At 60.0% G+C, this 57,671-nt stretch carries 46 protein-coding genes (1 of these 46 cut by a window edge); 11 read left to right on the top strand and 35 right to left on the bottom strand.

The window, feature by feature from the left end:
• Window positions 1-54: 54 nt before the first annotated feature.
• The 4 genes from BBAG_RS02315 to BBAG_RS02300 all read right to left on the bottom strand — a co-directional run bounded on the left by BBAG_RS02315 (window position 55) and on the right by BBAG_RS02300 (window position 7,444).
• Complete coding sequence (locus BBAG_RS02315; protein ID WP_003825732.1) at window positions 55-1,266, bottom strand: DUF3322 and DUF2220 domain-containing protein; 1,212 nt, start codon at window positions 1,264-1,266, stop codon at window positions 55-57.
• Between the two features lie 153 nt (window positions 1,267-1,419).
• Window positions 1,420-4,920: an ATP-binding protein gene (locus tag BBAG_RS02310; protein WP_152595313.1), complete on the bottom strand. Its 3,501-nt coding sequence runs from the start codon at window positions 4,918-4,920 to the stop codon at window positions 1,420-1,422.
• Window positions 4,917-5,945: a DUF4194 domain-containing protein gene (locus BBAG_RS08205; protein ID WP_003825727.1), complete on the bottom strand. Its 1,029-nt coding sequence runs from the start codon at window positions 5,943-5,945 to the stop codon at window positions 4,917-4,919. Before BBAG_RS08205 ends, BBAG_RS02310 begins: the two co-directional genes overlap by 4 nt.
• Window positions 5,946-5,947: 2 nt before the next feature.
• A complete protein-coding gene (locus BBAG_RS02300) occupies window positions 5,948-7,444 on the bottom strand; it encodes a DUF3375 domain-containing protein (protein WP_003825725.1) in 1,497 nt (498 codons plus the stop codon).
• A gap of 417 nt (window positions 7,445-7,861) precedes the next feature.
• Here BBAG_RS02300 and BBAG_RS08440 point away from each other — a divergent pair, with 417 nt between their 5' ends.
• Window positions 7,862-7,999: a hypothetical protein gene (locus tag BBAG_RS08440; RefSeq protein ID WP_003825724.1), complete on the top strand. Its 138-nt coding sequence runs from the start codon at window positions 7,862-7,864 to the stop codon at window positions 7,997-7,999.
• Between the two features lie 76 nt (window positions 8,000-8,075).
• On the opposite strand, the gene BBAG_RS02290 is transcribed toward BBAG_RS08440, so the two are convergent.
• The 7 genes from BBAG_RS02290 to BBAG_RS02260 form a co-directional block, all read right to left on the bottom strand.
• The gene (locus tag BBAG_RS02290; RefSeq protein WP_003825723.1) at window positions 8,076-9,206 is read right to left on the bottom strand and encodes a glycoside hydrolase family 172 protein; all 1,131 of its coding nucleotides are present in this window, start codon (window positions 9,204-9,206) and stop codon (window positions 8,076-8,078) included.
• A 100-nt stretch (window positions 9,207-9,306) separates the two neighbouring features.
• Window positions 9,307-10,185 (bottom strand): carbohydrate ABC transporter permease, encoded by an 879-nt coding sequence (locus tag BBAG_RS02285; protein WP_003825721.1) that lies wholly within the window; start codon window positions 10,183-10,185, stop codon window positions 9,307-9,309.
• Between the two features lie 16 nt (window positions 10,186-10,201).
• On the bottom strand, window positions 10,202-11,140 hold the full coding sequence (locus BBAG_RS02280) for a carbohydrate ABC transporter permease (protein WP_033508565.1): 939 nt from the start codon (window positions 11,138-11,140) through the stop codon (window positions 10,202-10,204).
• A gap of 135 nt (window positions 11,141-11,275) precedes the next feature.
• Window positions 11,276-12,580, bottom strand: a complete 1,305-nt coding sequence (locus BBAG_RS02275) for an ABC transporter substrate-binding protein (RefSeq protein ID WP_047750061.1) — start codon at window positions 12,578-12,580, stop codon at window positions 11,276-11,278.
• Between the two features lie 207 nt (window positions 12,581-12,787).
• Window positions 12,788-13,816: a LacI family DNA-binding transcriptional regulator gene (locus BBAG_RS02270; protein ID WP_033508563.1), complete on the bottom strand. Its 1,029-nt coding sequence runs from the start codon at window positions 13,814-13,816 to the stop codon at window positions 12,788-12,790.
• 1,033 nt (window positions 13,817-14,849) lie between these two features.
• Window positions 14,850-16,031, bottom strand: coding sequence for a cystathionine gamma-synthase (locus BBAG_RS02265; protein ID WP_003825713.1), 1,182 nt, complete (start codon window positions 16,029-16,031; stop codon window positions 14,850-14,852).
• An 83-nt stretch (window positions 16,032-16,114) separates the two neighbouring features.
• Window positions 16,115-17,125, bottom strand: a complete 1,011-nt coding sequence (locus BBAG_RS02260; protein WP_003825710.1) for a pyridoxal-phosphate dependent enzyme — start codon at window positions 17,123-17,125, stop codon at window positions 16,115-16,117.
• A 494-nt stretch (window positions 17,126-17,619) separates the two neighbouring features.
• On the opposite strand from BBAG_RS02260, the gene BBAG_RS02255 reads away from it, so the two are divergent.
• Complete coding sequence (locus BBAG_RS02255) at window positions 17,620-19,287, top strand: hypothetical protein (protein ID WP_167555751.1); 1,668 nt, start codon at window positions 17,620-17,622, stop codon at window positions 19,285-19,287.
• Between the two features lie 75 nt (window positions 19,288-19,362).
• On the opposite strand, the gene BBAG_RS02250 is transcribed toward BBAG_RS02255, so the two are convergent.
• From BBAG_RS02250 to hisS, 11 genes are all read right to left on the bottom strand, one after another.
• Entirely contained in the window at window positions 19,363-20,142 is a 780-nt protein-coding gene (locus BBAG_RS02250) for an ABC transporter ATP-binding protein (RefSeq protein ID WP_003825704.1), read from the bottom strand.
• Window positions 20,135-21,001, bottom strand: coding sequence for an ABC transporter ATP-binding protein (locus BBAG_RS02245; protein WP_003825701.1), 867 nt, complete (start codon window positions 20,999-21,001; stop codon window positions 20,135-20,137). Before BBAG_RS02245 ends, BBAG_RS02250 begins: the two co-directional genes overlap by 8 nt.
• Entirely contained in the window at window positions 20,998-21,855 is an 858-nt protein-coding gene (locus BBAG_RS02240; RefSeq protein WP_003825700.1) for an ABC transporter permease, read from the bottom strand. The genes BBAG_RS02245 and BBAG_RS02240 overlap by 4 nt, the downstream gene beginning before the upstream one ends.
• Entirely contained in the window at window positions 21,855-22,832 is a 978-nt protein-coding gene (locus BBAG_RS02235) for an ABC transporter permease (RefSeq protein ID WP_003825699.1), read from the bottom strand. The genes BBAG_RS02240 and BBAG_RS02235 overlap by 1 nt, the downstream gene beginning before the upstream one ends.
• A 1-nt stretch (window position 22,833) precedes the next feature.
• Window positions 22,834-24,477 (bottom strand): ABC transporter substrate-binding protein, encoded by a 1,644-nt coding sequence (locus tag BBAG_RS02230; RefSeq protein WP_003825698.1) that lies wholly within the window; start codon window positions 24,475-24,477, stop codon window positions 22,834-22,836.
• 233 nt (window positions 24,478-24,710) lie between these two features.
• Window positions 24,711-25,814 carry an amino acid ABC transporter permease gene (locus tag BBAG_RS02225; RefSeq protein ID WP_003825697.1) on the bottom strand — a complete coding sequence of 368 codons (1,104 nt, stop codon included), beginning with the start codon at window positions 25,812-25,814 and terminating at the stop codon, window positions 24,711-24,713.
• 6 nt (window positions 25,815-25,820) lie between these two features.
• A complete protein-coding gene (locus tag BBAG_RS02220; protein ID WP_003825696.1) occupies window positions 25,821-26,498 on the bottom strand; it encodes an amino acid ABC transporter permease in 678 nt (225 codons plus the stop codon).
• Window positions 26,498-27,325: a glutamate ABC transporter substrate-binding protein gene (locus BBAG_RS02215; RefSeq protein WP_003825695.1), complete on the bottom strand. Its 828-nt coding sequence runs from the start codon at window positions 27,323-27,325 to the stop codon at window positions 26,498-26,500. Before BBAG_RS02215 ends, BBAG_RS02220 begins: the two co-directional genes overlap by 1 nt.
• A 15-nt stretch (window positions 27,326-27,340) precedes the next feature.
• Window positions 27,341-28,138 (bottom strand): amino acid ABC transporter ATP-binding protein, encoded by a 798-nt coding sequence (locus BBAG_RS02210; RefSeq protein ID WP_003825694.1) that lies wholly within the window; start codon window positions 28,136-28,138, stop codon window positions 27,341-27,343.
• Between the two features lie 403 nt (window positions 28,139-28,541).
• Complete coding sequence (gene aspS, locus BBAG_RS02205; RefSeq protein WP_003825692.1) at window positions 28,542-30,341, bottom strand: aspartate--tRNA ligase; 1,800 nt, start codon at window positions 30,339-30,341, stop codon at window positions 28,542-28,544.
• Window positions 30,342-30,371: 30 nt separating this feature from the next.
• Window positions 30,372-31,751, bottom strand: a complete 1,380-nt coding sequence (gene hisS / locus BBAG_RS02200) for a histidine--tRNA ligase (RefSeq protein ID WP_033508629.1) — start codon at window positions 31,749-31,751, stop codon at window positions 30,372-30,374.
• Between the two features lie 96 nt (window positions 31,752-31,847).
• Here hisS and BBAG_RS02195 point away from each other — a divergent pair, with 96 nt between their 5' ends.
• Window positions 31,848-33,275 carry a DUF349 domain-containing protein gene (locus BBAG_RS02195; RefSeq protein ID WP_033508560.1) on the top strand — a complete coding sequence of 476 codons (1,428 nt, stop codon included), beginning with the start codon at window positions 31,848-31,850 and terminating at the stop codon, window positions 33,273-33,275.
• 106 nt (window positions 33,276-33,381) lie between these two features.
• Here the strand turns inward: BBAG_RS02195 and BBAG_RS02190 are convergent, their stop codons facing one another.
• The 8 genes from BBAG_RS02190 to BBAG_RS08770 form a co-directional block, all read right to left on the bottom strand.
• On the bottom strand, window positions 33,382-34,149 hold the full coding sequence (locus BBAG_RS02190) for a pseudouridine synthase (protein WP_033508558.1): 768 nt from the start codon (window positions 34,147-34,149) through the stop codon (window positions 33,382-33,384).
• 149 nt (window positions 34,150-34,298) lie between these two features.
• Window positions 34,299-36,191, bottom strand: coding sequence for a glutamine--fructose-6-phosphate transaminase (isomerizing) (gene glmS, locus BBAG_RS02185; protein WP_033508556.1), 1,893 nt, complete (start codon window positions 36,189-36,191; stop codon window positions 34,299-34,301).
• A gap of 206 nt (window positions 36,192-36,397) precedes the next feature.
• Window positions 36,398-36,877 carry an SsrA-binding protein SmpB gene (gene smpB / locus BBAG_RS02180; RefSeq protein WP_003825681.1) on the bottom strand — a complete coding sequence of 160 codons (480 nt, stop codon included), beginning with the start codon at window positions 36,875-36,877 and terminating at the stop codon, window positions 36,398-36,400.
• Window positions 36,878-37,006: 129 nt separating this feature from the next.
• The gene (locus BBAG_RS02175) at window positions 37,007-38,395 is read right to left on the bottom strand and encodes a CHAP domain-containing protein (RefSeq protein WP_003825680.1); all 1,389 of its coding nucleotides are present in this window, start codon (window positions 38,393-38,395) and stop codon (window positions 37,007-37,009) included.
• Window positions 38,396-38,492: 97 nt separating this feature from the next.
• Entirely contained in the window at window positions 38,493-39,416 is a 924-nt protein-coding gene (gene ftsX / locus BBAG_RS02170) for a permease-like cell division protein FtsX (protein ID WP_003825677.1), read from the bottom strand.
• A complete protein-coding gene (ftsE, locus tag BBAG_RS02165) occupies window positions 39,413-40,573 on the bottom strand; it encodes a cell division ATP-binding protein FtsE (protein WP_003825675.1) in 1,161 nt (386 codons plus the stop codon). The genes ftsX and ftsE overlap by 4 nt, the downstream gene beginning before the upstream one ends.
• A 53-nt stretch (window positions 40,574-40,626) precedes the next feature.
• On the bottom strand, window positions 40,627-41,748 hold the full coding sequence (prfB, locus tag BBAG_RS02160) for a peptide chain release factor 2 (protein ID WP_003825674.1): 1,122 nt from the start codon (window positions 41,746-41,748) through the stop codon (window positions 40,627-40,629).
• 179 nt (window positions 41,749-41,927) lie between these two features.
• Window positions 41,928-42,062: a hypothetical protein gene (locus BBAG_RS08770; protein WP_003825673.1), complete on the bottom strand. Its 135-nt coding sequence runs from the start codon at window positions 42,060-42,062 to the stop codon at window positions 41,928-41,930.
• A 110-nt stretch (window positions 42,063-42,172) separates the two neighbouring features.
• On the opposite strand from BBAG_RS08770, the gene ilvD reads away from it, so the two are divergent.
• The 7 genes from ilvD (at window position 42,173) to BBAG_RS02125 (ending at window position 52,597) form a co-directional block, all read left to right on the top strand.
• Window positions 42,173-44,032: a dihydroxy-acid dehydratase gene (ilvD, locus tag BBAG_RS02155; RefSeq protein ID WP_003825672.1), complete on the top strand. Its 1,860-nt coding sequence runs from the start codon at window positions 42,173-42,175 to the stop codon at window positions 44,030-44,032.
• Between the two features lie 176 nt (window positions 44,033-44,208).
• Complete coding sequence (locus BBAG_RS02150) at window positions 44,209-45,252, top strand: LacI family DNA-binding transcriptional regulator (RefSeq protein ID WP_035142233.1); 1,044 nt, start codon at window positions 44,209-44,211, stop codon at window positions 45,250-45,252.
• A gap of 437 nt (window positions 45,253-45,689) precedes the next feature.
• Window positions 45,690-47,009, top strand: a complete 1,320-nt coding sequence (locus BBAG_RS02145) for an MFS transporter (protein ID WP_033508553.1) — start codon at window positions 45,690-45,692, stop codon at window positions 47,007-47,009.
• Between the two features lie 152 nt (window positions 47,010-47,161).
• Window positions 47,162-48,718 carry a glycoside hydrolase family 32 protein gene (locus tag BBAG_RS02140; protein WP_003825664.1) on the top strand — a complete coding sequence of 519 codons (1,557 nt, stop codon included), beginning with the start codon at window positions 47,162-47,164 and terminating at the stop codon, window positions 48,716-48,718.
• Between the two features lie 339 nt (window positions 48,719-49,057).
• Window positions 49,058-49,825, top strand: coding sequence for an ABC transporter permease (locus BBAG_RS02135; RefSeq protein WP_231855886.1), 768 nt, complete (start codon window positions 49,058-49,060; stop codon window positions 49,823-49,825).
• Window positions 49,826-50,085: 260 nt separating this feature from the next.
• The gene (locus BBAG_RS02130) at window positions 50,086-51,159 is read left to right on the top strand and encodes an ABC transporter substrate-binding protein (RefSeq protein ID WP_003825662.1); all 1,074 of its coding nucleotides are present in this window, start codon (window positions 50,086-50,088) and stop codon (window positions 51,157-51,159) included.
• Between the two features lie 136 nt (window positions 51,160-51,295).
• Window positions 51,296-52,597 (top strand): nucleoside hydrolase, encoded by a 1,302-nt coding sequence (locus BBAG_RS02125; protein ID WP_003825657.1) that lies wholly within the window; start codon window positions 51,296-51,298, stop codon window positions 52,595-52,597.
• Between the two features lie 86 nt (window positions 52,598-52,683).
• Here the strand turns inward: BBAG_RS02125 and BBAG_RS02120 are convergent, their stop codons facing one another.
• Window positions 52,684-53,634 carry a type IV toxin-antitoxin system AbiEi family antitoxin domain-containing protein gene (locus BBAG_RS02120; RefSeq protein ID WP_003825655.1) on the bottom strand — a complete coding sequence of 317 codons (951 nt, stop codon included), beginning with the start codon at window positions 53,632-53,634 and terminating at the stop codon, window positions 52,684-52,686.
• On the opposite strand from BBAG_RS02120, the gene BBAG_RS08705 reads away from it, so the two are divergent.
• A complete protein-coding gene (locus tag BBAG_RS08705; protein ID WP_231855884.1) occupies window positions 53,560-54,087 on the top strand; it encodes a hypothetical protein in 528 nt (175 codons plus the stop codon). The two genes, BBAG_RS02120 and BBAG_RS08705, sit on opposite strands and share 75 nt — an antisense overlap.
• Before the next feature lie 100 nt (window positions 54,088-54,187).
• Here BBAG_RS08705 and BBAG_RS02110 read toward each other — a convergent pair whose 3' ends face one another.
• The 4 genes from BBAG_RS02110 to ispG all read right to left on the bottom strand — a co-directional run.
• Complete coding sequence (locus BBAG_RS02110) at window positions 54,188-54,979, bottom strand: isoprenyl transferase (protein WP_003825653.1); 792 nt, start codon at window positions 54,977-54,979, stop codon at window positions 54,188-54,190.
• A gap of 60 nt (window positions 54,980-55,039) precedes the next feature.
• On the bottom strand, window positions 55,040-55,762 hold the full coding sequence (recO, locus tag BBAG_RS02105; RefSeq protein ID WP_003825651.1) for a DNA repair protein RecO: 723 nt from the start codon (window positions 55,760-55,762) through the stop codon (window positions 55,040-55,042).
• Window positions 55,763-55,773: 11 nt separating this feature from the next.
• Window positions 55,774-57,516, bottom strand: a complete 1,743-nt coding sequence (locus BBAG_RS02100) for an alpha/beta hydrolase family protein (RefSeq protein ID WP_003825650.1) — start codon at window positions 57,514-57,516, stop codon at window positions 55,774-55,776.
• A 122-nt stretch (window positions 57,517-57,638) separates the two neighbouring features.
• Window positions 57,639-57,671, bottom strand: partial view of a flavodoxin-dependent (E)-4-hydroxy-3-methylbut-2-enyl-diphosphate synthase gene (gene ispG / locus BBAG_RS02095; protein WP_003825649.1) — the 3' end only. 1,170 nt of this gene lie beyond the right edge of the window; the window shows 33 of its 1,203 coding nt (coding positions 1,171-1,203); its start codon lies off the right edge, out of view — the gene reads right to left on this strand; its stop codon occupies window positions 57,639-57,641.

Here is a 57,671-nt window from a genome sequence, read left to right as displayed (position 1 = left end):
GTTTTTTCGACCCGCCTGAATCTGCCACAACCAAGCAAAGTAGCCTGTCGAGACTCAGACGACAATCGGGAAACCAGCCGCGCACAGCTCGGCAACGGCATCCACGATCGGGATACGTTCCTGTTCGATGCGCAGATACTCCACGCCTTCGCCGGTGCACAGCGCCTCGTACAATTCGCGTTCCTCGGCACGCAGCCCCGGCACCGCACCCACTTTGCGCGGCTCGATCCTCCTGCCCTGTTCCGTATATTCGGTGCCGAACCGCCGGTAACGCCTATAGACGTCCATATTCATCAATATGGAATCGCAGTCGATTCCCGATTCACGTATGCCGGAAAGAATCTCAAGCCCGTCGGCATCCATGTCACCCCAATAGACGACATGCGGCGTATCGGCAAGCCACGGAAGCAGCGAAACCATGCGATTCGCCGCCCTTCCGCAACCGAAGACGCAGATGCAATCATCGATCTGCGGCATCTCCTGATAGGTGTCCTTGTTCTCCACAATCACCGCATACCTGAACCTCGCGCAATCGGCGGTACGCCACGGCTGAGTGACATACAGATCGGGATAGCCACAATGGGCCGAATCAAGATAGCGCAGGCGGATCTCGCCAGGGCGCTCTTCGAAGTCAAGCGACTCGCGCCCCAGCAACAGGCATATGGCCTTACGACGCACAGAGCCCTTGCCGCCCAGCCATTTGGCGGAGAATCCCGGAATCGCCACAGCGCGCGGCCTCATGCCGGAGGCGTCATGCCGTGCGAAATAGTGCGCGGCCTGACAGACCAGTTCGAAGTCAAGATCGTCCATGTCTTTGAGCTTGTATACGACCGCGGCAAGCACATCCTCGGACACATCGAATTCCCCGCGAAGACACGAAAACCGCTGTTGCGTAGCACAATACCGGTGCGCGCATTGACGTCCCGCGATTTCCAGCGCCTCATGCTCGCCAGGAACGCAGACGCGCGTCACCAATGGCGTGGTGCCGCAATACGCCCCCAGCGAACGGGACTTCTCGCCATACCGGCAGCCGTAGGATTGCGCCCATGACCGAATGGCCCTCGCTTGGGCGATGCAGGTGTCCGAATCCCGTATCAGCTCGCTCTTCGACGGCTGTTTGACGTTGAACTCATACGGCCACTGCGGATTCGCCGAAAACCGTTGCTTGTCCAGATAGTCCTCGACCTTTCCGACAAGCCATTGCTCGGTACGTGCCGCAAGCCGCCTCTCACGCTCCGTTACACTGCCGGCGTTCCTTGATGACATTGACATGGAATTCCCCTTCCCGGCTCATATACGCCGATACCGTATGCGTGCGGAGCCGCCTGCAAGCGCGGGCGGCTCCACTAGCCGATTACCGGACAAATCCACCGTCACTGCCATGAGCCGTTCGCCGAAGAACAGTACCCGGCTCATGGCCTACCTGTCCGAGCCGTCCCCGCTTTCGGCGTCGCCGTCAGTCCGCCCTTCACCCGTCTCGCCGTCCATATCGGCCGCGATCTCGGATTCAAGCCGGGTGATCTCGTCGGAGGTGATCTCCTGCAGATAGGAACGCCCGTTGGACGCATCCTTGTACGCCACATACGCCTTGGTCGCCACCTCGAGGATCTCGGCCGTCTTGCTTTCCGGCGCCGACACGATCACCTGGAAGCCAAGCTTGGGCAGCACGCCCAATGCACGCTGCGTATAGCGGCCATCCGCCTTGATCAGCGCCTCATCGAGGAACAGCGTGGTGTAGGTCGGTTGACCGGTCACATCGCCGCCAAGCAGGTAGATCAACGCCGCGCCATAGATGAACGACGTCAGCTCCTGCAAAGCGCCGCCGGAGCGCCCGCCGGTCGAGGTGATGCGTTCGTCCGGCCCGTCCTCATGCTTGACCAGCGCGTAGAACGAACAGCGACACCGCGGATCGAGATTCTTCGCACCATAGCTTTTAATGCCATTCGCGTCGCGCACCTGGCCGAGCTCCTGTCGCAATCGCTCCACCAGCGCGCGGCAGCGCTCGAACTGCTTGCGTGTGGCGGCCGGATTCCCCTGATCGCTTTGTTTCCAATCGTTCAGATCGGCGATGGTGTTCTTCATCAGTCCCACGAACTCATGCTCCGGATTATGTACTTCGGCGCTGATCGACAGGCTGCCGTGACGTGGGCCGAACTGCTGCCCCTTCAGCATCGCGTTGATACGGTCAAGCTGCTCGTCGATGCGTTTCTTATCGGTATCGACGGCACGGGCGATCTGCATGAAGCTCATGCGCAGCTTTTCAAGGCTGTTCACGTATTCCTCGTCCGTGGCCTTCCGCGTGCTGAGCATGTCGAGGCTTTTCAGCTCCTCGACATAGAACCGGTATTCCTCCACGCTTGCAGTGACCATATTGTCGTCGGGAGCGTAGGAGCCCAGATAATCCGCCATACGGGTCTCGACGTTGGCACGCATCACACCGGCCTGATCGTTCAGCGACGTGATGCGCTTGCGGATCTCATTGGCCATGTTGTGCAGGACACGGTCGGCGAATACGCCGCTGCCGCCGACCACATTCGCGGTGATGATCTCCGCACGGTTCACGTTGGAGGAAATGCCATAGGTCGCCTCGTATATGTCGGTGAGCTGGTTGGACAATACGCTCGGCAACCGCGAATCGTCGAACTCGGCCTTGCCGTAGGCGTCAAGCCAATCCTGCTCGGCCTGCACAATATGCGAGGCGCTGTTCACGTCGACCTGTGCCTGCGCCTTGGCCATATTGGCCTGATTGACCTGAGCGAGCAGACCGTCGCGCCGCGCCGTCAGCTTGGCGAGTTCGGGATTGCTGCGAATCTCCTCGATGCGTGTCTTGATGTCTTCGACCGCATGCTCGGCACCGACCACATCGACCTTGCTCCAATCCATATCGGAGATGAAGTTCGCCAGTTCCTTCTGGTCTCGCAGCAAATCCACCTGGCGCTTCGCGCGTTCATGACGGATCGTCGCCTCGGCCAGCTGCTCGACGGCCTTCTCAAGCTTGCGCTGCAACTCGGTCAGATACCGTTCGTTGACGAAACCGATGATCATATGAGTGTTCTTGATGCCGTGGAAGCCATGCGCACCGGATTTCAGCTGGCCATCCGTCTGCACCTGGCGTTCGTCACGGTTATCGTCGTCAATGGTCTGCACGCATTTCGCGTCGAAGCGTTCCGACGCGACCTGTTCCCTCAGCCAGCCCGTGAACGGCGAACCGGCTTTGAAGCGAAGCTTGCTGGACATCCACCCCTTGGTGCTCGCGGTGTCGTACGAGGCTTCGGTATCCACGAACTGCCAGGTGCGGCGGATCATCAGACGCGGGTCGATGCCGCTGACCTTCTTGGCGAAGCCCTGCTCGTAGCGCTTGTCGACCAGAATGGTCTGCGCGATCGGCGCATAGGTGACGTTCATCGCCACACGCCAGGCCTCGGAATCCTCACGCACGTCCATCAGCTCGGCCACATACGGCAAATGCTTGGGATCGAGCCCCACCGCATCGGCCAGCATGGCGCGTGCCTCGTCCATGGCCTGCGTGATACGGGTTTTCTGATTGCGCTGACGGTTCAGGTCGGCCTGCAGGCTTTCACGCTCCTTGCGGCAGTCACGCACCTCGTCATACATCGCATCACGCTGGTTCTCACGCTGCGCCTTGTCGATATCGTAGGAGTCGAGCGCCTGGGCGATGGCGTCACGCTTGGCGTTCCAGCTTTCCTCATCGTTCGGCATGGTTTCGCCGGCCTGCTGGAAGCGGGCTTGCACGCTCGTGCGTTGTTTGCGTGTCTCCTCGGCGTCCCTGCGCGCACGTTCCAGATCGCCTTCGAGCCGTGCGAGCGAGCCGTCGTCGATGCCGCTGATCTGCTCCCTGACCTCGTTCAGTTCGATCTCCAAGTCGCTGCTTTCCCGGCTTGCGGCCTCAAGCTTGCGCTCGTACTCCTTGCATTTGCGCTGTGCGATCGGCAGACCGGAACGCACTTCGCCGGCCATACGGGAGTACGCCCAGGCACCGAGCGTGGCATTGCCCTGTTCATCGTCCGGGTTGACCGCGTCGAATTCACGCCTGGCCTGCAATGCTTCGGTGTATTCGCCATATTGGTTCTGAATGTCGCGCAGTTTGGCGATACGCTTGGCCTTCTCCTCCATGCTGCGGAAGTTCTCGTCGTACCGTTCGTAATCGTCGACGGTGGTACGGGCCAGTTCCAACGCCTCGGGCACACCAAGCACGCCCTGTTTGAAGATATCGTCCAGGCGCGATGGCGCATCCGCGGATTGGATCTTGTGCAGAAGCCTGCAAGCCTCCGGGCTCAGCCCCATTTCATGCCAGATGTACGCATGGAAGCCTTCCGCGTTCGGGAAGGAATCGCATTCGGGGTACGTTTTCTTCAGCATGGTGGCAGTGAACGGCGTATCGCGGAAGCGATCCATCTTGCGCGGATCGATTTTCCTGTTCCATGCGATGTACTGCCTGCGAACCTCGCCACGACCATCGCCGGACGCAAGATACAGGAATTTGCCGCAGGAAAGCACCGCCCCGGTGGTACGGTTCAGATACGTGTCCACGATCGCGCCCCACACGGCCTGCGGGGCGTTGTCTTCGCTCCGGCCGCGCAGATAGATCGGGGTCTCGCCGTTCTCGCTGTCGCTGGAACCGAGCATGCCCCGCAGGTAGGTGTAATCGTTACGCTCGGAACGACCGGAATTGGAAGCCTTGTTGTAGGGCGTACCGGTCGGGTACAGCAGGGAGATCTGCGCGTCGACCAGCGTGGACTTTCCGGATTCGCTGGCTCCCGCAAGCAGGGTGACCGGCATCTTGTCGCTCATGGACGGCTTGAACTCGTGGTAGCCCTCATATGATCCCCAGTTAATCACCTGACGGCTTTCCAGCATCCACCGGTCCGCAATGATATGCATATCGTTGTCAGTCATCACAGATTCTCCTCGTGCTCATTGCCTGCCATGCCAGCGGCATCCGATGCGCCTGTCCCCATGGAGACCCACAGATCCACGGCTTCCTGCTGTGCGACGACATCCGCTTGTGCATCACGCGCTTCATCCGCATCGTAGGGATCGTCTCCGTTTCGGGGTGACTCCGACGCGTTCGTGCCATCGGCATCGTCCATGGCCTTATCGGAGCCGTCCGCCTGTCCGTCCGCCACAGCCTCGTCGATGCCATCGCTTTCGGCGGCATCATCCGTCGAGACCCCAAGCCACTGATCGGCCACGTCGCCGTCCAGCACCACCGGCACCAGTGGTGTGATGAGATACATGTCGTCACCGTCGCCTTGATCGAGATATCCGTAGGTCATCAGACGGGAAATCGTGGAACGGATCTTCTTCGCCGAACCTTCCTCGTCATTGCTGGAGGCAAGATAGCCCGAACCGCTGGTGAGCGCGGCACGGATCTCATCATGACTGACGATCCAGCCCTTCGGCTCGACCCGCGTGTTCTCGTATTCCAGCACCCGAATGCGGAGGAACGCCAGCATCGCCGCCTCCTCACGGGTCAGGCTCGCACGCGTTTTGAGCGATCGGATGCTGGTCTCCGCGCCATTGACCGGAGCTGCGTACATGATGCGATACTTGCGGTTCTCCTTCAACTCCAGCAAATCGTTGTTCAGCGAACGCGTGACGGATTCGCGGATGCTGATATCGTCATGCACCAGCCAGTACAGATCGTCGCTGATGTATCGGTCGCGTTTGAGGGCGATGGCCGCCATGCGCGCTTCGACGGTCATGTCTCCGGTGTCCCCGTTGAACAAGGCATACGGGTTGGCAACAGCTTCGGCGGGACGATCCAGATCGACCGCCTGTGCAGCTTGCGCGTCCGCGCCGCCCGCCGCATTGTCCGTTATCTCGTTCGGTTCGTATTCCATGGCGTTTCCGTTCTGATTGTTCACTTCGCTCCGCTTGGTCGTATCGTGTCGGTCATCTGTTCCACCGGTTCCACCAGCCATGCTCACTCCTCCCCCACGATTTCGTCGAGGGTCTGCATGCTTGCCGCGATCGGCTTGGTGCGCCACACTCGCGGCGTACCGTCAAGAGATACGCAATGCCATTGCACGTACTGCGCGTCACTTTGCGCATGCAGCGCGCTGAGGAAACCAACAATCTCGCTTTCCCTGCGTTCCCGTTCGGGCAATGCATTGAAACTGGCGGCAAGATCCACCCTGCCATCGGCAAGCATGCGCGGCGAGCGTCTGATCACATCCATCATGTGCCGAAGCCTCGGACCGCCGACCTCGATCATGGCTTTCAGATCCGGCGAATCCACTGTCGGAACGCTTTCACGCTCCTGCAGGCTCGGCGGGGCCGCATGAATCATCGGCTTTGCCGGGCGCGTGGGCAATACCGCCAACTGCACGGCGCCGGTATCGGTATGGTATGGCCTGGAGGCACTGTTCGGATTGGCCTTCGCCTCGCCGCTGATCTTGGCGAACAGCGCGTTGAGCTTGCCAAGCATGGTGCGGTAGCGCGTATCGGTCTGCTGCCGCACCAGACGGCTCACCGCCTCGTCCGAGGCGCGCATCTGGTGGCGTACATCCTCGATGCCTTCGTAGATGCGTTCAAGCTCGGCCCTGACCTGATTGAGCAGCACGCCCGGCTCGCCATCAAGATACGGGTTTTTGGCGATATCGCGCACGGCGTCGTCGATCTCGCGGCGGCCTTCCTCGGTGACGATGACCTGGAACGCGTCCTCGAAACGCCTGCCGCTGTCGGATTCGCGGAAGGACCTGCGATATTCGTCGTGGTATGCGCTCAGGATGTTCTCCACCGACATCGCGCCGGCCTGCATGCGGCGGCGAAGCGCATCGCCGTTGTCGCGCTCCGCGAGCGCCAGTTCACGCAAGTCGATAGGTACGCCGCGCAACGTGTTGTGCACCACGTTGATGATGTCTTCGACCTGCTTGGACGACAGCTGTTCCACAGCCCCGTCCTGTTCAAGCTGTTCGATCTCCTTCTGCCGTTCCTCGATCTCGCGGTTCAGCAGTTCGATGCGTTTATGCGGGTCGGCGGTGAGCTGCATGCGCGCATGTTCGATCTCCATGATGATGCTGTTGGCCTGGGCGCCGGACAATGCCTGCGTGGTGTCTTCAAGATGGGACAGCGCCTCGATCGCCCGGTGTGCGCGTGCGGTCAGACGGTACAGGTAGCGGTGCGAGGCCACGTCGAGGGAATTCGCAAGCCATGCATAGTCGCCATCGCCTTCGCGGGAAAGCTCCACAAGAATGCGATGCGCGGCATCGGGCAGCGTCTGATCGTCTTTGAACGCGTAGTCACCGCTTTCGACGAGTTGCGACAGTGCCCTGGTGAAACGCTCCTCGAGGACTTCCCTGGGCAGTTCCCCGGTCAGCGGATCGAACGAGGAGCGGAGCAGCGCCACGTACAGCTGCGAATTGGCACGCATCAGCAGACGCAGCACACCGGTCTCATATACCGGGCGGAGACGTTCCATCTCAGATCGAATATCGCCCAACACCCCTCCTGTCGTCAATCGTCAGCGGCTTTCAGCCCGATTGTCCATTGTACATTCCGCCATCACTTTGCCCCGCCGCACCCATCACGGGAACAGGAATACAAATCTGAGAAGCAAAGCGGCGGCAAATAAGGGAGCGGAAAGGAAACAAAAGCGGGACGAGGAAGCAGCAGATACGCCATGGCACGGCAACGTGCCGGCCATACCGCCTATTTGTGGCAGATGTACCGATCCTGCATCTTCTCAGTGGCTTGTTTGTAGCACCGCAAGGCCCATAACGCGGGTATGGCCGTTGCAATTGCAACGGCCATACCCGGCATATCCCGATTTGGGTGCCACAAACAAGCCACATAGGGTTTCCCAACAAGGCGAATCTGCCACAAACAAACGGGATATATGGCAGTCACCATCGATGTGCTTTCTTCATTGCCTCCGTTTCTGCCAAAAGCAACGAAGAAGACGGCACTGCCGTTGTCAGGAGAGGCGACCACATCGGATCACTACATGGGAAAAGCCGTGGACGGACTTCCATGAAACAGCAATTTCATAATGAGAAGCGCATGCCCTTTCACCTCGCAATCCGCATCCGGTCAATGCCCAGCGCCACATTTCACCGAGGCTGGCGGAAATGACGGTCTCCAATCGGTTCAAAAGGCATGTGTGGCTCAAACTGATACCAGTACGCTACGCTCGCCACATCATCCTGCCGCTCGAAGTTACCATTCTCCTCCGTACCTATCTGCTGCCATTCGACCCGCAGATCATGCTCGAAGTGGATCGGATCGGGAATATGCCATCGGTACAGTCCGCGAGTAATTGGGGTGTTGACGTCCCAGTAGTCGCTTTCGCGACGCGACAGTCGCTGCGAATAGAACGGAAACCCGAGATACGGCCCGGTGAATGTCTGCTCACGCATACGCCCATCGTCATCGAACTCGGCGAAACTCCACGCGCCGCCGAAATAATCCTCAGCTCCGGTGCTGCACCATGTGGGATACTGGTCATCGCCGTCGATGTACATCTTGAATTCGCCTTCGCCCCACCACCTGCTCTCCAATGCAGTGAGTGCAATATAGGTGCCGACATATAAGCCTTGCCCACGCACGCCATCAAGCACCACGTAGTCACGGCCAAGTTCGGTCACCCGTTCACGACGCCACTGCGCATGGAACCGCATTGCGTTGGCAGGCAGTTCATCATATTCGGTGTAGTCAATCTGGTAGAAGAACGCCGGAACATCCTCGTTATGGTCGTTGCGGATGACGATTCTCGCATGTTCGAACGGCATGGCGAAGAAACAGTTGAAACCTCTGTTCGGCACAACCATGATCGGAATCGAATTGATGCGGCAGGATTGTGCATGCCCGCAGCAGAAGAAATCACCGATCGGGCATTGCACCGAGGGGGTTTCCTCACCATCCCAATAGCATTCGAGTATCAGGTTACGCAGCACGTTCGGTCCGGTCGGCGAGGTTTTGTCCGTTACTGTCATCCACATATGGCGGATGACACCAGGGCCGTCAACATCCATCAAGGTCACGCTTTGACCGGCCTTGACTGTTTGGATGCAGGGGCTTCCTTTGCGGGAGGGGCCGAGCGCGCTGGCTGCGGTAGCCGCGGTTCCTTTGCCGCCGGTGGGGTTCTCCGCATTGACGCAACGGGTGCGCCCAGTCGATGCCAGGGTCAAGGAATCAAGCTCGTTTCCCCCAAAGCCTGGCCGCAGCATGGCATTCTCATTCATATTGTTCTCCTCTATGGGCGGCGAACGCCGCGAGCACTGACTTGCACAGCCATGCGTAAGTGCTCGCAACGTGAAAACCGCACCGAATTACTGGTTTACGTTACTTCACGGCACCCGCGGTGATGCCTTGGGACAGCTTACGCTGGAAGATGATGAAGAAGATGATGGTCGGTATGATGCTCAGCAATGAAGCCGATGCCAATGTAGTGGCGTCCATGGTGCGCTGCCCCTGCAATGTGGCGAGCGCCAGCGGAATGGTCTGTACATCGTCACTCATCAGGAATGCCATAGGGATCATGTATTCGTTCCATGTCCATACGAAGAAGAACACGAACAGCACGCTGATGGTCGGCCAGGAGATCGGCAGTACGACCTTGCGCAAAATCTGCCAGCGGGAGGCACCATCGATTGCAGCTGCTTCCAGAATCGCCTGCGGAAACGTGCCATATACCGAAGAGAGTAGGTAGGTGCCATAGGCGCTTTGGATAACAGTGAAGATGATGATGATTGCCAGTTGGCTGTTATACAGACCGATTTGTTTGAACGTGCTGTACAACGGATACAGCAACGCTTCCTGCGGCATCATGTTGGCGAGCATGATTGCCAGCACAATCCACGTGTTGCCTTTGACCCGGCCAATGCCCAGAGCGAAGGAGTTGAGCACGGAGAGCACCACGGCGGCGACGGCCACAACCAATGAGATCACGAAGCTGTTCATGAACTTCAACGGGAACCGCGTAGTCGTCCAGAAGGAGATTACGCCTTCCATGGTGAAGTGCTTCGGCAGCGAGAGCGGACCTGCGGCATTGTAGTCGGCGGAGGTTTTGAACGCGTTGACCGTGAGCACGAGCAGCGGGAACAACACCAGCAACGCTGCTGCAATCAGGATGATCAGCGTTGCCCAATCACCGACGGAGCGAACATGTTGTGTTTTCTTGGAGGCCCTGCGAGCGGCGGACCTAGTCATTACTTCAGTCATGATTCCACTTGACCTTTCAGACGAGTTCCTTTTCGACGTGCTTCTGCACGATTGTGAATCCGATGGAGAACACGATGATGACGATGGTCAGCGCAGTGGAGATGGCAGCACCGTAGCCGACCTGCTGCACTTGGAAAAATTGGTTGTAGGAATAGTACGAGGGCACGGTGGTTGCGGTTCCGGGCCCGCCCTTGGTGAGCAGATACACCGGGGCGAAGGTCTTCAGCGCGCCGATGGTCGCAGTCAGGATGACGACCAGCAGCTCGGGGATGATGGATGGCAGCGTGACCACGCGGAACTTCTGCCACCAGTTCGCGCCGTCAAGCCCGGCTGCCTCATACAGTTCCGGATCGACTCGCTGCAGGCCAGACATGAAAATCACAATCGGATAGCCCAACTGAATCCACACGAGGATGAACATCAATACGGGCAATGCGCTGTCGGGGCTTCCCAACCAGTTATGCTGCAACGTCCCCAGTCCGATCTTGGCGAGCATCGCATTGACAGCGCCGTCTTCTGGTCGAAAGATCCACCCCATGATGATTGCGGCGACCGCGACCGGCAGCAGCTGCGGAAGATAGAACATTGCACGCAGGAAGGATGCTGTTTTACCACCGAACTTCTTCTGGATGACGTCGGTGAGCAGTGACGAGATGAATAGGCCCAGGATGGTCGGGATAATCACGATAGCGACGATGATCCAGAACGAGTTGGCGAATGACGTCCAGAAGGTGGAGTCCGACATCAGACGTTGCCAGTTTTTCAAGCCGATCCATTTGACCGGCCCAACGCCACGCCACCGGGTAAAGCTCAGGTAGATGTTCCAGATAAAGGGAACGACGACGATAACAAGCAGGCCAATCAATCCGGGCACGAGATAGGGAACGAATCTCGCGGAGCGATTGCCCGGAAGTCGCGACATTGAGACTTCCCCACGCTTATTCTTATGCGACATTGCAATCTCCTTATTGAGAATATAGTTACAATCCGTTGTATTTCCTGCCGACATGGTTCCAGGAGGCCGGCAGCTTGTCTTTTATGAGGAGCTGCCGGCTCTCCTTGCCTCTAATCGGCGACTGCAGCCAGACGGCTACTGCTTGACGCCCATGTCTTCGATACCGGTATCGTACTTCTGGTGGATACTCTTGAGTACGGCAGCAGGCGTCTTGGTGCCGTTCACCAGCTCCTGGAACTCGGCGGGCACTGCATCGGTGAGGTTGGATGCCGCATAATCCGGGTAGTAGCTGAGCTTGCTGTCCTTGGCGTATGAATCGTATTCGGCGATCATGGCCTTGCTTCTCTCATCAGTGATCTTGTCGATATCCGCGGCGACCGGGATGCCTCCTGCATTGCCGAGGAAGTTCTGCACATCACTGGAAAGCACATAGTCGATGAACTTGGCGGACAGATCCTTGTGGTGCGACTTCTCGGGAATGACCAGCAGATTGCCCGCGCAACCGACGGCATAGTTGGATTCGGGCATAACCGCGGCATCCCAATCGAAGCTGGTGATCTGCTTGACGAAACGACCCTGGTTCCAAGTGCCGGTCTGGTAGATCGGATATTCGCCCTTGATGAAGGCCTGGGTGGTGTCTTCCGCCTTCATACCGGTTGCATTGCGGGAGATAAAGCCTTTGTCGAGCCAATCCTTGATGGTGTTGGTCGCTTCGGTGAGTGCCTTGGAGTTCCAGTTGACGTCGCCCTTGTACAACTGCCAATTGTCGATGAACTTAGAGTCCGCGTTCTTGGAGACGAGCTGCCACCACAGCCACATGACACCGTACTCCTGTGCATCGGCAGCAATGGGCGTCACGCCCTTGTCAACGAACTGCTGGCAGACATCTACGAATTCGTCATACGTGGTCGGGATTTCAAGACCATACTTCGCAAAGAGATCCTTGTTGTAGTACACGCGCTGGTATTCTGCATAGCTGGTCATACCGTACCAGGTGTCGCCGTTCATAATGCCGTCATCGCCGTATTTGGCTACGGCCGCGTTTGCTCCGGTGACCTTCTTGTCCCAGCCGTACTGCTTGACGTAGTCACCAAGATCGGTGAGTAGACCCATGGTGGAAAGTACACCGGAGGAACCATTGCCGCGGTTGGATTCCATCAGATCTGGCGCCTCATCGGAATTGAGGAACTGGCTGCCGTTCTGCGCAATCTGGGTGAAGGATTTGCGTTCAAATTTGATCTTGACGCCGGTCTCCTTTTCAAAGGCTTTGGCGGCACGTTTCCATGCTTGGGTCTGGCCCGCGTCGTCTTCCTCGTAATACCAGAACGAAAGGCTTTCCGGCTTCTCACTATCCTGTGCGCTGTCGTTGCCACAGGCTGCCAGAGACGTCAGCGACACTGCTGCGACAGCTATGGCGGCAAGGCCTCGTTTGATGTTCATGTTCTTCCTCCTTGAAGGTTTTGTTGTGCTATTCAGTTATGAAATATTCAGTTGTAAACTCGATGTAATTGAAACGTTTCGATTACGACAGCGACGAATCGTCTCCAATCGATAAGTGGTGAGCGCAAGTCTTCTGCGTCACAAATCAATATCGAATCGTTTCGATTTTAATTATAAGAAAGCGGTTTCCTCCGTCTTACCTGTCGATTACTGTTCCCCGACATCAACCTCGGCAACGGAACCATGACGATGCATCGCCGGCCGGGAAAGCTCAACCACGCCCCTGATATCGGTATGGCTCTCAATCGCATTCACCAGCAATTCCACGGCTTTGAAACAAAGCTCCTGCGGCATAACCGGCATCTCGGTAATCGGCTGCGTCATCAACTCACCCTCGAAGTACGTTCCGCACGACAGCACCGACACGTTATCCGGCACAGACAAACCTGCGGACTGCAGCTCCTGCAGCACCTGATTCAGCACATTCGCGCTAGCCTGATTGATAATCGCCGTAGGCCTGTCCTCGACATCGAACACGTCATGCACAAAAGTCGCGGCATCGAACTGATCGAACCCATGCTTTGACGATTCGACGATTCGCAACCCCAATTCCTTGGCATGAGCCATCAGGCTCTCACGAAACAGCAGCACATACCCAGAACCACGCTCATAATCGGCCTCATTATCACGCAGGAACACCACTTTGCGATGCCCCTTGCTATACAGACAATCAGCAGCCTGACGACCAGCCATGGTGAAATCGATATCCACGCATGCACAGTCGCCGTGCTCGCTCGGAAGACCTATGGCAACACAAGGCTTCGAATACAAACCAGCTTCGGCTGCGCGCACATCATGTTCTTCAATATCAAGCAGCACAACACCGTCGACCAGATTGCTCTGCGTTACACGGCGAAGATCACCCACGGCGTCCTCCCCCGTAAGCAAAAGCACATCGTAGCCCCTATCTTTCGCCTGCCATGCGGTATGCAGGAAGTAGGCGTTGTACTTCGCCTGATTGATATCACCACGAATCGGGGCGCTCAATGCAATGATCTGGTTACGAACGCCACGCATTTTGCGGGCACTGGCATCCGGCGTGTACCCGAGCTTTTCCACCGCCGCCATAACCTTGTCAGCGGTCTTGACGGAAATAGAACGCTTGCCGGAAAGCACATAGGAAACCGTGCTGACAGACACGCCAGCAGCACGAGCCACATCTTTAATGCCTGCCATACCACACGCTCCTTTGCCTAATTTCCGACAACCACACTGAACAATGCCGGTCTCCCATTGCACATAGATGAACACCAGCATCACCAGTTCGCGAACCGTGCACCCGCCAGCGACTCCGCGCCCAGTTGTAGATCCGCACGCTCGACTTCACTCTTCAATTCACGGCACCACTTGCCTTGATTGTCGAATCGTTTCGTCGAAACGTTTCACTTATAATAGCCATGCGAACGCAATATTGTCAAAACATGCGACACGCCCTGCATCCACTGCATATTGACTCATTCAGCACATGCTTGACATGCATATATGCATATATGCGTCAATCGACGCGGCCCACATAACTGGCATAGCTCAAATCCCGCAGCAGTTATCCTACTTGTTTGTGGCAGATGTACCGATCCCGCATCTTCTCAGCGGCTTGTTTGTGGCACCGCAAGGCCCATACCCGGCATATCCCGATTTGGTGCCACAAACAAGCCACATAGGGTTTCCAAACAAGGCGAATCTGCCACAAACAAGCGGGATACGTGACAGCTGACAGCGCCGAGCCGTCCAACGTGGCGATGCCGTCACGGCATCGCCACGAAACCAGACTCAGAGCTACCGATAAGCATCTTGTATGTTCGTCCACCACCGCATATCATTATGCGGACACAACCATTGCGAATACGACGAGAATTCGTGCAAAAAGACAATCCTCGTATACGGACAGACGACTATCCATATAATGCGAAGCGTCGGGGAGTTTCCTTTTCCCGAGCATTCCTCAATGCTATTGCTCCCCGGCCATCGGCAACTCCCGATGAATCTCCTGACAGGGTGGGACCATCATGCTTGCGATGGGCCCACCTTTGTTTATTGTGCACGCAGTTCAAACCGGAGGGAACTCGCACCGTAGCCGGCCATCCAGCCCACCCCTGCATTGTCCCAAAGCGAGGAGAAGCGACGACGAAGCAACCCGCATCGGCAACAGGCCGCCCTCACCGTCCTACGCCACCATACGACTCGTCTTCCTCCCGCTTCTTTCTCCCGCTCAAATCTGGGCAAACGCCTGTTCCAGATCGGCGATGAGGTCATCCGCGTCCTCCAGACCAACGGACAGTCGGATCAGGTTGGCAGGAACTTCAAGCGTGGTACCGGCCACGGAGGCGTGGGTCATGGCACCGGGATGTTCGATGAGCGATTCCACACCGCCCAGGGATTCGGCCAGGGTGAACACCTGCGTGGCTCCGGCGAATCTCTTGGCCGCTTCGAATCCGGCGGCGATCTGCACGGAGATCATGCCGCCGAAGCCGCCGTGCATCTGACGTACGGCGATATCGTGCCCCGGATGCGATTCAAGACCCGGATACCACACGCGCTCCACTTCGGGACGGGTTTCGAGCCATTGGGCGATCTTCAACGCATTGCGGCTGTGCTGCTTGACGCGCAGGTCAAGGGTCTTGAGTCCTCGGATATCCAGCCAGGAATCGAACGGGGACGGCACCGCGCCGGCCGCGTTCTGCAGGAACGCCACGGCATCGCGGGTCTCCTTGTCGTTCAGGACCACGGCTCCGCCGACCACGTCGGAATGGCCGCCGATGTACTTGGTGGTGGAGTACACGACCGCGTCCGCGCCATCATCCAGCGGATGCTGTAGCACCGGGGACGCGAAGGTGTTGTCCACCACCACCTTGGTGCCGTGCGCGTGTGCCACGGCGGAGGTGGCGGCGATGTCAGCGATGCCCAGCAACGGGTTGGATGGGGTTTCGACCCAGATATACCGGTACTGCTTGTTCGCGAGCGCTGCGGATACGGCCGCGGTGTCGGTGATGTCGACCACGTCGAGACCGATGCCCCATGGCACGAACACCTTGGCGAGCAGACGATAGGTGCCGCCGTACACGTCGTTGCCGAGCAGGATGTTGTCGCCGGGCTTCAGAGTGGAGCGCAGCAGCACGTCGATGGCGGCAAGCCCCGAGGAGAAGCTCAGCGCGTACTTCGCGCCCTCCACGCTGGCAAGCTGCTCGTCGAAGCTGTTGCGGGTCGGGTTGATGGAGCGGCTGTAGTCGTAACCGTTGCGCAGCCCGCCGACGCCGTCCTGTTTGAAGGTGGATGTCATGTAGATCGGCGTGACCACGGCACCGGTGGTCGGGTCGGGCTCCTGGCCGGCGTGGATGGCGCGGGTGGCGCGTGCGGAGGCGTTGAGGGCGGCGGCGTTGGTGGAGACGGTCATGATGATTGTCCTTTGCTTGATGGATTTGGTCGGATTGTCCGGGTTGATGGGGTTTGGGGATCGGGAAGCGCAAACGAATGCGCTCACAGGTACTGTTCGGCCAGACTCGGCTTGGTGGTACGGTCCACAACGTCGCCGAATCCGTTGGCGCGCATCCAGTCATCGTTGAAGATCTTCTCCATGTAGCTTCGCCCGGAATCGGGCAGCAGTACGATGACCGTCTGATCGGCGCCGAGTTCATGTTCGCGCGCGTATTTCAGCGCAGATACGACGGCCATGCCTGCCGAGCCGCCGACCAGCAGCCCTTCCTCAGCGGCGAGACGGCGGGTCATTTCGAAGGCCTCGGCGTCGGTGACCTGCACGATCTCGTCCGGCAGATCACGGTCGAAGGCCTTCGGGTAGAAGTCCTCGCCGACGCCTTCGATCTTGTACTGATGCACGTCGCTCGGATTGGAGTAGATGGAGCCTTCCGGATCGGCGCCGATCACCTGCACCTTACCGTCGGAAACGTCCTTGAGGTAACGGCCGGTGCCGGAGATGGTGCCACCGGTGCCGATGCCCGCCACGAAATGCGTGACCTTATGATCGGTGGCCTCCCAGATTTCCGGGCCGGTGGTGTGGTAGTGGCTCAGCGGGCCGTTCGGATTGTCATACTGGTTCGGCTTGAACGCGCCGGGAATGGTGGAGGCGAGACGGTCGGACACGCGGTAGTAGGAGCGCGGATCGTCCGGTTCCACATTGGTCGGCGCGACCACGACTTCGGCGCCGTAGGCGCGCAGCACGGCACGCTTGGATTCGGAGACCTTGTCCTGCACGACGAAGATCGCACGGTATCCGCGCTGCTGGGCGACCATGGCCAGGCCTACACCGGTGTTGCCGGAGGTCGGTTCGACGATCACGCCGCCGGGCTTGAGTTCGCCGCTCTTCTCGGCGGCGTCGATGATGCGTTCGGCGATGCGGTCTTTGGAGGAGCCTCCCGGGTTGAAGTATTCGACCTTGACAGCGATGGTGGCTTCGATGCCGTCCGTCACATGGTTGAGTTTGATGAGCGGGGTGTTGCCGATGAGTTCTGCGGTGCTGTTGTGGATGGTCATGACGTTTCCTTTGGGGCTTTGCGGTTTCGGGGATTCGGTTGGGATGCACTCCCGGGAAGCCGCGTCGTCATGTGCAGCGGTTGAAACAGGACCTGTTGGGATTTTCGCGTTTGTGCGAGGATCACCGTATACGGTTACGGTATGCCGAAGGTTGGCGATCATGCCGATACGTTACGGGAATCCGGAAAATCGAAGTTCTGGCGACCACGCCGAACATTCTGGAATGTCCTATCTCAAGTTATGCGTCGATGAACCACGCGCCCCCTCGGGCGGTTGGTTAGCGACAGCAACAACAAGAGCGATTGAACATGTGGCTTACATTACCACTCCCCCGGACATCGGCATGTCACCCGCGTTCATCATGCGGACATCCGAACCGTATCAGCTTCCTGGAACGGGCTTGTTCCGTCCCCAATAACCTGCAATATAACAGCCTTCGCAGCGCCCAACACCCCACCGGATATCATCGCGTCTACGTGATATACAGTGCAATTATGCATAGAGGAACCTCTTTCATATTCCCCACACATCGAGTACGACCGTCGACGGGGAACAACGGCCGTTCCCCGCTCACGCCGGAAGCCGATCGCACCGATCACACCGATTGCATCGACCGCACCGATCACACCAACCGCAAACGCCATCGCGCATGGACGCCTTTCGTGGTTCTCTGGGCAGTGATGTCGACGATTCTCGTACTGCTGACGGTGTCCACGCATCCTTCCGATAGCGTGTACACCCTGCAATACCAAGGTGGCACCTTCCTCGTGGACCGTTCGCAGTACCAGCAGCTCGCCGACGCGTTCCTGCATGGCAGAACCTGGATCGACGCGCATGTCCCCGATTGGCTTGCGGCCATGGATAATCTGTACGACGAGCAGGCCAGAGGAACCCTCGGCGCGCAAACCGGCGATCCGTCACGCTGGGATTGGGCTTTCTACCATGGCCGGTACTACTGCTATTTCGGCCCGCTGCCGGCGCTCCTGCTCTTCGCGCCGTTCAAAGCACTGACCGGAACCGATCTGCCGACCGCCGCAGGATGCGCGTTCCTTGCGATACTGGCATGCGCTTCGCTCATATTCCTCATCGAAACACTGTGGAAGCGCTATTGGCATGGCACCCCCAGATGGCTCGCGGTCCTCGCCTGCACCGCAATCGTGGCGGCATCCGGATTGACGTATCTGGTGCTCGTCCCATGGTTCTATTCGATTCCCATCCTCGCATCGCTCGCACTCGCGCCCGCCGGCATCGCATTGTGGGCACGCTCTTCCAGCGATGGCCATCACACCCCGCGCACTCCGTTCATCGCCATCGGTTCGACGCTTGTCGCGCTCACCATCGCCTGCAGACCGGCGTTCATCCTCACCGCGGTATTCGGCATCATCCTCCTATGGCCGCAAATCCGAGCCCACGATATCCTGTCCACCCGTTCCAGACACGCCATCCTCTCCACCATCGCGGCGATTCTGCCGTTCCTCATCATCGGCTGCGCGATGATGGCATACAACACGGCCCGTTTCGACAACCCGTTCGACTTCGGAGCAGCCTACAATCTCACCGGCTGCGATCTGACGCAACGGCATGTCAGTCTGAAAGCACGCCTGTATTCCGTCCTCCTGCTGTTCCTCACCCCAATCGGTTTCACGAGGGAATTCCCCTACACCATGGACGTGTTCTCACTGGATGAGGCAAACCCATGGGGGTTCCTGTTCCGTAACCGGAACATCATTCCGGAACAGTTCGCCGGCGGACTCGTCGCGCTGTCGCCGATCTGCCTGCTCGCATTGCCCGCGGCCATCCGGTATTTCATTCGACTGCGGCGCAGCCAAAACTCCCACGCAACACAGTGCGGTGCGATAGGATTCACGTTCCTCGTTCTCGCCGTCCTCATCGCGTGCATCGACGGACCGTTCGGCGTGAACGCGCGTTACCTGTGCGATATGACATGGCTGATGCTCATCGGCACCATGTGCCTGCTGTTCGTGTGGAACACGGATGCGCGTGAAAACGGGCGCCGGTGGCTGACCGTCGTGATTGTCGCCCTGCTTATCGTCGGCATCGGCTTGCAGCTGCTATGGCTTATGACCCCGGGGCGGAGCGAAAGCTGGAACATTTCGAATCCCGCCCTGTATGACTGGTTGCGCAGACTGTTCACGTTCTAGTCGGTTCAGCCGATTCAGGCGATCCAGTCGGTTCAGCCGGCCCAGCCGCCTACCTCGCATCGATCCGACCTGCGATCAGGCCTGCATGGACGCGGCTTCGATAAGCGAGCGCGTGTACACGGAACAGGGATGCTTCAGTATTTCCATGGTCGTACCGCTTTCCTCGACGCGCCCGTCATGCAGGACGACGATACGGTCGGCGATATGCTGCACCACGCCAAGATCGTGCGAGACCATGACCAGCGACATATTCGGGTTCGCCTCGCGGATGGCGTGGAAGGTCTCAAGGATCCGTACACGCGCGGCCACATCGATGGCGCTCATCGGCTCGTCGGCAAGAATGACGCCCGGATCGTCCACTATGGCACGTGCAATGGCGACACGTTGCGCCTGCCCGCCGGATAGATCCATGGGGTACCGTGCGGCGAATACCGCCGGGTCGAGTCCGACCAGTCGTAATGCTCGCCCGATCCGCGAAGCGGCCTCGTCATCGCCCATGCCCCTATGGTGCAACCGCAACGGCTCCTCTACGGAACGCGCAACGCGCCAGCGTGGGTCGAGCGAGGCGAAGGGGTCCTGGAACACCAGTCCGGTCTCACCGCGCAGCATATGGCGCACGGCATCGTTCCGCTCCCCCATCGTCTGGCCACGGTATGCGATCTCACCGCAATCCGCGGATTCCAGGCCGAACAGCACTCGCGTCAACGTCGATTTGCCCGAGCCGGAAGCACCGATGATCGCCAGGCACTCCCCGCTGCGCACCTCGATGTCCACGTCGAACAGCACCTGCCTGCGATTCCGCTTCGACCCATAGCTTTTGCAGATGCCACGTCCCTGCAACACGATTTCATTCATCGCCGCCGTCTTTCCTCACGATCGTCCTATCACCGGATTCCACTCCCGTGGATTCCTGACTTCCGACGTCACCGTCGCCGATGCCGCCGTCACGTGACAGCGTAAGTTGCCTGGCCGCGGCGACAAGGCGCTGCGCAGGCTCGCTTGCCGGTTCCCGCAATAGGCTTGCGGTCGTGCCTGTTTCGGCGATCGAACCGCCGTCCAGCACAGAGCAGCGCGTAGTGGCGCGTGCGAGCACCGCGAAATCATGGGTGATGAACAGCATGGACGCGCCGGCATCGTCGACCAGCGACGTCAGCAGGTCGACGATCTGACGTTGCGTGATCGAATCCAATGCCGTGGTCGGCTCGTCGGCGATGATGAATCGCGGCGAGGTGATCAACGCGGTGGCGATGCCGACGCGCTGCTGCTGCCCGCCGGAAAGCTGATGCGGGTATTTCAGCAGTGCATCCTGGGAAAGCCCCACTTTGTCAAGCATCGCCTTGACACGATCAAGACGCTCGTCAAGCGACAGATCGTAGTGCAGGTACAGCGGCAGACCGACCTGCTGTGCAACCGTCATCACGGGATTGAGCGCTGCCGCCGGATTCTGGAACACCATGCCCATATAACGCCCGCGCAGATCGGCCATGGCGGTATCGTCCAACCCGATCAGTTGCCTGCCGCCAGCCATGATGGAACCGCTCACCCGCGCCGTGTCGGGCAGCAACCCCATCAGGGCTTTGGCGATCATGGATTTGCCCGAGCCGGAGGAACCGACCAGACCGATGCGCTCACCGTCGGCGATGTCCATGCACACATCGCGCACAATGGGTTTGTCGCCGATGGTGATGGTCAGCCCACGAATCTCGATGCTCATGCCGCCTCCCTCAGCTCAGGATTGGTCAACGGGTCGATGGCGTCGCGCAGTGCGTCGCCGAACAGATGCAGCGCGATCACCGTCATCGTGACGATCAGTCCCGGCCATAGCACGGTCAGCGGGTAGATGCTGATGAATCGTACGGATGTGGCGAGGGAATGCCCCCAACTGGGTACGCCGGCACCCACGCCGACGCCAAGATAGGTCAGGCCAGCCTCAGCCAGTATCGACGTCCCTGCACTCATCGACAACTGCACCAGCAGCACCGGCATCACGTTCGGCATAATATGCCTGACGAACACGCGCGCCCCCGAAGCGCCGGACCATACCGCCGACTCCACATACTGCGAACGCGCGGCGAGTATGGCCGCAGGTCTTACGATGCGTGCCAGATTCAATCCGTAGGCGAATCCGCATGCGGCCACGATCACCGCCGCGGAAGCGCCAAACGGCACCGACAACATCAATGCGATCAGCACCGTCGGTATCGAGATCAGCGCATCGACCACCACCACCGACGTGGATCGCAGCGCGGTATGGCGTGACACCATGGCGGCCACCAACGCCAATCCGAATATTCCGGCCACGACTACGGTAAGCGATGCGATTGCAAGATTCGTGCGCGAACCGGCCATCAGCCAGCTCAGCACGTCGGCGCCAACGCCATCGGTTCCCAACGGATGCGCGGCCATGGGCGAAGCCCATGCGTGGAATCCGTCCGTCTCAAGTAGCGCGTAAGGCGTCCACACCAGCGAAATCAGCGAAACCAGCACCCACAGGCCGAGCATGATCAACGCATATTTTCCACTGGCCTTGCGCCACATCGAACGCATAACCACACGAGTGGCCGACATCACAGCACCTCCTGTATGTCGTCGGAAGCGGTGTTCAGTCTCGGATCGAGCGCATGATGCGCCATATCGACCGCCAATCCCAATAGCAGGAAGAACGCTGCCAGCAGGAACAGTTCGCTCTGCACCGCGATCAGATCACGATTGCCCACATCGGTGATGAGCATCGACCCCAGCCCCGGCAGGGCAAACAGGTTCTCGACCACCATCACGCCCGTTATCATTTGGGCGAAGGTCAATCCGATAACCGACACCAGCTGCGGCATTGACAGTCGCAGGCCTACGCGCAGCAGCGCCTGCCTGCGCGTCATGCCGCATGCCATGGCCATGCTTACGGCCTGGGATTGCGCGGCATCGCCCAACGCGGCACGCGTATAGCGCATGATCCCCGCACCGGCGGTGATGCCGGTGGCCAATGCCGGAAGCACGAGCGACGCCATGGCCCGCCCGCAATCCTTCCAGCCATCGTTCGGAAAACCCTGCGAGGGGAACAGCCCCAGCAGTCCCGAGCCGTGTGAGAACAGCAGGATCAGCAGCAGTCCGCTCCATAACGCCGGAACAGCACCTCCGACAATGGCAAGCACATGGAACAGCCCCCGACACCGCCTGTTCCTGGTGATGACGGCAGCACAGCCAAGCGGCAATCCGATCAGCAGGGCTATGGCAAGGCTGAGCATGATAAGAGGGAACGTGACCGCCGCCCGGGCGCCGACCTGCGAGACGACCGATCTGCCGCTGATGGCGGATATGCCAAGATCGCCATGCAGCAGTCCGCCAAGCCAGTCGGCGTATTGTACGGGCAGCGGCCTGTCGAGTCCCATCTGCGTCCGCAGTGCGGCGATACGGGCCGCGGTCGCGTTCGTTCCGGCCATTACGGCTGCAACGTCACCGGGGAGTACACGCAATGCCAGAAACACCAGTATCGACAATCCCACCAATGCCGCTATGAACAGCAGCAGCCGTTTGGCCACGAATCTCATATCATTCCGCCTTGGAGATCTGCCATAGCGGCAGTACTGTCTGGCTGAGCTTGTCGGGGAATCCCTTGACTCCCTTGTTGTACGCCACGGTCACACGGTAGCCGAACAGCCAGTCGGCCGGAGCGTCTTCGCTGACGGTTTTCGCCGCCTGCTTGAGGTATTCGTCGCTTTCCTTCTCGTCGGTGGCGGCGAGCGCCTTGGCGTACAGCGCCTGCACGTCCTTGTTGTCGTAGTGGTAGTAGTATTCGGGCGTGGTCCACTTGTAGAAGTCATGGCTTTCGGCATGGTCGACGAGCGAAAGCTCATAGTCGCCGTTGGCGTGCACGTCCTGCAGCCAGGTGGAGAATTCCACATAGTTGATGTTGAGGTCGATGCCGATTGCGGCGAGCTGGCTTTTGAGCTGGTCGCCCAGTTCGGTGCCGTAGGTGTTGGCGTAGGTCAGTGTGAGTTCGAGCGGATGATCGGTGGAGTATCCGGCTTGTGTCATGAGGTTTTTCGCTTTGGCCACGTCGTAGGGGTAGAGGCCGGTCAGATCCTCGTAGCCGGGGTCGACGGATGGGATCGGCCCGCCGAGTGCAGTGTCGACTCCGCCGCGGGAGGCGATGATCTCCTTGTGGTTGATGCCGTAACGGATGGCCTGGCGCACGCGCTTGTCGGCGAGTTTCTTGTTCGCGCAGTTGAAGGCGAGCACGAATTTGTCGCTGCCATCGGACGCGGAGACATGGTAGGTGTGGGTGTCAAGGGATTTCGCCAAGGTCGCGTTCACTGGGGAGAGCACGTCCACATCGCCGCTTTTCAGCGCGTTGACGGCGGCGTTGTCATCGGTGATGAAGTCGATGACCACATGCTGCGTGGCCGGCTTGTGCGCGGTGCCCCAATATTTCGGGTTGGCCTTAAGCACCATCTTGCTGGCGGAATCGAAGGATTCCACGGTGTATGGGCCGGAGCCCACGGCCTGGGTCTTCGCGTTATAGGTGGCGTCCTTGTCGAACACCAGGCCCGGGCGCCCGGTCAGGTACCACAGCAGGTTGGAGTCCGGGGAGCTGAGGGTGATTCGCACGGTGTTCGCGTCAAGCGCTTCGGCCTTGCTCAGGCTTTCCACCTGGTTGGCGTTGTAGTATTGCTTCTCCTTCAACTGGTTGATGGACCATGCCACGTCGTCGGCATCAAGCACATCCCCATTGGAGAAGGTCATGTTCCGGTTGAGATGGAAGGTATAGGTTGTGCCGTCTGTGGAGATGTCCCAGCTTTTTGCCAGACCGGGCTGTACGGCATTGTCGGAGTCTCGGCTGACAAGTCCCTCGTACACGTTGCCGATGAGCACCTGTTCGATGGCCGATCCGGATTGGCGGCGAATGTCGAGGCTGGGCGGGGCGAGTTTGAGTCCGATGGTTACGGTGTCGGCCTTGTTTGCCGACTGTTGCGCATTCCGGCCGTTGAATATGGCTACCGCGCCTACGATGATGTCGATGGCGACGACTGCCGCGATAATGATGCCCCACTTGTTCGGTCTTGGGGATTTCGATGTTCTGACGCGGGCGTTGAGACTCTCGTCCGTGCTGGCCGCGCCGTTAGAGCTTGCTGCGTTGCTTGTTGCCGCCGTGGTTGCATCGGCATTGCCGTATGCACCATGTGATGCTGTCATGATATTCCTTTATGCGGTTATTCGGCAGGTTTTGGCCGCCTTGGCCCTTGCCCGCCTGTGTTGTGTCCGGCTGACCGCCCATACGGGTCGATCGCCGCGCATAAGTATACTCGCCCGCATGCCGCACAAGGCGTTTACGTAAAGCCCGTAACGCATCAGGCCGTTCGCGCGAAGCTGCCCTGTATGGCATCTGCTTTACGCGAACGGCCTGATTCATGCCGGCAACGCGAGGGTCACTCTTCCTCGTCGCTCTTCCTGTGGTGAAGCCTGAAATGCTTCTCCTTGTCGGCTTCCTCCTGCGATTCGGGGTGCGTCGCATCGTACCCCTGCACGTATTTGGTCTGCCTCCACTGGTGGATGGAGGCGTTGGTGCCGCGATGATGCACATGGTATTGGCGATCGGTGCCGCCGAGCGGCAGCTCCTCGACCTCCTTGGCCACGGCGATCTGGTTGACGTTGGAGGGGTCGCCCGCCGCGATCGGCGCCACCGGCTCGGGCTCGGTCGGCGCGGCGGTGTGCTGCTGGAGTCTGGACGGCAGCCATTCGGCCAGTCGCGACAGCAGCCAGCAGGCGATGAAGTAGATCACACCGGCCACGACCAGCGTCTGGAGAATGTTGAAGTACATGGAGCCGAGTCGACGGGACTGCTGCAGCAGATCGGTGTACATGATGATGGAACCGAGTGCGGTGTCCTTGAGCACCACGACCAGCTGGGTGACGGCGGCCGGCAGCATGGCAACGATGGCCTGCGGCACTTCGATCTGCATCAGCGACTGGGTCTGCGTAAGTCCCAGCGCAAGCGATGCCTCACGCTGACCATCGGGCAGATTGCCCACGCCGGAACGCACCAGCTCGGCCACAACCGAACCGTTGTAGATTATCAGGGCGAGTACGACCGACCAGTAGGCGGGGCTGGGCAGGCCGACGAAGGCGAACCAGCGCCAGAAGAAGATCATCATGAGCAGCACGGGCACTGCTCGCGCGAATTCGACAATCGCGCCGGAAACCACACGGACCAGCGGGTTCGGCATCAGACGCCCGATACCGAACACCAGGCCGAACACCACTGCGCCCACCACGGCCAGCAGGGAGGCTCGGATCGTGGCCCACAGGCCCGGCAGGTAGAAGTCCGTCCACGCCTCGGGGTCGAGCGCCGGTTTCCACAGCTCCCAGCTCAGCTGGTTTTCTCCGTCCGGCGGATTATGCAGACGCATCAGGATCAGCACCACGACGATGGCGAAGATGATACCTGCGATCCAATTGATGATACGGATGGTTTTGCGGCCCTTAGGACCCGGCTGATCGAACAGCACTGCGCTTTCATTGTTTGCTGCCATTGCGCGTCACCTCCTCACCGCGAGCTTGTTGGACAGATAGGTGGTCAGCATGCCGATCGGGATGATCAGGATCACATAGCCGAAGGCGAAGATCAGGAAGATCAGCACAATCTGATCGGCATGGTATTCGATCATCTCGCTCATCATGGTCGAGGTTTCGGTGGCCACGGATGCCGCAGCCGCAACGGTGGAGTTCTTCAGCAACGCGATAAAGGTGTTGCCCAACGGCGCCACCGAACCGCGGAACGTCTGCGGCAGAATGATCTGGACCGCAGCCTGGGTGAAGTTCAATCCGAGCGCTCGTGCGGCCTCCGCCTGACCGAGCGGCACGGTGTTGATGCCGGACCTCAGCGATTCGCACACGAACGCCGCGGTGTACAGGCTCAAGCCGGTGACCGCCAGCCAGAAGAAATTGGTGGAGAACGTGTCGGAGAAGGTGAGCTTGAGCTGCGCGTAGGCACCCAGCACCATGAACACCATGATGATGGTCAGCGGCAGGTTCTTGAACAGTTCGACATAGATGCCGGCGACGGTGCGCAGGGAGGGAATCGGCGAGATACGCATCATGACCAGGATCACACCGAGAATCGTGGAGAACAGCGTGGACCACAGCGTGAGCTCGATGTTCACCAGAAAGGCACCCGGCACGTTATATTCGCTAAGCAGCGTCATCAGGTCCTGCATTACTTGTTCCCCTTTCCGTTCGGCACCGGCGGGTTGTATTTCGGATTCGGCGTGTAGTTGGTGCCCTTTGTGTTGTCGGCCAGGGCACGCTTCCAGGAGCCGTCCTTCTCCATGTCCGTGATGGCGGCGTTGATCTTCTTCTTCAGATCATTGCTCCCCTTCTTGACGCCCACGCCATAATATTCCTGGGTGAACGGCTTGCCGACCACTTCCAGTCGTCCACGCGACGCGGATGCGAGACCCGCGAGAATGATGTCGTCGGTGGTCACCGCGTCCACGATGCCGGAGAACAATGCGGTTGCGCATTCGGCGTAGCCAGGCTGTTCCATCAGCTGCACCTCGTTGGCGAACTTCTCCTTGACGGTGACGGCCGAAGTGGAGCCGGTCACGGAGCACAGGCGCTTGCCGTTCAGGTCCTCAGGGCCCCTGACCGAAGTATCGCCCTTGCGCACCAGCAGATCCTGGCCGGCCACGAAGTACGGGCCTGCGAAATCCACGACCTTCTTGCGCTCATCGGTGATGGAATACGTGGCGATGATGAAATCGACGTCACCGTTCTGCAGCATGGCCTCACGCTGCTTGGACGGCGCCTCCTTCCATACGATCTCATCCTCGGTGTATCCGAGCTTCTTGGCAATGTACTTGGCCACATCCACATCGAACCCGACATACGTACCGGACTTCTTGAAGCCCAGGCCCGGCTGGTCGAATTTGATGCCGATGCGAATCTTGCCGTCGCTTTGCGACGAGCCGCAGCCCGCCAACGAAACCGCGCAGGTCAGCGCGCACAGCGCCGCCAACGCGCGTTTGAACCATGTCTTCTTCATACTCCGCCCTCTTTCTCAGTGGGTCAGGATCTTCGAGAGGAAGTCCTTGGCGCGTTCCGTCTTCGGATGCTCGAAGAACTCGTCGGGCGAAGCCTGTTCCAGAATCTGGCCGTCAGCCATGAACACGACCTTGTCGGCCACCTTGCGCGCAAAGCCCATCTCGTGCGTGACGCACAGCATGGTCATGCCCTCGCGGGCGAGCTGCACCATAACGTCAAGCACCTCATTGACCATTTCAGGATCGAGTGCGGATGTCGGCTCATCGAACAGCATGACCTTCGGCTTCATGGCCAAAGCTCGGGCGATGGCGACGCGCTGCTGCTGGCCGCCGGACAGCTGGGACGGCATCTTGGACGCCTGGCTGGCCACACCGACGCGGTCGAGCAGATCCATGGCCATGTCTTCCGCCGCCTTCTTATCCATATGACGGACCTTAATCGGGGCAAGCGTGACGTTTTCGAGAATGGTCTTGTTGGCGAACAGGTTAAAGGACTGGAACACCATGCCTACTTCGGCACGGAGATTGGCAAGCTCCTTGCCTTCCTCGGGAAGGGGCTGTCCGTCGATGCGGATGACGCCGGAATCGATGGTTTCCAGTCGGTTGATGGTGCGGCACATGGTGGATTTGCCCGATCCGGACGGTCCTACGATGACCAGCACCTCGCCTTTGTCGACGGTGAGATTGATGTCCTTGAGAACGTGGAGATCACCGAAATGCTTCTCCACGTGGGTGAGTTCTACTAGAGGCTGCCCGCTGTCTTCAGTGCCTGGCACCAGCGGGCGCGTGATATTGAGTTCGTTCATATCTGACATAGCTGCTCAGTATAAACGAAGTATGTTTCCGCTCGGGTTTTGTCTCATGAACGCCCGAGAAACCAGAGAAGTCAATAGACGCTACAAGTAAACGCCCCTCTAGCGGGACTGATTCAATCAAGCATCATCCAGCGCAGCGCAGCGATGGCAACGACGGCGGCTAGCGTCATAACCCCCACCACCGCAAACGCCACGCGTTCCGGCACATTCCGGACGAACCAATCATGCATGCGACACCGCGGATAACGACTCATGCGACACACGGTAAACCAGCAAGATGTTGCACCGCATGCACTCAGGCAAACGGCAGGTGAACTTCTTGGAAAAGCCTGATAACAGGGCTTCACACAACGAGCGCCAAGCCGCATCATGCGACTTGGCGCTCATGCAATCGAATCTACGATCAGTCCTCGTCCTCATCCGGGTCATAGTCGACGCCGGTTTCGGCGCGCTGCTCGTCGGAGATCGGAGCCGGGGCACCGGTCAGCGGATCGCGGCCGCCGCCGGCCTTCGGGAAGGCGATGACGTCGCGGATGGACGGGGCGCCGGCAAGGATGGACACGGTGCGGTCCCAGCCCAGTGCGATGCCCGCATGAGGCGGAGCGCCGTACTTGAAGGCCTCCAGCAGGAAGCCGAACTTATCTTCGGCCTCTTCCTTGCTGATGCCGAGCACGTTGAGCACACGATCCTGGATGTCGTCGCGATGGATACGCACGGAACCGCCGCCCATCTCCTCACCGTTGCAGACGATGTCGTAGGAGTCGGACATGGCGTGCTCCGGATCCTGATCGAACTTGTCGATCCAATCCTTGGACGGCATGGTGAACGGGTGGTGCATGGAGGTCCACTTGGAGTGGCCGACCGCCACGTCGTCGTCGTCCGGATCGTCGGTTGGCTTGAACAGCGGGAAGTCCACAACCCAGGTGAACGCGAACTTCTTCGGGTCGAGCAGTCCGGCGCGAGAGGCGAGCTCCACACGGGCGGCGCCCAGCAGCAGCTGGGAGGATTCGCGGGCACCGGCGGCGAAGAACACGGCGTCGCCGTCCTCCGCGCCAACGGCTTCCTTAAGGCCGGCGCGCTCCTCATCGGACAGGTTCTTGGCCACAGGCCCCTTGAGCTCGCCGTCGGCGGTGAACTGCACATAGGCAAGACCCTTGGCACCGCGCTGCTTGGCCCATTCCTGCCAAGCGTCGAACTGACGACGCGGCGTGGAGGCGCCGCCCTTGAAGAGCACGGCACCCACATACGGAGCCTGGAACACGCGGAACGGCGTGTTCTTGAAGTAGTCGGTCAGCTCGATGATCGGGTTGCCGAAGCGCAGATCGGGCTTGTCGGAGCCATACTTGTCCATGGCCTCCTGCCAGGTGATGCGCGGCAGCGGCAGCTGGACCTCATAGCCGGCGGCCTTCCAGATGGCGGCAATGACCTTTTCGGCCATGGCCATCACGTCTTCCTGATCCACGTACGCCATCTCCATATCGAGCTGGGTGAATTCAGGCTGGCGATCGGCGCGGAAGTCCTCGTCACGGTAGCAGCGGGCGAACTGGTAGTAGCGTTCGACGCCGGAGACCATAAGCAGCTGCTTGAGCAGCTGCGGGGACTGCGGCAGCGCGTACCAGGAGCCGGGTACCAGTCGGGCCGGCACCACGAAGTCTCGTGCGCCCTCCGGGGTGGACTTGATGAACGTCGGGGTCTCGACCTCGGTGAAGTCCAGATCCTCAAGCGCGTGACGGGCGGCCTTGGCCATGTCGGAACGCAGCTTCAGATTGCTCTGCATGCCGGGGCGGCGCAGGTCGAGGTAACGGTACTTGAGACGCACTTCCTCGCCAGGCAGCTTGTTCTCGGACTCGTTTTCAAGCGCGGTGGACACCTGGAACGGCAGGGCGTCGGACTTGGCGAGCACGTCGATGCTCTCGGCCACGACCTCGATCTTGCCGGTGGCAAGATGCTCGTTCTCATTGCCTTCCGGACGCAGACGCACCTCGCCGGTGACCTGGATCACGAACTCGGAACGCAGCGGACGCGCCTGCTCCTCGTCATAGATGACGACCTGCACCAGGCCGGAGGAATCGCGCAGATCGATGAAGGCGACTCCACCATGGTCGCGGCGGCGGTCGACCCAACCGGACAGGGTGACCTTCTGGCCGACGAGAGCCTCGGTGACTTCAGTGGCATGATGTGTTCTATATGCCGTCTGGCTCATGCTTTGAATACTCCCAAATTATTCGATTAATCAATCAATAACAACGGTTTGCCGGGCATTAACAGTATCCGGCTCCCACGACGTGCGATCGGCCGGACGCTGTTCGCCGGACACGATGTTCTTCACCTCATCGCCGGCACCCTCCTGGCCGGGGAACCACACGAATGGAATGCCGAGCTTATCGGCGTACTTGATCTGCTTGCCCAGCTTGGCGGCGGTCGGAGCCACATCGGCGGCGATGCCGCGGGAACGCAACGCATTGGCGATGGCATTGGACTCGGCACGTTCGCTTTCGTTCCACACCGCGACAAGCACGCTTGCCGGGGACACGCGATTGGCGTGTGCGCCCGCGGTGTGCAGCATGTAGCTGACGAGTCGGCTCAAACCGATGGACAGGCCGACGCCCGGGTACTTGCGGTTGCCCTGCGAGGCGAGGTTGTCGTAACGCCCGCCGGAGCAGATGGAGCCAAGGGATGCGGCACCGTCGAGGAAGGTCTCGTACACGGAACCGGTGTAGTAGTCCAATCCGCGGGCGATCTTCAGGTCAGCGATGACGGAGCCGGGGCGAATCGCGGCCGCCTGGTCGACGATCATGCCCAGCGTGTTCAGGCCTTCACGCGCGAGCGCGTAAGCTTCAGACTCCTGGGAGATGCCGTGCTTGGCCGCGAGTTCGTCGAATTTTTCGGCGAGTTCGGCGCCGTTGGCGGCGGTGAGCTCGGCCAGCTCGAGGCAGGCGCGGGCCTGCGCGTCGGTGGCACCGCAGGTCTCGACGAGCAGCTTGGCCACTTCGTCGGCGCCGATCTTGTCGAGCTTGTCGATCTCACGCAGCACGCCTTCGATATCGTCGAGTCCAAGGCCACGGTAGAAGCCTTCGGAAAGCTTGCGGTTGTTCGCATGCACGGTCGCCTTGGGCAGGCCGAACTCGCGCAGGCGCTCCAATGCGGAGACCATGACCAGCGGCAGCTCTACTTCGTAGTGGTCCGGCAGATCGCCGTTGCCGATCACGTCGATATCGGCCTGGACGAACTCGCGGAAGCGACCCTCCTGCGGGCGCTCGCCGCGCCAGACCTTTTGGATCTGCCAACGCTTGAACGGGAACGCGAGATCGCCGGAATGCTCGACCACATACCGGCTCAGCGGCACGGTGAGATCGAAATGCAGACCGAGCCGTTCCTCAATCGGTGTGTCGGATTCGTTGCCGACATCCTGCAAACGGCTCAACAGGTAGATCTCTTTGCTGGTCTCGCCCTTTTTCAGCAGCGAAGCCCCAGTTTCCACGGCTCTTGTCTCGATGCCGAGGAAGCCGTTGAGCTCGAATACTTCACGGAGCGTGTCGATAACACGCTGCTCCACAACACGTTCAGAGGGGAGCCACTCTGGAAATCCTGATATTGATGCGCCTTTAGCCACGGAATCAATATAATAGGTGAAGGTTGCGTCAATCATCCTTATTTTGTCAGGATGTGAAGCGCGATGCACACACTTCCAAGCTGTAAGGAGCTGGCCATGGCCGACGAGAACGTCACCAAGAACGAAACCACCACCGAGACCACCGCACAGGAGACACGCGAAGCGACTCAGGCACCGAAGCCCGCCGCTCCGAAGCCCCATGCTCCGTCCCCCGCAGCATTCGCCAAGAAAGCCGCACCGGCGGCCCGTCGCGTCGCCGCACCGGCAGCTGCCACCTACACCGAGACCCAGGTCAAGCAGGCCGAATCATTCGGACATGTCGATGAGAACGGCACCGTATTCGTCAAGGATGGCGACGGCGAACGTGAGGTCGGCCAGTTCCCCGACGTGTCCAAGGAAGAGGCACTGGCGCTGTACGCCCGTCGTTTCCTTGATCTCAAGGCCAAGCTCGATGCATTGGCCGCACGTCTGAAGAGCTCCACCATCAAGTCCCGCGAGATCGACGAAACGATGAAGATGCTGGCCGAAGAAACCGAATCCCCCGCCGTGGTGGGCGATCTGGCCGCACTCAAGGCCCAGTATGAGGAGCTCAAGACCAAGGCCGAAGCCAAGAAGGCGGAGCTGGCCGAGGCACGCAAGGCTGCCGTGGCGGCCGCGGTCGCAGGACGCACCGCCATCGTGGAGAAGGCGGAGGCGCTGGCAGCCGGTCTTGGAGACAACACCAACTGGCGTTCCACCGCCGACAAGTTCCGCACGCTGTTCGACGAATGGCAGGCACACCAGCGCAATAACGTGCGCATCGACAAGAAGGACGCCGACGAACTGTGGAAGCGTTTCTCCGCCGCCCGCACCACCTTCAACCAGGCACGCCGCAAGTGGGCGCAGGCTCGCGACAACGAGCGCAACCAGGCCAAGGCCGCCAAGGAGGCGATCATCGCCGAGGCCAATGAGATCAAGAACTCCACCGCCTGGGGCGAGACCTCCCGCCAGTTCAACGAGCTGATGGACCGTTGGAAGAAGGCCGGTCGTGCAGGCCGCAATGAGGACGATGCCCTGTGGGCTCGTTTCCGCGAGGCCGCCGATACCTTCTTCAATGCCCGTCAGGCCGATCGTGAGCAGATCTCCGCCGATGAGAAGGAGAATCTCGCCAAGAAGGAGGAATTGCTGAAGAAGGCCGAGGCGCTGGTACCGGTGGCCGACGAGAAGGCCGCCAAGCAGGCTCGTCAGGCTCTGGCCGCGATTCAGGACGAGTGGGATCAGATCGGCTATGTGCCGCGCGAGGACATGCGCCGCATCGAAGGCCGTCTGGACGAGGTGGACAAGCAGATCAAGTCCGTCGAGGAGGCTGCTTGGAAGCAGTCCGACCCCGAGGCCGACGCCCGCAAGTCCAGCTTCGAGGAGCAGCTCAACGCCCAGCTCGCCGAACTCGACGCCAAGATCGCAGCCGAAACCGATCCGGCCAAGAAGGCCAAGCTCGAAGCCGAGAAGGCCACCAAGGAGCAGTGGCTGAACGCGGTGAAGTGATCCGGCTTCGGCTTTCACCAGCCTGAATCATAGCGATACGCCGGAGGGCGGCATCCGTATGGGTGCCGCCCTCCGGCGTATGTATGTCCATGTGAGTCGTTTGCAGTCAGCGCCACTCCCCCAACCACTCATTCAAGGGGATGCGCGAGGTGAAGCGGCGGTGTTCGCCGGTCAGCGGATCGTCGAATTCGAGTTCGCGGGCCACCAGTTCCAGCGGATTGGAAAAATCATCGTAGGCATGTTCGATGATGCGCGGGTAGAAGTCGTCCCCCACGATGGGCAGTCCCAGCGAATTCATGTGCACTCTCAACTGGTGCGTCTTGCCGGTTCGCGGATGCAGCACATATCGCGCCACCATATGGCGGCCGTCCATTCCAGAAAGCGGATATCCCGTACGATCCATATGCCCCAGTCCCACACGTTCGATCAGCGTTTCGGCATTCGGCGTGCCGGGCTCCTCATAGGCTTGCAGTATCCCCCGCTGTTTGACGATGCGCGACCGCCGTTCCAACGGAAACGGCCTGGGCGGTTCCAACTTGCGTATGGTGCCGAAGCACGGCCTACCGATCGGTCTGAGCGGCGCCAGGCATTCGTAGGTCTTCACCGCCAGATGGTTCTGGAACAGCAGCTGGTAGGCACCCCGGCTGGCACGGTCACGCACGAACACCACAATGCCCGCGGTCAGGCGATCCAGCCGGTGCGCGGGTATGATGTCCGGTTCGCCATAAGTCTGCCGCAGCCGAATCAACGCCGTCTCCCGATACCACATACCACGAGGCGTGGTGGCCAGAAAATGCGGCTTATCCACCACAATGATCCGCTCGTCCTCATACAGCACCGTACAGTCGAACGGAATATGCGGTTCCTCGGTCACATACCGGTGCCTACGCTCCTGTTTCACAAAACTCTCCCGACTGCACGAAGGCCGGCATACGCCGAAACGCCGCGCATTCGGCTTTGTGCAGATCCATGCGCAACGTAACGGCGTATGCCGGCCATGCCAAGCAGCGACATGCGCTACGACTATTCGACGGTAACGGACTTGGCGAGGTTACGGGGCTTATCCACGTCGTACTTCTTCAGCTTGGCCATATCCATGGCGAACAGCTGCAGCGGCACCACGTCCACCAGCGGGCTCATCAGCGTCGGGCAGGCGGGGCGCCAGAACACCACATCGGCGTACCGCTCCACATCGGGATCGTTCTCCTCGGCCACGGCGATGATGTACGCGCCGCGCGCCTTGACCTCCTCGATGCCGGAGATCACCTTGGCGTGCAGCACGTTGCGCCCGCGTGCGGGCGGCACGATGAACACGACCGGTTCGCCCTCGTCGACCAGCGCGATCGGACCGTGCTTGAGCTCGCCTGCCGCGAAGCCCTCGGTGAAGGTGTAGGCGATTTCCTTGAGCTTCAACGCACCTTCCATGGCCACCGGGTAGCCGACGTGACGGCCCAAGAACAGGAAGGACTTGGCATCGACCATCTGCTCGGCCGCCGCGTGAACGGTTTCGGTCTGCGTGTCGAGCACCCACTGGATCTTGCGCGGCATGTCCTTGAGCGAATCAAGCGTCTGCTGGATCTCGTCGCGGTACATCGCGCCCTTCACCTGCGCCAAGTACAGGCCGAGCACGTAGGCTGCGGTGATCTGCGCCACGAACGCCTTGGTGGAGGCGACGGCGACCTCCGGACCGGCATGCGTGTACAGCACGGCGTCGGATTCGCGCGGGATGGTCGCACCCTGCGTATTACAGATGGCCAGCACCTTGGACCCCTGTTCGCGGGCATGGCGCAACGCCATCAGCGTGTCCATGGTCTCGCCGGACTGCGAGATGGCAACGACCAGCGTGCGCGGAGTCAGGATCGGGTCGCGATAGCGGAATTCGTGCGCAAGCTCGACCTCGACCGGGATGCGCACCCAATGTTCGATGGCATATTTGGCGACCATGCCGGCGTATGCCGCGGTGCCGCAGGCGATGACGATGATCTTGTCGATGCCTTTGAAATCGTGTTCGTCAATGCGTACCTCGTCAAGGTTCAAGGCGCCGTTCTCGCCAAGACGACCCAGCAGCGTGCGCTGCACGGCCGCCGGATCCTCATGGATCTCTTTGTCCATAAAGGAATCCCAGCCGCCCTTCTCGGCGGCGGAGGCATCCCAATCCACGGTGTAGACCTTCGGATCGGGCACGATGTTGCCCATGAAATCGGAGACGACCACCTTGTCGGCGCTTACGCACACGGCCTGATCCTGATCGACCTCCATCGCACGCTTCGTGTAGGCGACGAACGCGGCCACATCGGAGCCAAGGAAGTTCTCCCCCTCGCCAAGGCCCACGACCAGCGGTGAGTCATGACGGGCACCGACGACGATATCCGGCTGGCGCACATCGGTGGCGAGAATGGTGAACGCGCCTTCCAGCATGCGTGCCAGGCGGCGGACCGCCTTGAACAGATCCGGCTTGCCTGTCTCCCCGATGATCTTGTCGCTGATCTTGCCCAGCAGTTTGGCCGCGACCTCGGTATCCGTCTCGGAGGCGAAACGGTAGCCTTCGGTCTGCAGGTCGAGACGCAGCTGGGAGGCGTTCTCGATGATGCCGTTATGGATGATGGCGACCTTGCCGTCGCGGGAGGTGTGCGGATGCGCGTTGATATCGTTCGGCACGCCGTTGGTGGCCCAACGCGTATGCCCGATGCCCACCGTGGCCATCGGCATGGGGTTACGTTCGATGTCTTCGACCAGATTGGCGAGACGCCCGGCCTTCTTACGCACCTCGACATGATCCATGCCCGGTGCGCTCAATGCCACGCCGGCCGAATCATAGCCACGGTACTCCAGTCGCCGCAAGCCTTGGAGACATACCTCCAACGGTTTGCCGCACGCGGTTTCGATCCGTCCTGCGTATCCAACGATTCCACACATATTTCACCAGCCCTAACCAATCGCGCACCATATGGGGCGGCACGCGAATATCGCTTTCGTGGCACGAGCGCCCGCCGTGTTGCCACAAACGTTACCCAAAGCCGCGGCCAAGCCGCAACGCGGCAATTCCTCAACAAGTGTGTCAGACACTCGCCGCAAGCGCCCTATGCATCGTCATGCATTTACCGCATATCTACATAATCGGTTCAGCGCATGCGCTTATTGGCATAGCGCATGGCCCGCAGCGCTTCACGCTTGTCCTGCTCTTCACGCAGCGCCTGCCGCTTGTCGAATTCGCGCTTGCCGCGGGCCAGCGCGATCTCCGCCTTGACGCGTCCGTCCTTGAAATACAGGCTCAACGGAATGATCGTATAACCTTTGGCCTCGCTCTGCCTCGACAGTTTGATGATTTCACGCTCGTGCAGCAGCAGCTTGCGCTTGCGCTTGGGAGCGTGGTTATTCCACGTGCCGTTGAGATATTCGGGGATATTCGCGTTCTCGAGCCACATCTCGCCGCGCCTGTCGATGGAGACGAACGCCTCGGCGAGGGACGCGCGCCCTTCGCGTAGGGATTTGACCTCGGTGCCCGTCAGGACCAGACCCGCCTCGTATTTGTCTTCGATGGCGTAATCATGACGCGCCTTCTTATTCTGCGCAATCAGCTTGGTGCCCTGTTCCTTGGCCATGGCCTCCTCCTTTCCTGATACGTTTTCGCAACATTCCACAATAACAGCAGCGCCGCCTGAAGCATGCCAGGCGGCGCCGCGGGCGTATGAGTCCGATTCCGCTACAGCGCGGGCTCCCGATCCGACCGATCAGTAGTGCACATACTGATAGTTGCCGGCATTGGCAATGGTCTCCCATGCCGGGAAGGTCGAGAAGCCGGTGCCGCCTTCAGAAATCAGCACGGATCCATCGGCGTTCACTCGCTCCACAACCGCCACATGACCATACTGCCAGTCGGCGGTCCAATGGCCGCCCACGCTTTGGCCCTGGGAGAACACCATCGCCGCGCCGACATGAGGCGTGTTGTTGACGTAATAGCCAAGCCCTCGCGCCGTAGCCGCCCACTGCGCGCCATTGCCCATATAGGAGCCGACGGGGAGGCTCAATTGGGAGCGACGCAGGTATGCCCACAATGTGCACTGACGTGCCGGATACGCGGCGCCCCCCACCGTGTTGCCGGTGTTGTGTCCATAGCAGTAGCTCGATCCTTCGGGGCAGCTGCCCGGCACCGCATAGTTCATGCCACTGGCCGACCAGCCGCCGGAATTGCCGGAGCTGCCGGCATTGCCGCTGGAGCTGCCGGAACTACCCGAACCGCTGGAGCTCGTGCCGGTCTGCTGGCCCACGCTCGATGGCGTGTAGCTGCTGGCGCGACGCGCGGCCTCTTCGGCTGCGGCCTTGGCGGCCATGGCGGCCAGTTCGGCCTGCAGGGAGACGATTTCCGCCGCTTCCTTGGCGCTTTGCGTGGTCAGACTGCTCTTTTGGGATTCAAGCTGCTGGCGGACAGAACTGTCTTTGACCTGCAATGCCTCAAGATTGCTCTGCTTGGCGGCAGCATCCTGCGAGGCCTTCTGCGCGGCCGCGGCCTGGGAATCGGCCTGCTCCTTGAGCTTGGCGATCTGCTGCTCGATGGCGTCGAGACGCTGCTGACGGTTCATCGACGTGTTCAGCGTCGTGGCCGCGGCATCCGCGGTATTGGATGCCGAACGCGCCGCCGCGGAATCGGATTGCATCTGCGCTACGAATTCGTCGGCGCTTTTCGCGTCGGTCACCACATCCATCATGTTGGACGCGTCGGAACCATGGAAACTGTTACGTGCGATTTCGGCGACTGACTCCTTGGCGTCATCGTATTCGATGCCGGTGTCCTTGATTTTCTGCTCAAGCGTCGCCTTGTCCTGCTTGGCGGCTTCAAGACGCTGGTTCGTCGCATCGGCCAGGCTCTGCGCCTGGTATGACGCCTGCAATGACTCCTGCGCTGCCTGCTGGGCGGCGGGAATCTGGTTGTTGGCCAGATCGTTCAGCTCCTCGATGGTGCTTGCCAGGTCGGAATCCACTCCGGCGAGCTGCGCCTTAAGATTCGCGTGGTTCGCCTGTTTCTGCTGCAATTCCGCATAGGACGCCGCCTTCGCGGTCGGCACATTCGTGGTGGTGACCGCCAATCCGGCAGCCATGACCATCGCGCATGAGATGGCCATGCCGATAACGGTCTTCGCGGACTTTGTTCGCTTATTCACTACTGTGGGACCTCCTACTTCCTTCGGCACATTGTAGCGGCAGTTCCTGAACCGTCAATCAGGCCTTGAGATAGCGATGCAGGGAAATCACGGACGCAATGATGGACAGCAGCAACGCCCCGGCGACCAGCGCCGGCGAGACGATCCATACCGTTGCCTGCGTGACGAATGGGATCCAGCTCACCGACTGCGCGATGCCGTCGGTGATGAACACCTGCACGATGGCGGCCAATGTGCCGCATGCCAGCAACGAGCCGATCAGCGACGCGAACAATCCCTCAAGAATGAACGGCAGCTGGATCGTCCAGTTCGAAGCGCCGACCAGCCGCATGATCTCCGTCTCGTTCTTGCGCGATGCGGCGGACATGCGGATCGTGGTTCCGGTCAGCAGAATCGCCACGACCACCATGACGGCCGCAAGCGTGACCGTAACCACTGTGGCGCGGTTGAGCACCGCGAACACCGGGTCGAAGATCTGCTTTTGATCGACCACGCTTTCCACGCCGGCCTTTCCGGACAGGACCTCGGAAACCATCTTGTATTTGGTCGGATCCTTCAGCTTGAGCTGCAGGGAATCCTGCATATCCGCTGCGGTCAGCGTGCGCCCCTGATATTTGCCGTCGGGGTATTTCTTCAGGAAGGTGTCCTTGTAGAAATCGTCACGGCTGACATAGGTGATCTTGGAGACGTTGTCGCGCAGCTCCTGGTGGATGAAATCCTCAAGTTCGACGATCTCCTGCTGCGTGGGCGCCTTGCCGGCCGCGCATGTGGCCGCCTGGCTGCTGCCGTCCGGGCACAGGTAAACCACGACCTCCACCTTGGAATACCAGTCGCCCTTCGCCTTGTTGACCTGGACCTGCAGCAATGCCGAAGCCCCGATGAATACGAAGGAGATGAACGTGACGAGCATCACCGAGATGATCATCGGCACGTTTCGCTTCAGACTCGTCCACGTTTCCGAAAGGATGAATCGCATTCTCATCGCTGCTCCTCCTCATTGTCGGTTCGAATGCCTCGCTCCGCTATCGCAGGCGGCGCAGGCGGAGTCGGCGGGATCGGAGGGATAGGAGGGATAGATGAGGACGGCGAAACGGGCGGCGTCGGCGGGACAGGTGGCATGAACGCCTCATCGCCCGTCGCGCTACCGGTCTCGTCGTGCGACTCGTCATGCGACTCGCGCTGCGCCATCTCATCCAACGGCAACCCTTTGCCCCAGGTCATGGTGTCTTCGGGAGAGGCGAACGCCTCCCCGTAACGCCCGGTACGCCCCGAATGCACGGACTGCGCCAGCCTGGCGATGCCATCCCCGCCATCCATGGCATGCGCGGCAATGGCACCGGCCTGCATCGCATCCATCACGGTATGCGGCTCATCGTCCAGCATGCCGCCACCATTCGAACTCAACGCCTGATGCGATTTGCTGGTCACCTCGGAATCGGGGAAGAACACCGCGGAATCATAGGAGCCGTGCTCTTCATCACGCACGATCCTGCCGCTATGCAGCTCGACCACCCGCTTACGCATCGAATTGACGATCTCCTCGTTATGCGTGGCCATCACCACCGTGGTGCCGGTGCGGTTAATGGCATCCAGCACCTCCATGATGCCCAGCGACGTGGTCGGATCGAGATTGCCGGTAGGCTCGTCCGCAAGCAGGATCTGCGGATGATTCACATAGGCGCGGGCAATGGCCACACGCTGCTGCTCGCCACCGGACAGCTCATGCGGATAGCTTTTCTCCTTGCCAGTCAGGCCTACGGTCTCCAGCACCTTCGGCACCATCGACTTGACCGCCGAACGGCGCATGCCGATAACCTCCAGCGCGAACGCGACGTTCTGCCATACCGTCTTGTTGTTCAGCAGCTTGTAATCCTGGAACACGAAACCAATGGAACGACGGTACTGCGGCACCTGCCGATTGGTGATGCGCCGCAGATCGTTGCCGGCGACACGGATCTCGCCCTCCGTGGCCTCCTCCTCACGCAGCAGCAGACTCAGCAATGTGGTCTTACCGGAGCCCGAAGCACCCACAAGGAACACGAAATCCCCGCGCTCGATGTCGAGGTTGACATCGTCAAGCGCCGGTCTGGTGCCCTTGGGATAGATCTTGCTCACATGATTCAACGAAATCAGTGCCATGTCATTCCTTCCGTTTCCGTTCCCGTCGCACGATCATGCGGGAGCGGGAAAATCTACTCCGCGTCCTCGGCGTGACGCTGCTCATGGCGCCAGCGGATACCGGCCTGGATGAAACCGTCCAGATCACCGTCGAACACGGCCTGGGTCTGCGAAGTCTCATACCCGGTACGCAGATCCTTGACCATCTGATAGGGGTGGAGCACATACGAGCGCATCTGATCGCCCCAGCTGGCCTTGATGTCGCCTGCCAGCTCCTTCTTCTTCTTGGCCTCCTCCTCATGGCGCAGCACCAACAGTCGAGACTGCAGCACGGCCATGGCGGCGGCACGATTCTGAATCTGAGAACGCTCATCCTGCATGGTCACGACCAAACCGGTGGGAAGGTGGGTGATGCGCACAGCCGAATAGGTCGTGTTCACACCCTGACCGCCAGGACCGGACGAGCAGTACGTATCCACGCGGATATCACTGTCCGGAATATCGATATGATCGGTCGCCTCGACCAGCGGCACTACCTCGACCGCGGCAAAACTCGTCTGACGGCGACCCTGGTTATCGAACGGGGAGATGCGCACCAGGCGATGCGTGCCGCCCTCGACGGACAGACGGCCATACGCATACGGCGCATCCACCTGGAACGTGGCGGACTTGATGCCGGCCTCCTCGGCATACGACGTATCCATCACCTTGGCCTTGAAACCATTGCGTTCGCAATACCGCAAATACATGCGCAGCAGCATCTGGGCGAAATCGGCGGCATCCACGCCACCGGCGCCGGAACGAATGGTGACGACCGCGGAACGCTCGTCATACTCGCCGTCCAGCAGAGTCTGGATCTCCATATCGTCCAGATCGCTCTGGATCTTCTTCACTTCCTCCTGCGCCTCGGCAAGAGTGTCGGCGTCCTCTTCCTCCTGGCCGAGCTCGACCAAGGTCTCCACATCATCGATGCGCTGCGACGCGGAGTTGAGACGCTTCAGCTGCGACTGCGCAGCGGACAGGCGACTGGTCACCTTCTGCGCATTCTCGGGATCATCCCACAAACCAGGCTCCGCCGCCTGCTGCTCCAGCTCGGCGATCTGCGCCTTCAAACGATCCATATCCAACGCCTCGGCGATAGACCCGTACTTCGCACGAGCCTGGGAAATCGCCTCGGAAAAATCAAATTCTGCCATTATGATTCACCTTACGTTTGTTCTGTAGAAATTGTCTGTGAACATGCTTGGGGTTTACACCCAACCCAGAGGGTTTACACACACTCTTTGCGGGCACGCCGTTGTCTTCCCTTCCCTTGCGGCCGCGAACCAGCCGTTCGACGCAGGAAAACGCCCCCGCAGCAGTATGCGAAAGGGCGTCAAAGACCCGCGTAGATGGCGGGAACCACCACAGAAATCAGCATGGCAGCGGCGATGACGATGCACACCGTCCGCGTCACCACGCGACGGCGGCGCTCGCGCATCTCACGCTCATCCCGCTGATCATTAGTCATAAGGCAGAAGTGTACGCACCAGCGCGGATTTTACCCACGATTACGCCAACGGTTCCATTATGTGATTCCCCCAAGAACGTGTGTCCCGTTGCAACGCAAGAATAAAAGACATGGAAATGCGATCTGCAAAACTAATGAATGGACGTGTATTCGCGGGCGCCCGCGCCCTCTACCGCGCCGCCGGCGTGGATGGCAAGGATTTCGGCAAGCCGATCATCGCCATCGCCAACTCCTTTGACGAGTTCCTGCCGGGCCATGTGCATCTGAACAAGGTCGGCCGTCTTATCTCCGAAGCCATCAAGGAGGCTGGCGGCATCCCCCGCGAGTTCAACACGATGGCCGTGGACGACGGCATCGCCATGGGCCATACCGGCATGCTGTACTCGCTGCCGAGCCGCGACATCATCGCCGATACCGTGGAATACCAGGTGAATGCCCACTGCGCCGACGCCCTGATCTGCATCCCGAACTGCGACAAGGTCGTGCCGGGCATGCTGATGGCCGCGCTGCGCCTGAACATCCCGACCGTGTTCGTCTCCGGCGGCCCGATGGAGGCCGGCACCACCGTGCTGCCCGACGGCACCGTGAAGAAGAACACCGATCTGATCGACGTGATGTACGCCTCCGCCGACGACAATCTGGACGAAGAGGATCTGCTCGCCTACGAGAAGACCGTCTGCCCGACCTGCGGCTCCTGCGCCGGCATGTTCACCGCCAACTCGATGAACTGCCTGACCGAGGCCATCGGCCTGGCCCTGCCTGGCAACGGCACCATCCTGGCCTCCCACTCCTACCGCAAGGACCTGTTCAAGCGCGCCGCCGAACAGGTCGTCAAGATCGCCAAGCAGTACTACGAGGACGACGACACCTCCGTGCTGCCGCGCTCCATCGCCACCAAGGAAGCCTTCGAGAACGCCATGACCATGGATGTGGCCATGGGCGGCTCCACCAACACCGTGCTGCATATTCTCGCCATGGCCCAGTCCGCCGACGTGGACTTCACGTTGGATGACATCGAACGCATCTCCCACACCGTGCCGTGCATCTGCAAGGCCTCGCCTTCCGGCGAATGGGAGATCTCCGACGTGCATCGCGCAGGCGGCATCACCGGCATTCTCGGCGAGCTCGACCGTGCAGGCAAGCTGCACCGCGACGTGCATTCCATCGATTACAAGTCTTTGGAAGACAAGCTCAACGATTGGGATATCATGCGCGACACCTGCACCGAGCAGGCCAAGCAGATGTACCTTGCCGCCCCGGGCCACATCGTCTCCCCCGACCCGTGGACGCACACCACGCTGTTCGATTCCCTCGACCGCGACCGTGTGAACGGCGCCATCCACGACATCGACCACCCGGCCGTCACCGAAGGCGGCCTGGCCGTGTTGCGCGGCAACCTCGCGCCTGACGGCTGCGTGGTGAAGACCGCTGGCGTGCCCAAGGAGATCTGGACCTTCCGCGGTCCGGCACTGGTTGTGGAATCCCAGGAACAGGCCATCGAGGTCATTTTGAACGACACCCTCAAGCCTGGCATGGCTCTGGTGATTCGCTATGAGGGCCCGAAGGGCGGCCCGGGCATGCAGGAGATGCTGTACCCGACCTCCTTCGTCAAGGGCAAGGGCATCGGCAAGCAGGTGGCCATGCTCACCGACGGCCGTTACTCCGGCGGTTCCTCCGGTCTGGCCATTGGCCATATCGCGCCTGAGGCCGCGAACAAGGGGCCGATCGCGCTGATCAAGAACGGCGACATCATCAACATCGACATTCCGAACCGTACGGTGAACGTCGAGCTTTCCGACGAGGAGCTGGCCCAGCGCCGCGCCGAACTCGAAGCCGGCGACGGCTATGTGGCGCACCGCGACCGTAAGGTCTCCCAGGCGCTGAAGGCCTACGCCGCCTTCGCCCGTTCCGCCGACAAGGGCGCCACCCGCGATCCGGAGCTGATCGACAAGCTGTCGGGTCTCGCCTGATAGCGCATAGCCCACAGGGGCAACCACCGCAACCTGTACTTGCGGTACACCTTCGGCAGTGGGGTGCGGCTTGTTCAGCCGCACCCCACTGCCGTTTTCCATGCCAGGACGCTCATCAACGCCGTAAGCCGGTCATTGCCACGCTTCCTCATATTCCCGGGTGTATGGTGTGGGATATGACCACGATGAAAGAAATCGCACAACAGACCGGGGTATCCGTTTCAACGGTGTCTTTGGTGATGAATCATCGCGATGAGGGAAGGGTCAAGGCCGAAGTCGCCTCACGCGTCAGGGAGACGGCGCGCAAGCTTGGTTACAAGGTCAATCCGATGGCACGCTCCCTGCGTACCAACAGCACTCGCATTCTCGGCTTCATCAGCGACGAGGTGGCCACCACCCCGTATGCGGGCGGCATGATTCTCGGCGCGCAGACCGCGGCGAGCAGGTTCGGATACATGCTGATCACCGTAAGCACCGATGACGGCATGAAAGAGGACAATGAGATCGATGCGCTGAAGCGATACGGCACGGACGGTTTCCTTTATGCGAAGATGTCGAACCGCATCACCGACGTTCCCGCGAAACTGCTTGACTACCCACTGGTGCTCACCGATGCGACCGACGTCAACGGCAAGGTCCCCAGCGTCGAGCCGGACGAATTCTCCATCGCTTACGACGCCACCACGTATCTCATCAAAGCCGGTTGCAAACGTATCGCCTATGTGGGGTGCAGTGAGCCGTTGCTTGCGCAGGAGGGACGCTTGGCCGGATACCGGGCGGCCATAGCAGAGGCCGGCATGCCGTTCGACGACAAACTGGTGGCTAACGTGGTGAACAATGGGCCTGCGCTGCGTGCCGTTTCCCGCTTGTTCGACAGCGAGCACCCGGACGGATTTTTCTGCTTCAATGACGCGCGCGCCTGGTACGTCTACGAGTGCGCGGCACGGCGGGGCCTGACCGTCGGCAAGGATATTTCCGTGGTGGGCGTGGATAATCACCGCGTATTCGCGGAGACGTTGGAACCGCAGCTGACCACCGTGGAGCTCCCCCATTTCGAGATGGGGTATTGGGCCGCGACCAAACTCATCTCGATGATCGAAAATCGCCCGATGAACGATATCGAATGGCCGAAGACCACCGCTCCCCTGCCACCCATCGATGCGCCGATTCCAGCGAAGATTCACTGCACCCTATTGGAGAAGGGATCCGTGGCACGCTAGCGTTGCGTCTTTGCCGCAGTCGTTGAGCAACGGCATGCGGCCCGGGCATGTTCGGCATCCGACCTGCCGAATACGCCCGGGCTGTATGGTATCTCTGTCTTCTCTGCAATGGGCATCCGCTGTTGCATACCTATTTGCTAATTCGACATCATCACGCAATCTGCTGCAGCGTCTGCATGTAATCGTTTACACCGACCTCACCGCGACACACCGATGGCATAATACAGGGGAAACGCACAATCGGCTGTAAACAAGGCGATTTACGGACATGTAATTATTCTCATCGTTGTTTTTTACGTCAATCGATTGACGTAAATCGATTGACGCTTTACAATATAATTACGTTTTTCGGCAAAGGCATCGCAGCCGACGGCGGAAAACCTTATTCAAGCACAGCGTTCGTGCAGCAGCGGGCGCTCAGAAAAAAGGGAAAAACAATGGCAAGCGCACATAAGTCTGCATGGAAGAATCCTTCCTACTTGCAGAGCTCTTTCGGCATCTTCATGTTCTTCTGCTCCTGGGGCATCTGGTGGTCCTTCTTCTCCAGATGGCTCACCGATCCGACGCACGGCCTGGGCATGACCTCCGCCCAGCAGGGCCAGATCTACTCCATCAACTCTCTGGCCACCCTGATCATCATGTTCGCCTACGGCACCATTCAGGACCAGCTCGGCATCAAGCGTAAGCTCGTGATTTTCGTCTCCGCCGTCGCAGCATGCGTCGGCCCGTTCGTCCAGTTCGTGTACGCCCCGATGCTGCAGGCCGGCGGCACCACCCGCTTCATCGGCGTGCTCATCGGCTCCATCGTGCTGTCCGCAGGCTTCATGGCAGGCTGCTCCCTGTTCGAAGCCGTCACCGAACGTTACTCCCGCAAGTTCGGCTTCGAATACGGCCAGTCCCGCGCCTGGGGCTCCTTCGGCTACGCCATCGTCGCCCTGTGCGCCGGTTTCCTGTTCAACATCAACCCGATGCTCAACTTCTGGGTCGGCTCCATCTGCGGTCTGGGCATGCTGTGCGTCTACGCATTCTGGGTTCCGGCCGAACAGAAGGAAGAGCTCAAGAAGGAAGCCGATCCGAACGCGGCTCCGACCAACCCCTCCTTCAAGGAAATGATCGCCGTCCTGAAGATGCCGACCCTGTGGGTGCTCATCGTCTTCATGCTGCTGACCAACACCTTCTACACCGTGTTCGACCAGCAGATGTTCCCGAACTACTACGCCTCCCTCTTCCCGACCACCGAAATCGGCAACGCCACCTACGGCACCCTGAATTCCTTCCAGGTGTTCCTCGAGTCCGCCATGATGGGCATCGTCCCGATCATCATGAAGAAGATCGGCGTGCGCAACTCTCTGCTCCTCGGCGCCACCGTCATGTTCCTGCGCATCGGTCTGTGCGGCGTGTTCCATGATCCGGTCACCGTGTCCATCGTCAAGCTGTTCCACTCCATCGAAGTGCCGCTGTTCTGCCTGCCGGCATTCCGCTACTTCACCCTGCACTTCGACACCAAGCTGTCCGCCACCCTGTACATGGTGGGCTTCCAGATCGCATCCCAGGTCGGCCAGGTGATCTTCTCCACCCCGCTCGGCTCCCTGCACGATCACCTTGGCGACCGCCCGACCTTCTTCACCATCTCGGGCATCGTGCTGGCCGCTCTGATCTACGGCATCTTCGTGATCAAGAAGGACGACCAGGAAGTCGGCGGCGACCCGTTCTACACCGACAAGCAGCTTAAGGCCATGGAAGCCTCCAAGGCCTGACCTGAACAATCACCACCACAAGCGGCATCCGGTTTCTCTTCCCCTTCCTGCCGGATGCCGCTTTGCTCTCCAACAGCACTTTAGAATCCCCTCCGCCGCTCAAACAAGGTGTCACACCCTACCGAACGGCAACGCACAGAAAGACGATCACGATGACTGACTTCACCCCGAACGAACCGGTGCTCACCCCCATCAAGGACCACGCCGAGGAACTCGCCAAAGCCGAAGCGGGCGTGGCCGATTTCGCCGCCAAGCGCAACAACCGCTGGTACCCGAAGTTCCACATCGCCTCCAACGGCGGCTGGATCAACGACCCGAACGGCCTGTGCTACTACCAGGGCCGTTGGCACGTGTTCTACCAGCTGCACCCGTACGGCACCCAGTGGGGCCCGATGCACTGGGGCCACGTCTCCTCCACCGATATGGTCAGCTGGAAGCGCGAACCGATCATGTTCGCCCCGTCCCTGGAACAGGAAAAGGACGGCGTGTTCTCCGGTTCCGCGGTAATCGGCGACGATGGCAAGCTCAAGTTCTACTACACCGGCCACCGTTGGGCCAACGGCCACGACAACACCGGCGGCGACTGGCAGGTGCAGATGCTCGCCGAACCCGACAACGACGAGCTGACCAGCGCCACCAAGCGCGGCATGGTCATCGACTGCCCGACCGACAAGGTGGATCACCACTACCGCGACCCGAAGGTCTGGAAGACCGGTGACAAGTGGTACATGACCTTCGGCGTCTCCTCCGCCGAAAAGCGCGGCCAGATGTGGCTGTTCTCCTCCGACGACATGGTGCGCTGGACCTACGAGCGCGTACTATTCGAACACCCGGATCCGAACGTATTCATGCTCGAATGCCCCGACTTCTTCCCCATTCGCGACGCACAAGGCAACGAGAAGTGGGTCATCGGCTTCTCCGCCATGGGTGCCAAGGCCAGCGGCTTCATGAACCGCAACGTCAACAATGCCGGCTACATGATCGGCACGTGGACGCCGGGCGAGGCCTTCAAGCCGGAAACCGAGTTCCGCCTGTGGGATTGCGGCCACAACTACTATGCTCCGCAGTCCTTCAACGACGGCAAGCGCCAGATCGTCTACGGCTGGATGAGCCCGTTCGTCGCGCCGATCTGCATGGAAGACGACGGCTGGTGCGGCAACCTGACCCTGCCGCGTGAGATCACGCTGGGCGCGGACGGCGACCTGCACACCGCTCCCGTGGCGGAGATGGAAGGCCTGCGCGAGGACACCATCGACCTGGGCGAAATCAATCTGGACATCAACGAGGCATCGACCGTTATGGACGATGCCGAGGCTATGGAAATCGAGATGACCATCGATTTGACCGCATCCACTGCCGAGCGTGCGGGACTGAAGATCCACGCCACCGAGGATGGCGCCTACACCTATGTGGCCTACGACGATCAGATCGGCCGCGTGGTGATCGACCGTCAGGCCAATGCCCGAGGCGACCGCGGCTACCGTACGGCGCCGCTGTCCGCCGAGGAACTGGCATCCGGCAAGCTCAAGCTGCGCGTGTACGTGGATCGTGGCTGCGTGGAAGTATACGTGAACGACGGACGCCAGGCTATGAGCTCCTACAGCTACGCATCCGAAGGCCCGCGTGCCATCAAGCTGGTTGCCGAATCCGGCACGCTGAAGGTCGAATCCATGAAGCTGCACCATCTGAAGTCCATCGGATTGGAGTGATTCGAGGCTCATTACGAGCCCCACAGCAGTAAACGCACACCACTGGGCGGTCCATTTGGACGAAATCCGGGTTGATTTCGTCCAAATGGACCGCCCTGTGCGTAGAAACGTCCAAATGGACCGCCTTGTGCGGCGGGCAGCACCGCCACGACTCACCCATATTCGCGCACCTGCCCTATACTGGCCTGCTGGATTACAGGTTTCTGGCCGATGCGCGAACAGGCTCCTCACCTTACTGGTTTCTCGCCGTCGGCCGCGTGCGCGCCCACTTCGGCGCAGAAAGCAAGGTGAACGATGGTCGGGAACCACGTTCGGAACACTCGGGGCACATTGATCAAGATGTTCAGACGCCGTATCCCCACGCTTGTGACGGTGGTGCTGCTGCTCGTCGTCTGGGAGGCATGGGTGCGGCTCGCGCACGTACCCGCGACGATGATCCCCTCCCCCAGCGAAATCGCGCAGGCGACCGTCGAAACATGGCCGACGCTCTGGCCTGCCACGCGCATCACGCTTCTTGAAGGAAGCGTCGGATTCCTGCTCGCCGTCATGCTCGGTATTCTGATCGGCATACTGCTCTACTGCTCGCGTATTGCGAACGCGGCACTGTTCCCGCTGCTCTCCGCTGCACAGACCATGCCACTGATCTCCATCGCGCCACTGTTCCTCATCTGGTTCGGTTTCGAGATATCCGGCAAAATCGTCATCGTCGCCATATTCGGCCTGTTCCCCATCGCCGTGCAGACAATACGCGGCCTTGAAGCGGTGCCCACGTTCTATTCCGACGTGGCGCTGACCTGCGGCGCAACCCGCACATGGACGCTATGGCATGTGAAACTGCGCGTCGCCGCACGGCAGATCTACGGCGGCATCCGCGTCTCCGCCGCATACATCTACGCCACCGCAGCCACCGCCGAATACTTGGGTGCACGCGGCGGACTCGGCATCTGGTTGCAGGCCGCATACAATTCGTTCCGCACGCCACTCATCTTCTCGGCCACGCTGGTCATTATCGCAATCACCGGCATCCTCATGTGCCTGGTGAACCTGAGCGAACGAGTGCTGCTCGGCTCAACCGGTAGCGATGACGATCCGGACGCCGGACAGTGAATGCGGCCAAGCGCTCCTTCCACGTCGGAACGAGCCGTATAATGAAAACCGCTGTTTAGCCAGTGTGTGGCAAACCGGCAATGTTCCACGCTTTCGGCGCTGTACGGGCAACCGTCCGGCGGCAGGCATCACAAGGAACGCCGGGGGCATTGGACGAGCGGGGGCCTAGGGCCCTTCGTACCGTTTTCTGCCCGAACCCCGCCCGCAGCTTTATCCCTAGAAAACGGTAGAGAAGCAAGATTCAAGGGAAATCGCAAGATATGAAGAACAGCATCTTCAGCACAGCAATCGCACGCAAAGTAGTCGCCATGATTGGTGCCATCGCCATGCTCCTTGGCGTGGCGGCATGCGGGCAGGCCAATAGCACCGATGGCGAAGGCACCGGACTTAAGAAGGTCACGTTCATGCTGTCCTGGGCGCCAGACACCAACCACATCGGCGTGTACGTAGCCAAAAACAAGGGCTACTTCAAGCAGGCCGGGCTTGACGTGGACATCGTGGCCGTGGCACAGGCCGGTGCCGAACAGGCGGTGAACAACGGCCAGGCCGACTTCGCGTTGTCGAATCTGACCAACGTAGGCATGTACACCACCAAGGGCGCCAAGATCAAGCAGGTCATGCAGGTGCAGCAGAAGCCGAGCGCCATCTGGTGCTCGCTCGCATCGAACACCTCGATCAAGTCCCCGAAGGACTTCGATGGTAAGACCTTCGCCACGTTCGGCTCGAACGAATCCGATGCGGTGATCCGCCGTATGATTCAAAGCGACGGTGGCAAAGGCGACTTTGACAAGGTAACCGTCGGCACATCCACCTTCCAGACACTGTCAAGCGGCAAGGCTGATTTCGGCGGATTCTACGCCACATGGGAGGGCGTGCAGGCCGACATGTATGGCCCTAAGCTCAACTGCTTCGCCGAGCCGGATTATGGCGTGCCTGGCAACGCGGACACCATCGGCGTGATCACCAGCGACAAGACCATCTCCTCCAATCCAGGTCTGGTGAAGAAATTCGTGCAAGCCGCCAAAAAAGGCTATGAATACGCGTACGCGCACCCGAACGATGCAGCTGAAATCCTGGTGAAGGAGGCTCCGGAAGCGAATCTGAAGATCGCTTTCGTCAAGAAGAGCATGAAAACCATCGTGGACAGGCAGTATTGGGGTGACGCCGCCGACATCAAGGACGGCTCGTTCACATTCGGTACCAACGATGTCAAGGGCGCACAACAGTATTTCGACTTTCTCGCTCAGGAGAACGCCTACACCGATTCGCATGACAAGGTGATTCACACTGCCCCACAGGCGAAGGACATCTCCACCGACGAATTCCTGAAATAGCCTGTTCAGGTAGTCTGCTCAGGTAATCCGTTTGTTCAGAATCGGGCGTGGCGTATCGTTTTGCATTCGCGATATGCCACGCCTGTTTTCGCTCTCTATGCTGGTATCAAGCCAATATTGAAGAAAGAAGCATGCCATGGGCTCTCACAAACTCATTCTTGACATGGACACCGGCATCGACGACGCCCTTGCCCTCGCCTATCTTGCGACATTCAACGACGCCGAGCTGCTCGGCGCAATCGGCACATACGGCAACGTCGCCACGGATATGGCAGTACGGAACACGGCGTATGTACTGGAACTGCTGGAACTTCACGATGTTCCGGTGATGCGCGGCTCGCAGGCTCCCTCATGGGCGGCCGCGTTCATTCCCGATGCCGGCTGCGCGCAGTTCCATGGCACGGACGGGCTGGGCGGTTTCGGACCGTCTGCGGATTGGCATATGCCGGGTTCAATGTCCGATTCGCCCAAGACGGACGCATATGGGCACAGACAGGAATGCCGGATAGCTGATCCACCTGAAACGGACGTTCACGCAATACGCAGTCTGATCTCCGTTGGCGGGTACGACGTACACGACCCGCACGCGAATCCCGCAGTCGATTCGTTCTCCCTCTCATTCGCATCCGACCAGTGCGAAACACACGACGATTCCCGTAATCGCACCACGGCCACTGCAGATGTTCGGTACTCCCCCGCTCTGCCTGCCGGCGTGCAGTTCATTATCGACACGGTCCGCCGTTACGGCAATGACGTCACTGTCGTTGCGACCGGCCCTCTGACCGACATCGACGCGGCGTTGCAGGCTGCACCCGACATCGCAGGTAAGCTCAGACTGGTGATGATGGGCGGTACGCTCACCCAGGAAGGCAACTGCTGGGATCTGACCGCCGAAACAAATATCATTCAGGATCCGGAAGCTGCGAATCGTGTGTTCCATTCCGGCGCGGACATCACCATGGTCGGTCTGGATGTGACACATCAGTGCCTGCTGGGCGGCGAAGCCACACAACGTTGGAGGAATGCGGCTGCTCTGTCGGAACAGTCGAACGGCGCTATACCGGTCGATTCCCCTGCACATTCCGCAACCTCACAACATGCGTTGAGCCCGCGGGCACTACGGTTCCTCGCCGATATCGCCGACTTCTCCATTGCCGCCAACCTCAAGGCCGATGCGCGTCTCTTCTCTGCAGGCATGCCGCTGCATGACCCGCTTGCCGCAGCCGTGGCCCTCGACCAAACGCTGGTCTCCTGCATTGACCTGCCGATGAAGGTCGAGACGCAGACCGGCGACTTCCATGGTACGCGCGGCCGCACCATCGGAGACCCGGAGGGGCTGATCGACCCGTTGGCGCCGCGTGTGCACGTGGCGCTGCGTGTCGACGCCGAACGCTTCGTAAGCGAGTTCACGGCGCGCATAGGCGGCATTCTCGGCTGATTCCGGTTCGCTAGTGTCCGCCCCTCCACCCCACTGTGCGGTCCATTCGGACGAAATCCGTGATTTAACGGTCGAAATGGACGAAATCAGCCCCAATTCCGTCCATTTCGACCGCACAGCCCGCGCATAAGCCACGTTCCCGGCATCCGTCGTGGCACACGAGCCTCCTCCAAGCGCCTCGTCAGCACCCGTGGATTGTCCAAGTCCGAGTAGTACATGCGCACCATATCCACCCCGCTCCGTCTGAGGCACTCCTGCCGCTCTCGCTCAGCATCCACAACCTGCTTGACCGCACGTCCCGAAGTCATCGACGGATCCATGAATTTGCACACCCCATCGAGCTCCCCGGCAACCAAGGTGCCGTCCTCGCGCACCCATAGGAAATCCACTCTGTGCACGCGGCCGGGATGCGCCCGGCACGGGAATTCAACCTGGAGACGGTGCACCGGGAATCCCATTTCCTGCAGCACCGCGCGGCATTCCGATTCACCGCCGTTCTCGCTTCTGCCATCGCCCATGGCGAGTACGGCGCGCACACGCTCACGATCGCGGAGCATCGGCAGGGAATCCACATACGCCAACAGCAGCTCTTTGCTGATCCGCCCTTGACGCAGCGCGGCATCAATCGGCGACAACGCGTAGCGAAACGGCATCATTGCCGCGCAATCGACAAGCGTGCGTTGGATCGATGTCACTTTCACACCATCGATGACCACCGCGTCGGAATCAGTCAGCGCGTGATACCGTATCGTCGCCTGGTTCTTCGCGCGTCTGCTTTTGCCCACCGCAACATGAATCGGACGCGATTGCCGGTATGAGCACTCCAAGCCATGCATGATCGCCGCGCTTGCCCCGCAGAACACCCATTGCTCATGCCATCGCCCCAATGAGCGCATGATGTGGCGGACCTGTTCGAGCGGATCCAGCCGTTCCCAATACTCCTTCACCGCGTACAGACCGCGATGAACCCGCACGATGTTCCCCTGTCTGACGCGCCGCGCGACCACCTTGATGTCGGTGTCCCAGAACGGCCGCATGCAGCATCGTTCCCGCTGCGCCTTCGCAATCAGGAGATTCAAGGAATGATGTTGCTCTTTTTCACCCATTTGCGCAGTCTAAACGTTTGCCTTGCCCGAGAACAAGTCGCGTTGGTGATCGGATGCGCGGATGCGTTGCATGGCTGTGCGGTTCATTCGGACGAAATCCGTGATTGGGTGGTCGAAATGGACGAATTCGGCCCCGATTTCGTCCAGATGGGTAGTCAATTGCCCGATTTCGTCCAAATGAACCGCCCAGTGGGAGCGAATGTACGGATTGTGTGCGGACGGGATTGGATGCTGAAGTTGAGTGCTGAGCAGGATGGCAGGGAACAGACAGGGAGACGGGGACAGATGGCGGGACTGAGAGATGAGAACGGACAAGAACGAGAGGACAGAGAAGGACAGAGAAGGACAGAGAAGAACAAAGGAAAACAGAGAAGATATGGGTGAATACAGGCGAAGGTACGAGCGAGCACAAGCGATACAAGCGGACATAACAAACGGGCGGCGACGCGTCGAAACGCATCAGCCGCCCGCCGGCAGTGTTATATCACTTCTTCACGCCGCCGAATCTGCGATCACGGTGGACGTAATGGTCGATGGAGCGCCACAGCACCTCACGGCCGCAATCCGGGAACAGTTCGGGCACGAAATCAAGTTCGGCGTAGGCCGCCTCCCACGGCAGGAAGTTGGAGGTGCGTTGTTCGCCGGACGTACGGATCACCAGATCGCAATCGGGAATATCCGGATTGTACAGGTGCTCGGCAATCATCTTCTCCGTCACACGATCGCCGGAGATCTTGCCGTCACGCACCTCTCGCGCAATCGCGGCACAGGCGTCCGCAATTTCGGCGCGGCCACCGTAGTTCAGGCAGAACACCACGTCGATGGTCTTGTTCTTCTTGGTCTTCTCCTGCGCCACTTCCAGCTCGTCGATCACGGACTTCCACAGCTTCGGACGGCGCCCGGACCAACGCACGCGCACACCCCATTCGTTCATCTGATCGACGCGGCGATGGATGATGTCGCGCGAGAAGCCCATAAGGAAACGCACCTCCTGCGGGCTGCGCTTCCAGTTTTCAGTGGAGAACGTATACAACGACAGGTAACGCACGCCAGCCTCGATGGCACCAGCGATCGTGTCGAATACCACCGGTTCCGCGGCCTGATGCCCATCGGTGCGAATCAGGCCACGCTGCTGGGCCCAACGGCCGTTACCGTCCATGATCACGCCCACATGGCGTGGAACTTTGTTCTTGGGGAAATCAGGAATACGCGAAGGATCGGAAAAAGGCGCTGCCGGAATGCTCAGCGAAGTGTAGTCGACGTTTTCAAAAGCCATAATCCCCCAATGTAGCAAGCCCAACGGAACGAACAGCGCCAGCAGCGGCAGCAGCCATGTTCATGCTCCCATGACACGCAGTGAACGTAACGGCCGTTCAAGATAGTATTCGGCCCATTCCTCGATGATCGCACGCGTTTGCGGCATCGGCTCGCGCACCCCCTCGAGTTCGCGCCAGTCGCCGTTCATCAGGGCTTCCAATTCAGCGCGGACTGGCAATGGGATCGGTTCCGAACGCGGCGTATGGTGCGTGGCACATAACGCACCGCCGTCCGGTACGGAGAAATGCGTGATCTCACGGCTGTCGCACACCATGCATGAAGCGAGTCGCGGGGTCCAACCCGCAAGTGACAGCGCACGCATCACATAGGATGCCGAAATGAGTTCGGGGCCGTGCGCATGCGTGGCCAACGCGTTCAACGCTCCGGCAAGCAGACGGTATTGCGCGGTGACACGCTCGTTTTCGGCCGATGCGAGTTTGTCCGCGGTCTCGGCGATAACGTTGGCCGCGGTATAGGAGTCGTAGTCGGCGCAGATCGGCCCGGCATAAGCGGATATGGATTCGACCTGCGAAATCGTGTCCAGCGTGCGCCCTTCGGCGATAAGCACATCCACTCGCATGAACGGTTCGAGTCTGCCTCCGAAGCGTGATTTAGCCCTTCGCACGCCTTTGGCGACGGCGCGCACCTTGCCGTGATCGCGGGTAAGCAATGTGATGATGCGATCGGCCTCGCCGAGTTTGGCGGTACGCAACACCACGCCTTCATCATGATATAAAGCCATGATTCGCTCCCCTAGTATACGAACAGACCCCAGAAGGCGAAGAAGAACAGGATGTACATCATCGTTGCGAAGGTCAGCCAGAACAGCACACGTGCGAACCGGGTCGAGGCGATTACCGGTTCCTCGCCACGCACCATTCTGCGAATGGGTTCGCCCCGCAACGGCCAACGCAATATGCCTTGGCGCCAGGCCGCTTCGATCAGACGCGTGAATACAAGCGACCATGCCAGCACAACGAATGCGCACACCGCTTTGATCACCGGCCAGCTCCAGCCGATCATACCCGGGTCGTCGGTGGATGCCGCGCCCCACGCCAGGTGCACCACTGCCATAATCACCTGGGACAGTCCCGCTATGAACAGCAGTAATGTGCCGACCGTGGTCGCGGTGAGTATGATCAGCGCGTTGTCGAGTCGATGGGCGAATCCCAGCGGATGACGCGTACCGGACATACGCCCTCGAATCCAACGCGCCAGCGCGATCAGCCACATGATGCCGGTGACTGCCAGCAGAAGCAGCATGCTGACATGCAATATGATCCCGTATACGGTTCCGGCGCGTCTGGGTTGCAGTTCCTGCGGTACGGCGATGGATTGGAAGATGGAGTTGCCGGCCACGCGTTCGCTGGTCTGGTCCAACCCGTTCACCGTGCCTTCCACCCATGCGGTCATATCGGTAAGGTATTCGTCGGCGAGCAGGGTTCCCGTTTGGGCCTCGTCGCCGAGTCTGAGCACATGGTTGGCCACCGGGTAGCTGCGTACGGTCACATCCCAGTTGCCGGCTTCGTGCGCTTTGGCGAATATGCGCTTGACGCCTTCGACCTGTGCGGTCATCACATCCTTGGAACCGTAGGCTACAAGCGTCGGAATCGAGTAGGCGTTCGATTCGGGAAGGTCGAGGTCGAAATTCGTCAATCCGAGCATCGCGGTGTCCGCGCTGAACACCCGGCGCACAATCGACTGGTACCCTTCATTCGCCCCGGCCAACGCAAAATCCTGCGAAACGAAGAAACCCAATGATTCGCGTGGACTGAACACCATGGGGCTGAGCAGCACCTGGAATGCGATGTCGGGATCGTCCCTCAGCAGGTATTGCGAGATCCATGTGGATTCGGATGTGGCGTAGATGCCGACGTTGGCGGCGTCGACGTTGTCCATTCCACGAAGCAGGTTGACCACATCGTCATAGACGCGGGCCGAAGCCGGGTAGTCGCGATTCACGTCGGTGGTGTCCCATACCGGCTTGTCGATCACGGCGGTGACCAATCCTGCCGAGGCGAGCGTCTGCGCCACATCGCCGAAGGAGTTATAGGCGGTGCCGAATCCCGCGCCATGCATGAACACTGCCCCCGGGCGTGCGCCGGTCGCCCCGACGGGCTCACGGATCAGTACGGTAATGGTCTGTTTGCAGTCTTTGCCTTTGCCGTTTACCTGCCATGTGCCGTCGGCGCTTTCATCGACTTTCACGGCACGCGCGCCGCCGATCTGTCTGCCGTTGCGATCCACCGTAATGCTGAGCGCACGCTCCGCGACCTTATAGTCGCCAGGCTTGCTCAGATCGGCGTTGCCGCCGTCCGCCGAAGCGAATGTGACTGCGGTGTCATTCGTCAGCGAGGCAATGGTCTGACCGGTCGGATTATTGTTCCATGGCACGGTGGTGAGACTGGATATGCCAATCAGCAATCCCATCATCACGATGACGATCGGCAGGCCAACTGCAATCCGGTGCCCTATCGTCCAAGGCCGGGAGCGCATATCTGATGCTTGACTGCTGTTCAACACAGGTTTCATTGTAAAGAGCCCCTCCAACCTGGCTCATGCCGGATTGGAGGGGGGTAAAAGCGAACGTAACCGATGCCGTACGGTCCGCTGCGCCGTCAGTGCCCGGGATTCTGGATGGGTACCACGAC

It is taken from the genome of Bifidobacterium angulatum DSM 20098 = JCM 7096 (genome assembly GCF_001025155.1).
GTDB classification, from domain to species: Bacteria; Actinomycetota; Actinomycetes; order Actinomycetales; family Bifidobacteriaceae; genus Bifidobacterium; species Bifidobacterium angulatum.
Note: the sequence above shows the minus strand (reverse complement) of the source record. Positions and strands in the feature narration are given on the sequence as shown.

Bases quoted from the DNA above. Each gene is read 5' to 3' on its own strand.
- BBAG_RS02315 (WP_003825732.1), bottom strand. From the start codon at position 1,266: ATGTCATCAAGGAACGCCGGCAGTGTAACGGAGCGTGAGAGGCGGCTT.
- BBAG_RS08205 (WP_003825727.1), bottom strand. From the start codon at position 5,945: ATGGCTGGTGGAACCGGTGGAACAGATGACCGACACGATACGACCAAG.
- BBAG_RS02300 (WP_003825725.1), bottom strand. From the start codon at position 7,444: ATGGAACGTCTCCGCCCGGTATATGAGACCGGTGTGCTGCGTCTGCTG.
- BBAG_RS08440 (WP_003825724.1), top strand. From the start codon at position 7,862: ATGGCAGTCACCATCGATGTGCTTTCTTCATTGCCTCCGTTTCTGCCA.
- BBAG_RS02290 (WP_003825723.1), bottom strand. From the start codon at position 9,206: ATGAATGAGAATGCCATGCTGCGGCCAGGCTTTGGGGGAAACGAGCTT.
- BBAG_RS02285 (WP_003825721.1), bottom strand. From the start codon at position 10,185: ATGACTGAAGTAATGACTAGGTCCGCCGCTCGCAGGGCCTCCAAGAAA.
- BBAG_RS02280 (WP_033508565.1), bottom strand. From the start codon at position 11,140: ATGTCGCATAAGAATAAGCGTGGGGAAGTCTCAATGTCGCGACTTCCG.
- BBAG_RS02275 (WP_047750061.1), bottom strand. From the start codon at position 12,580: ATGAACATCAAACGAGGCCTTGCCGCCATAGCTGTCGCAGCAGTGTCG.
- BBAG_RS02270 (WP_033508563.1), bottom strand. From the start codon at position 13,816: ATGGCAGGCATTAAAGATGTGGCTCGTGCTGCTGGCGTGTCTGTCAGC.
- BBAG_RS02265 (WP_003825713.1), bottom strand. From the start codon at position 16,031: ATGACCGTCTCCACCAACGCCGCCGCCCTCAACGCCTCCGCACGCGCC.
- BBAG_RS02260 (WP_003825710.1), bottom strand. From the start codon at position 17,125: ATGACCATCCACAACAGCACCGCAGAACTCATCGGCAACACCCCGCTC.
- BBAG_RS02255 (WP_167555751.1), top strand. From the start codon at position 17,620: ATGCATAGAGGAACCTCTTTCATATTCCCCACACATCGAGTACGACCG.
- BBAG_RS02250 (WP_003825704.1), bottom strand. From the start codon at position 20,142: ATGAATGAAATCGTGTTGCAGGGACGTGGCATCTGCAAAAGCTATGGG.
- BBAG_RS02245 (WP_003825701.1), bottom strand. From the start codon at position 21,001: ATGAGCATCGAGATTCGTGGGCTGACCATCACCATCGGCGACAAACCC.
- BBAG_RS02240 (WP_003825700.1), bottom strand. From the start codon at position 21,855: ATGTCGGCCACTCGTGTGGTTATGCGTTCGATGTGGCGCAAGGCCAGT.
- BBAG_RS02235 (WP_003825699.1), bottom strand. From the start codon at position 22,832: ATGAGATTCGTGGCCAAACGGCTGCTGCTGTTCATAGCGGCATTGGTG.
- BBAG_RS02230 (WP_003825698.1), bottom strand. From the start codon at position 24,477: ATGACAGCATCACATGGTGCATACGGCAATGCCGATGCAACCACGGCG.
- BBAG_RS02225 (WP_003825697.1), bottom strand. From the start codon at position 25,814: ATGGCAGCAAACAATGAAAGCGCAGTGCTGTTCGATCAGCCGGGTCCT.
- BBAG_RS02220 (WP_003825696.1), bottom strand. From the start codon at position 26,498: ATGCAGGACCTGATGACGCTGCTTAGCGAATATAACGTGCCGGGTGCC.
- BBAG_RS02215 (WP_003825695.1), bottom strand. From the start codon at position 27,325: ATGAAGAAGACATGGTTCAAACGCGCGTTGGCGGCGCTGTGCGCGCTG.
- BBAG_RS02210 (WP_003825694.1), bottom strand. From the start codon at position 28,138: ATGTCAGATATGAACGAACTCAATATCACGCGCCCGCTGGTGCCAGGC.
- aspS (WP_003825692.1), bottom strand. From the start codon at position 30,341: ATGAGCCAGACGGCATATAGAACACATCATGCCACTGAAGTCACCGAG.
- BBAG_RS02195 (WP_033508560.1), top strand. From the start codon at position 31,848: ATGGCCGACGAGAACGTCACCAAGAACGAAACCACCACCGAGACCACC.
- glmS (WP_033508556.1), bottom strand. From the start codon at position 36,191: ATGTGTGGAATCGTTGGATACGCAGGACGGATCGAAACCGCGTGCGGC.
- smpB (WP_003825681.1), bottom strand. From the start codon at position 36,877: ATGGCCAAGGAACAGGGCACCAAGCTGATTGCGCAGAATAAGAAGGCG.
- BBAG_RS02175 (WP_003825680.1), bottom strand. From the start codon at position 38,395: ATGGCCATCTCATGCGCGATGGTCATGGCTGCCGGATTGGCGGTCACC.
- ftsX (WP_003825677.1), bottom strand. From the start codon at position 39,416: ATGAGAATGCGATTCATCCTTTCGGAAACGTGGACGAGTCTGAAGCGA.
- ftsE (WP_003825675.1), bottom strand. From the start codon at position 40,573: ATGGCACTGATTTCGTTGAATCATGTGAGCAAGATCTATCCCAAGGGC.
- prfB (WP_003825674.1), bottom strand. From the start codon at position 41,748: ATGGCAGAATTTGATTTTTCCGAGGCGATTTCCCAGGCTCGTGCGAAG.
- BBAG_RS08770 (WP_003825673.1), bottom strand. From the start codon at position 42,062: ATGACTAATGATCAGCGGGATGAGCGTGAGATGCGCGAGCGCCGCCGT.
- ilvD (WP_003825672.1), top strand. From the start codon at position 42,173: ATGGAAATGCGATCTGCAAAACTAATGAATGGACGTGTATTCGCGGGC.
- BBAG_RS02150 (WP_035142233.1), top strand. From the start codon at position 44,209: ATGACCACGATGAAAGAAATCGCACAACAGACCGGGGTATCCGTTTCA.
- BBAG_RS02145 (WP_033508553.1), top strand. From the start codon at position 45,690: ATGGCAAGCGCACATAAGTCTGCATGGAAGAATCCTTCCTACTTGCAG.
- BBAG_RS02140 (WP_003825664.1), top strand. From the start codon at position 47,162: ATGACTGACTTCACCCCGAACGAACCGGTGCTCACCCCCATCAAGGAC.
- BBAG_RS02135 (WP_231855886.1), top strand. From the start codon at position 49,058: ATGTTCAGACGCCGTATCCCCACGCTTGTGACGGTGGTGCTGCTGCTC.
- BBAG_RS02130 (WP_003825662.1), top strand. From the start codon at position 50,086: ATGAAGAACAGCATCTTCAGCACAGCAATCGCACGCAAAGTAGTCGCC.
- BBAG_RS02125 (WP_003825657.1), top strand. From the start codon at position 51,296: ATGGGCTCTCACAAACTCATTCTTGACATGGACACCGGCATCGACGAC.
- BBAG_RS08705 (WP_231855884.1), top strand. From the start codon at position 53,560: ATGAACCCGCACGATGTTCCCCTGTCTGACGCGCCGCGCGACCACCTT.
- BBAG_RS02120 (WP_003825655.1), bottom strand. From the start codon at position 53,634: ATGCGGCCGTTCTGGGACACCGACATCAAGGTGGTCGCGCGGCGCGTC.
- BBAG_RS02110 (WP_003825653.1), bottom strand. From the start codon at position 54,979: ATGGCTTTTGAAAACGTCGACTACACTTCGCTGAGCATTCCGGCAGCG.
- recO (WP_003825651.1), bottom strand. From the start codon at position 55,762: ATGGCTTTATATCATGATGAAGGCGTGGTGTTGCGTACCGCCAAACTC.
- BBAG_RS02100 (WP_003825650.1), bottom strand. From the start codon at position 57,516: ATGCGCTCCCGGCCTTGGACGATAGGGCACCGGATTGCAGTTGGCCTG.